Origin of the sequence: Enterococcus sp. AZ084 (genome assembly GCF_051714905.1) — a bacterium.
Taxonomy (GTDB): Bacteria; Bacillota; Bacilli; order Lactobacillales; family Enterococcaceae; genus Enterococcus_B; species Enterococcus_B pernyi.
Genome location: NZ_JBIOSS010000001.1, coordinates 2780143 through 2837500, shown reverse-complemented (window position 1 = coordinate 2837500; position 57358 = coordinate 2780143). Strand labels below are relative to the sequence as shown.

The window sequence follows — 57358 nt, the reverse complement described above, 5'->3', positions numbered from 1 at the left end:
AGATTTACTCAATATAGATAACACCAAGTGTGGTGGCGATGGCGAGAAGGATACACCTGTAACCATGCCGAACACAGAAGTTAAGCTTCTTAGCGCCGATTGTAGTGAGGGGTTGCCCCTTGTGAGAGTAGGACGCCGCCACGCTTTGTTATCTTTGGAGGTTTAGCTCAGCTGGGAGAGCATCTGCCTTACAAGCAGAGGGTCAGCGGTTCGATCCCGTTAACCTCCATATGAGCCGTTAGCTCAGTTGGTAGAGCATCTGACTTTTAATCAGAGGGTCACAGGTTCGAGCCCTGTACGGCTCATATTTTTGCGGGTGTGGCGGAATTGGCAGACGCACTAGATTTAGGATCTAGCGCCTTACGGCGTGGGGGTTCAAGTCCCTTCACCCGCATCATATGATTGTTTCTATTTTTTTACGCCGGCTTAGCTCAGTTGGTAGAGCATCTGATTTGTAATCAGAGGGTCGAGGGTTCAAGTCCTTTAGCCGGCATCGTAAATACGCGGAAATAGCTCAGTGGTAGAGCACCACCTTGCCAAGGTGGGGGTCGCGGGTTCGAACCCCGTTTTCCGCTTTGCCAATGTACTACGCGCCGGGGTGGCGGAACTGGCAGACGCACAGGACTTAAAATCCTGCGGTGAGTGATCACCGTACCGGTTCGATTCCGGTCCTCGGCATTACAAATATGCGCCCATAGCTCAATTGGATAGAGTGTTTGACTACGGATCAAAAGGTTAGGGGTTCGACTCCTCTTGGGCGCGTTAGTTTTACGGGAAGTAGCTCAGCTTGGTAGAGCACTTGGTTTGGGACCAAGGGGTCGCAGGTTCGAATCCTGTCTTCCCGATTAGTAAATAGTTTCAAGGGGCCTTAGCTCAGCTGGGAGAGCGCCTGCTTTGCACGCAGGAGGTCAGCGGTTCGATCCCGCTAGGCTCCATTTCATTTAAATAATGAATACTTTTTTTCGCGGTGTAGCTCAGCTGGCTAGAGCGTCCGGTTCATACCCGGGAGGTCGGGGGTTCGATCCCCTCCGCCGCGATTATTTAAGAGCCTGGACCTTTAGCTCAGTTGGTTAGAGCAGACGGCTCATAACCGTCCGGTCGTAGGTTCGAGTCCTACAAGGTCCATAGCGACGTTGTATTTCATATTGGAGGATTACCCAAGTCCGGCTGAAGGGAACGGTCTTGAAAACCGTCAGGCGGGTAAAACCGTGCAAGGGTTCGAATCCCTTATCCTCCTTTTTATATTATCGCGGGATGGAGCAGTCTGGTAGCTCGTCGGGCTCATAACCCGAAGGTCGTAGGTTCAAATCCTGCTCCCGCAATTAAAAACTAAAAACATTGGTTCCGTGGTGTAGGGGTTAACATGCCTGCCTGTCACGCAGGAGATCGCGGGTTCGATTCCCGTCGGGACCGCCACGCGGGTGTAGTTTAGTGGTAAAACCACAGCCTTCCAAGCTGTTGTCGCGAGTTCGATTCTCGTCACCCGCTTTTAGTTTTTATGGGCCTATAGCTCAGCTGGTTAGAGCGCACGCCTGATAAGCGTGAGGTCGATGGTTCGAGTCCATTTAGGCCCATTTATTCAAAATCTTAATGGTTTTGGGGAAGTACTCAAGTGGCTGAAGAGGCGCCCCTGCTAAGGGTGTAGGTCGGGAAACCGGCGCGAGGGTTCAAATCCCTCCTTCTCCGTTTCATTTTTATCTGGCCCGTTGGTCAAGCGGTTAAGACACCGCCCTTTCACGGCGGTAACACGGGTTCGAATCCCGTACGGGTCATTAGCTTTATATTGGAGGATTACCCAAGTCCGGCTGAAGGGAACGGTCTTGAAAACCGTCAGGCGGGTAAAACCGTGCAAGGGTTCGAATCCCTTATCCTCCTTTTTATATTATCGCGGGATGGAGCAGTCTGGTAGCTCGTCGGGCTCATAACCCGAAGGTCGTAGGTTCAAATCCTGCTCCCGCAATTAAAAACTAAAAACATTGGTTCCGTGGTGTAGGGGTTAACATGCCTGCCTGTCACGCAGGAGATCGCGGGTTCGATTCCCGTCGGAACCGTTTGGCTCGGTAGCTCAGTTGGTAGAGCAATGGATTGAAGCTCCATGTGTCGGCAGTTCGATTCTGTCCCGCGCCATACTGCGGGTGTAGTTTAGTGGTAAAACCACAGCCTTCCAAGCTGTTGTCGCGAGTTCGATTCTCGTCACCCGCTTTAGTTTTTATGGGCCTATAGCTCAGCTGGTTAGAGCGCACGCCTGATAAGCGTGAGGTCGATGGTTCGAGTCCATTTAGGCCCATTATTTTCATATTTTTACCTGGCCCGTTGGTCAAGCGGTTAAGACACCGCCCTTTCACGGCGGTAACACGGGTTCGAATCCCGTACGGGTCATCGAAGATACTTCAAGCAAGTATCTTTTTTTTTGCTCTTTGACAAGTAGTGTTGGCGAGTTCAAATTGATAGAATTTCATCGAGAATCAATCGAAGTAGAAATACGCTTCGATTGATTCTTTTTGTTTTGGATCGATCTAAGATAATCTAGCCTTAGATCAAGTAAATACGGTCACTAAAATGGCAGGAATGACGGTATCTATGAATCATGTGTTTGTTGATCTTAACATTATTGTCTGTTCCTTCCAATGTCTCGTAACTATAAGATGTTTGGAAGGCGTTTATGATTCCATTTCTATATTTAGTCACTTTCATTTTACATGTCATACAATCAACTGTTGGTTGATTATCTAACCCTACATGAATCATGGTGGAGAGGGTCTACCTTCTTTCTTTTCTTAAAGCCAATTCCTTGGAAATGATTTTTTTGTTTGTTACATTAAGTAATTTTTTGTAAGTTCATCCATGGAGAAATTCTTTCCTGTACAGCTTTGTTTTTATCAGTTTTCTTCATTATAGGGCCTTTATCATCTTTTGGATGGAGAGCTGCGGGAATGATTACGCTCATCCTATAAATCTACTATTTTTTTTAAACTTATCGATTTGCTGATGTTATGGGAGAGTACTTTTTTCGTGATTTTAAAATAAATGGGTAATTTTTATAGGAGCAGTCACTATACTATAATTAGTTAGAATGTACCAAATATGAGGTTATAAACCTATAAATTTTCTAACTAGATAATAGAAAAATCTAGTTAGAAGGATTATATGGAAGGAGAAGAAGCAACAGACAACCATAGAAATGTTGCTGGTTTTAAAGAAGGAATAAATAGGCTGCCTTGTAGTTCAGATGATTTTTTCATTACTTACAAATGGATCGGTACAAAATTATCAAGCAAAAGAAGTACTGTACTTAAAAGTCAGTGCTCAAGTAAGAAAGTAAATAGAAGTAAAAAAATACGATGAGTAGGGAGGAAACCTGTTAGTCAAAACAAGTAATATCTATAAATTAGAAAAGAAGATTCGACAGATACATCGAAAACAAACCAATTTTCGTCCGCACTATCCCTCAATGAACCGTCAACTGAAATGGAGATTGAAGATAATGGCAATTGAATCCATAGAAGTGGAAACGACTCTATCCTAGCTTCCAATCATGCCCCGAATGTTTTAAACCTGTTGCACCTATCATTTTGACAAAGCTTGACATACAGCGAATAGAGATGAGATGACAAGCTTCATCTGAATTTAGTTGTAGTGCCGATTTTACGAGCATCCATCAAACGAAAAAGTAGGTGTATCGAAGTTGTTTGATCTGAATTGACGTCTCGTATTGAACCAAATGAGCGTAGTCAGCGAGCGGCAAAATCGGAAATGTAAAAACAGGAAATCAACATTGATCTGACAGCTTCTAAAATTGGTTAGAACTATTTATAGAATTTTGGCAAAGGAAAATATGAATACCGAAGAAATGATGAAAGAAAACAATAAAAATGAATTTCTCCAAAAACTACAAATATTAACGTTAGCACTTTCGTTAAAGGAAAATAATCAAAGAGTTGCTTCACCAGGTTTTTATAATTCACTGTATGCAACATACATAAACATGCTAGAAAATGATGATGATCAATCCTTTATTGATATAGAAAACCAGTCAAAAGTGATTGATTCACTGAAAAGATCTATGGATTTTTATAGCAGTGGTCATCCAAATTTTCTACAGAAAATCATTGAAAAAATGACCAATAATGACCCAACAGACTTCATGCTTTTCCAAAATTGGAATAATCTAGATAAAGATGGAAATAATTTACAACATGATTGTGGCTGGATCGTATATAAAAGGGAAAATGATTTGTTTGTTGTTCAAGTAGATAGAAAAGAGCAATTTGGTGTAGGACAGGTGTCATATGCTAGGATTCCAATAACAAAAGCAGCTTGTTTAAGTGAACTATTTTTTTTGAAGTTGAACTTGCAAAATTCAGATGAGTTCTCTTTATTCCATGGGATCAAGTCAATTTCAGCTGGATTTCAGGAAATTCCTGTTTTAAATAATATAGTAAAAAAAGGAATGGACAATCCGGTCAGTACCTTAGAAGATATCTTTAAAATACTAGTGTTCCACTATATAGTAGACATTTTTTCGTTAAATACGACTGATAGGATAAAGTCACTCTGGCAGGGGGCAAATATTCAACTGACCATACAAATACGTGAAAGTCTTCTTGCAGCAATAAAAAAGGACAATCACATCTGGAATGAACAATTTGACTACATTTTTGATTATTATTTGTATCAAACTGGAAATATTGGAATCAATGCAATTTTACCTAGTAATAAACAAAATGAGTGGCGGGACAGTATCAAAAAAAGTTTTAATAGTGATCCTTATATCCTTGCATTGATGAGTAGCGATGGAAAGATTTTAGATATAGATGAGGAGCTATTGCAAAAAAATCTTGTCTTAACCGTCAAACCATTAAATGTACTGTATGATAGAGAGCTCCCATTAGTCAGTTCGATTGAATTGATGAATACACTCTATCATGATGGAATAATGATCACTATCTATGAAGATCGGTTGACTATGATCAAGAACCCTATAGCAAAAGAAATGAATCAACGTTTCCTTTCAAGACTACAAGAGCGATACCAAGAAATAAATAAAGAAATGAAACGACGTATCATAAAGAATCAACCAGAAGAACTAACTCTGGAAAGTAATAGTTATAGTTTAGTTCAGCTAGGAACAAACATAGTATCAACAAATGACAGTAGTTTAGTTCAAACAGAAATAATGAAACAACAGAAAAAACAGGTTTTTTCACGAAACATAGATATGTTGGCTTTAACGTTATCGTTAAAATCCAATGATGATATCAATTGTTTCCCAGGAATTTATGATCTATTATTTTCGACCTACATTAAAATGATCAAAAATGACCAAGAAGATTTTTTTATTGATAAGCAACGGCAACCAAATATTATCCAGTCCTTACAACGAACGATAGAGATTTATAAACGAACAAACATAGAAGACTTACATAATATTTTTTTGAATTTAAGAAATAATGATCCAACGGACTTTGTACTGTGTCCAGCTTATTTTCATATGTTAGATCCAAAAGAAGGCGGGCATATTTGTGGATTGACCATATATAAAAGAGACAATGAATTGATTATTATGCAAGTAGATAAAGAGTCTTTTTTTGAATCAGGTGCAGTATCTTATGTTAAAGTACCGTTAAAAAATATTCAGGAGTTAAGTCAAATTATCTTCTCTGCACGAGAATTTTTTGATTTTAAGCCATATGGAATCCTAAGAAAAATCGAAGCTATTTCTCATAAATTCAAAACGATCCCATCGATAAAATTAGCGCATCAAACCACTGGTAATTGTGGAATCATTGAAATCGAAGCTACTTTGAGATTGATTTTATTCCACTGTAAAAAGGATATCTTTGCTTTACAAACGTGTGATCGAATCACTCCAAAATGGGGAGGAGATAGTCAAGATTCAGCAACCATAGAGATGAAGGTACGATTTGTTGAGGCAATGAAAGGAACAGATCAGGAATGGAATGAAAATTTTGATTATGTATTGGGTTATTATCTTTATCGAAAAAAACAATCGATAAAATGGGGAGAAGCACAATTATCTATACATAAAGATTACTGGTATACAAGCATACGTCATTTATATTCTAATGATCTTTACATTGTAGAAATACTGAATAGCGGGGGAATGATCCCAGCTGATTTTGATGTGCCTTTAAAAGAGAAAATGATAGAACTCGTAGGAAAAGCAGGTATATTGTTGAACAGAGAAATCAAAGCAGTCGGGTTATCTGAACTATACAAAGAAATACAAGAGAATACCTATGAACTAGAATTATTAAAAGGGAGACTCTCCTTTCTCAAAATCCCTGTGGCAAAAGAAATGTTAGACTACTATATTGCTCGCATAATGATAAAGAATATAGAAATAAAGAAGGAAATCAGTCGACGTATCGGCACGAATCGCTTTACTTCGATGATTGATCAAGTGAAACAAGTGTCAGAAGCTAAAAATCAACGTTTAGTCAGTAAACAGGTCAAATGTAACGTGCAGAATACATTGACAAAGTAACTGATGGATCTTGAAAAATATATATGTGATTTTAGTAAGTTAATCAATAGGGTTCTGTGGTTGGGAACTTATTTAATAGATACGAAGGACAAAAACAACAGGTTTGTACTAAGGGGAGTCATAAATAACTAGATTAGATAGGAGGAAAGAATGATATGGACACGGAAGATGAATTTATTAAAAGACTAGATATGCTGTCTTTGGCACTCTCACTGGATACAATGTGGGAAAACTTTCGTTCATCATTAGGAATGTATGAATTGGTTTTTTCAACTTATATCAGCATGATCAAGAACGATCCTGATGAGTTTTTCATGGAAAAAGAGCAACAGGTGAGTGTACTCGAATCCTTACAACGATCAAAAGAATTCTGTAGCATAGAAAATAGCCAGAACTTGAAAAAATTGTTGGAAAATATGAGGAATAATGATCCAACAGATTTTATGATATTTCCTATTCCTATTAAGAATCCGATTAGTGAATATATGCAGCCACAGTTGAACACTTTAACAATCTATAAAAAAGAAGATTATTTTGTTGTGACGCAGGTAGAGAATGGACAACAGGATGAACCAAGGCAACTGGAATATTTTTGGATACCCTTAATGGATGTAGCTAGTTTATGTGAAGTTATCTCTTTTAGTCGTAACACGATCGAATCAATTGATTCAGTAGTACCCAATATAGTGGATGAAATCAGAGAAATTTCAGACCAATACGAAGTTACGCCTACGCCCATTGATAAAAAAGAAACTATAGCGTTCAATGATCATTGGATCGGTAAAGTAGAGAGTGCTTTGAGGATCATTTTGTCCAATTGTCGCACAAATGAATTTTATATCAGCTCGACTATTCAACCGTTACCACCATGGAACATGAAACATCCTGATCCAAATATTGAAATGAAAAAAAGATTTCTTGAAGCGGTCAAAGGCCAAAAGCAAGAATGGAACGATCAGTTTGACTATGTTTTTGATTATTTTTTATATAAGAAAAATCGATTGATTGAAAATTCTGTCGTAGCAACAGAGAGCTTTTATACACCGTGGCCGAACATCGTTGAATTTCTATTTGTAGAAGATCCCTATATAGTAGCACTACGTAAAAGCAACGGTGATATTTCAAGAGCTGTTAGCAGGGAACTATCTTATCTAAGAAACAGAATGGAAATGTCCGTAGTAGATGTATTAGATGCATTAGATCAATTAGGAGGAGGAGAAGTCATCGATTTGCCGTTTAGTGAGTTAGAAAATGGGTTTCATAAGAATGGTGAAATAATCAGCGTTTATAAAGAACGATTACCTCTAATCAGACTTCCGATAGCTAAGGAGATGACCCAACTTTGTCTTTCAAAAATGGAAGTTCGCTCTCAAGAAATAGAGGGTGAATTAAAGCGTCGTAGGACAATAAGAAGAAAGCTGGATGAAAGCAGTAGAATCACGCAGTTCGTCTCAAAAGTAGTACCAACTAGTCTCATGGATTATATCACTCAGAATCAAGAGGCAATGGAGCAAAGACAAGAATTTGCAAAACGAGTGGACATGTTAGCTATGTCATTATCGCTGAAACCGAATGATCAATCATTTGTTTCACCGGAAAGTTACGAATTGCTATTTTCAATCTATGCGAAGATGATCAGAACGAATTATAATAATTTTTTTGTTGATCGAATACAAACAATGAATATTGTCCATTCGTTAAAGAGAACAATACAGTTGTATCGCATGGATGGCGCAGAAAGTCTCCAAACTATTTTCGAAAAACTGAAAAATTATGACCCCACCGATTTTATGCTTATTCCGGTAGCTTTTTCCACTGATCATACACAGAAGTATTTTGGGCATGTTTGCGGTCTGACAATTTACAAAAGAGAAAACAATTTTGTTGTGCTGAAAGTGGACAAAGAACAGTCCTATCGTACAGGATCGGTATCCTATGTGAAAGTTCCTTTTGAAAAGGCAAGAGCATTGAGTCAATTGCTTTTTTCAGAACGCCATTTTTCAAATGAAAAACCATACGATATACTAAAAAAAATTGAAGGGTTATCACATGAATTTCGCCAGATTCCAGCAATACAACTCAAAGAGCAAACCATTGATAATTCCGTCATTAGTGAAATAGAAGCATCGTTGAGAACTATCCTGTTTAATTGTAAAAAAGATATATTTCATTTGAATGACCAGGAAAGGGTGACCCCTAAATGGGGAAAGCTGGATGAGCCTATGTTAGCAAGACCTCAGAGACGCCAAAATTGGTGGATGGAAGATCTTGGAACTACTGTAACAATGAAAGAGAGATTTCTTTTGGCAGTTAAAGGAATGAATGGGAATTGGAATAAAAATTTACAATATATCTACGATTATTATTTTTATTTTAAAAACATATGTAAAAAAATGGAACATTCAGGAATTGATCAAAAACAAGCCCTTCTTAAGAATATCCGGTATCTTTTTCAGCATGATCCTTATATTCAAGAAATGGTAAACAGAAGGGGGGAGATTCCGACGATCTTTGATGAACAACTAAGAAAAAAAGTGAAGGAAATGGTTGAATCAATGGGATCGTTACCTGATAGTGTCTTGAGAATAATGGAAACATCTAAGATCCAGCAAGAGATTCAAATTAACGCATATGTGCAAGGTTTTATAAAACAACGCCTCCCATTTATCAAAATTCCCGTAGCCAAAGAAATGTCCGAACACATGATTTATTATACCGAAATGAAGAATGACAGATTGCAAAGAGAGTATCAGAGACGGGTAGATCTCGCACAAAAGAAACAAAAGGAAGAACCAATCTATCGCTCCACCACTATGCCAATTACGGAAACATCAAGTCCAGTTGCCCACAGCTCTCGTGCCTCACTTAATTTGGTAACGAGAAGTACAAATTTGGGTGATACTCTAAAAGGGCGCTTTTCAGAACTATGTGATCGAGCAAAAAATTTATCTGGTTCTGTCAGCAATAATCTAGTGAGAGAAGCAACAAACAAGACGAATCATAGACAAGAGAAGTGATTTTTCGTTAATTATTTTAATGGAAAGTGAAGGGATTGTCGAAAACAATAACTATGGAAATGAATGGATAAAAAATCAGCTAAGTTCGCTTTAAGCTTGGCTTTAAAAGAAGATAAATAGTTTTGATTCATTCGAAGAGCATAGCTTGCTGATTACAACTTACCTATAACGAGTGCATATGAAGAAATACATGAGAGAAAGGATAGATTTAAATACCTACCATAATATGCAAGGTATTTGTCCGTCCATTCTCTCTTTTTAAAAGCCCAAAATGGGCGATAAAATGTGTCATATTTTGTTAGCAATACGATGAATGTTGTAACAAAACCTAAAATGATTTATTTTGGAGGTAACTATGAATAATGAAGAAACAATCGAAAAAAGAACGAATGGAAATAAATGATTTTAAGAAAAGAATTGATATACTTGCCATGAGTCTGTCTTTGAAAGAAAATGATCGCTTTTATGACGGAATAGAAATGATTTTTGCACTGTATGAAAAAATGATCCAAAATGATCAAGATGCCTTTTTCATTGATAAGGAACGAAAGGCACACATTATTGAATCATTAAAATACTCGAAACAGATTTTCGAGATCAAGAAACCTATGAAGATACAAGAATTATTACTAAACTTGAGAAGTGATGACCCCACAGACTTTCTAATTTTTCCGGCTACTTTTTTTGTGTTTGAAGAGGAACTAGCTTCTCATCTATGTGGCTTGATCTTCTATCGGAAAAACAATCATTTACTGGCGATCCAAGTAGATAAACAAAGATACTTTAAACAGACCGTTGTTTCCTATACTCAGATACCTCTGACGAATATAGAGGAATTAAGCAAAATACTTTTTATTAATCGAGATCATATCAGACATGAATTTTTTGATATTTTAAAAAAAATCGAAGCAATTTCAGCAGCATTTCAATCTATTCCAACAATACAAATGAAAGAACAGATGACAGGGAATTGTGTGATTCTGGAATTAGAGGCTACGTTAAAATTAGCTTTATATCATTGCCAAAGAGATATATTCTCGATTGATATAAATGAGAGAGTAACACCGACATGGAACTTAGTTCATCCGAATCCAACAGTAGAAATGCGCGAAAGGTTTCTTAAAGTAGTCAAAGGAAAAAACAAAAAATGGAATGCTCTGTTTGATTATATCTTTGGCTATTATTTATACCGAAAAGGGTATGATATAGAAACTACGATCATCCATCACCACAGACAAGAAAAAATTTGGTATAAGCTTATTGAAACGGTTTTTAAATTGGATCCTTATATCCTCGCTATACAAAATGGTAATGGAGATCTTCCAATTCTAAACGAAGCGAAATTAATCAAAAGACTTGATCGAGCAGTAGAATCATTAAGTGAACTTTATGAAGAGGAACTTAAGGAAGTTGTGGACGATAAGTTAGTGCTAATGCTCAAATTTGATGGATGTTTACGATCCATCATCAAAGAAAGATTAGCATTCATAAAAATTCCAGTAGCTAAAAAAATGAATGAACATCTACTTTTAAGGATTGACGAGCGTTTTCAAGAAAACTACGCAGAAATAAAGAGACGAACAGAACTAAAAAAAAAAGAATGGGGATTGCTAAGTGATAAAGGATGGTTGGTTCAGTTTACAGAGAAGTGGATATTAAGGACTAGCGCCTATTTTTTACCATCAGAGATTGGAGAAACAAAACAGGTATATGAATTTACAAGAAGAATGGATATGTTAGCATTAACTTTGTCGCTAAAAAGTAATAAGGATTATTTTGTCAGACCGGAAAATTACATATTATTATTTTCAACTTACATAAAAATGATCAAAAATGACAAAGATGGCTTTTTTATTGATAAAAAAAGGCAACTATCTATCATTCAGTCATTGGAACGAACGATTGCGTTGTATCGCTTTGACCAAATGGAGAAGTTAAAAATTGTTTTAGAGAATTTGAGAAATAATGATCCGACAGATTTTATGCTTTTTCCGACGAGTTATTCTACGTTAGCTTCTAACCAAGCTGGACATGTCTGTGGGCTAACTGTCTATAAAAAAGATGACCAGTTTCTGGTGATGCAAGTAGATAAGAAAAAAGAGATTGGTGCGGGGGCTGTATCTTATGTGATGGTATCAGCCACTAAAGCTGAAGAATTGAGTAATATTTTATTTTCTGCACGGGATTTATTAAATTTCTATCCATATGGAACATTAATAAAAATCGAAGCTCTTTCTCACCAATTCAAAAAGATTCCTGCCATAAAATTGGAACCGCCAACGACTAACAATTATGGAGTAAGTGGCATCGAAACATCTTTAAGATTGATTTTGTTCAATTGTAATGATTGCCTATTTGAATTAGATGATTGCTCTAAAATAACACCAACGTGGAATAGTAAGCATAAGAACGCAACTTTTGAGATGCAGAAAAGATTTCTTCATGCAATGAAGGAACACAATCGGGAATGGAATAAAAACTTTGATTATGTTTTTGGTTATTGTCGATTTAGAAATTCGATATATGCGCATGCGCAACAATCGGGTAGTAGTCTTAGCAAAGAGAAATGGTATCGAAATATCCGTTCATTATACAGAGAAGATCCTTATATAAAGGTAATCTTGAATAGAGGCGGCAGTATTCCACCAGCAGTCGACGAACAAATAACAGAAAAAATCTTAAAAGTAGCAGAGGCGCCGGGGACATTATATCAACGTGAGATCAGTGAAGTTGATTTGGCGGACTTGCATCGCGCACTTCTAAGTATTAGACATGAAATAAGTTTCATAACAGATCGAAACACCTATACCCAGATACCAATAGCAAAAGAAATAATCGATTCTTCGATTGATTTTCTTCAGGAAAAAACAATAGAAATTCAGAAAGAAATCAATCACCGCAACAGAATTGAAAAATTTAATCACTCCAATCAAATAAGTAAACAATGGATTCCCTTACCTTGGCATAATACCAGTAGGCAAGCTGTTCACACACTGGCAACTTCTTCCGAAGCAGTTGCTATTTGTTCCTCACGAGAAAATCGATTCTCTTCTATGCTTTCTCAAGTCAAACATCAGGCAAAAGTAACAAGTAAAGATCTAGCCAGAAAGCCAGCAATAAATGAACTAAAAAGGCAATAGAAAAAGAGACAATTAAATACGTTCAATAACTGATTTTACGAACTAAAATACACGAACCCCTTCTAGAGTATTTATTCTAAAAAAGTCGTTTCCTTATCATTTTTACAACTTTCTCTTTTTTCTAAAAAGTAACAAAAAAACGAGCGTAAAATCTGTTTATCTGCTATACTTGACTCGTTGCAAGTTCCCGAGAGGATCCGTACGAACGGAGATGCCTTGTAACCGAATTTAACTAGGGGGAATCATAATTATGGTAGAAAGACATTTATTTACATCAGAATCTGTTTCAGAAGGACATCCGGATAAGGTCGCTGATCAAATCAGTGATGCGATTTTAGATGCGATCCTAGAACAAGATCCAAATGCAAGAGTAGCTTGTGAGACGTCTGTAACGACAGGGCTAGTTTTAGTATTTGGCGAAATCTCTACGACAGCATATGTGGATATCCAAAAAGTGGTACGTGAGACAGTCAAAGAAATTGGTTATACTCGTGCAAAATTCGGCTTTGATGGTGATACTGTAGCAGTATTGGCAGCAATTGACGAGCAGTCACCAGATATCGCTCAAGGGGTGGATGAAGCACTTGAGATCCGTGACGAAAAAGAAAGAGATTTATTAGATGAAATCGGCGCTGGTGACCAAGGATTGATGTTTGGTTTTGCAGTGGACGAAACACCAGAATTGATGCCATTACCAATTGCCTTAAGTCATCGCTTAGTACGACGTTTAGCTGAATTGCGTAAATCAAAAGAATTAACATATTTGCGCCCAGATGCAAAATCACAAGTCACTGTAGAGTATAATGACCAAGGACAACCAGAAAGAGTTGATACGATCGTTATTTCGACACAACATGATGATGCAGTGGATAATGCAACGATTCGTCAAGATGTCATTGAAAAAGTGATCAAAGAAGTTATTCCAGCAGAACTACTGGACGAACAAACAAAATATTATATTAACCCTACTGGACGTTTTGTGATCGGCGGACCTCAAGGAGATGCTGGATTGACAGGACGAAAAATCATTGTTGATACGTATGGTGGGTATGCCCGTCATGGCGGCGGTGCTTTCTCTGGGAAGGATGCAACGAAAGTTGACCGTTCAGCAAGTTATGCGGCACGTTACATTGCGAAAAATATCGTAGCAGCAGGACTTGCTCGTAAAGTAGAAGTCCAATTGGCTTATGCAATCGGTGTCGCTCAACCAGTTTCGATCTCAATCAATACCTTTGGAACGGCAGAAGTGCCAGAAGAAGCGTTGATTGCTGCGGTAAGAGAAAACTTTGACTTACGTCCTGCGGGAATCATCGAAATGCTTGATTTGCGTCGTCCAATCTATAAACAAACAGCTGCATATGGTCATTTTGGACGTACAGATGTTGACTTGCCATGGGAAAAAACAGATAAAGTAGATGCATTAAAAGCTAGTTTAGCTAAATAATTTATGTTTGAATTGAATGTGTTCGCTGCGTGTGACGCACATCAAATGTAGACCAGTAAGCCGGGATATTCGAAAGTAGCTTATGCTACTTTTAGAGTATTTTGGCTTTTTTAGCAGAGTCGAAGTTTATTAGGCAGATGATGCCATTTAAATAACGGAAGTTACGATAAGGAGTGGGCTTGAGAATGGAAAGAAAAACAAACGTGAAAGTCGTAACGATCTGCGTGTTCATCGCTACATTTATGACGGCGATTGAGGGGACAATCGTTACGACTGCAATGCCAACGATCGTTGGTTCACTGCACGGCATGGAAATGATGAACTGGGTGTTTTCGATTTATTTATTGACGAATGCCATGTTGACACCCATCTATGGAAAGCTTGCAGATAAAGTTGGAAGAAAACCAATTTTTATTTTTGGTACGCTATTATTTATTATCGGTTCACTTTTTTGTGGGCTTTCTCAATCTATGCTTGGCTTGATTATTTCGCGGGCAATTCAAGGGATGGGTGCAGGAGCAATGATGCCAGTCGCATTGACGATCATTGGCGATTTGTACACGATTGAAAAACGAGCAAAAGTGTTAGGGTTGAATAGTTCAGCTTGGGGAATCGCTAGTGTGTTTGGTCCATTAGCTGGTGGGTTTATTGTGGAAGCATTGAGTTGGCACTGGATTTTCTTCATCAATGTGCCAATCGGGTTATTACTGATGGTGCTGATTTGGCTCTATCTCAATGAACCAAAAACAACTCGTGAAGCGAAACCAATGGATCTTAAAGGTAGTTTTAGTTTGATGTTTACGTTGGTTTTGCTGTTACTAGGTTTTCAATTACTAGGTGATCAAGGGCTGACACCATTTGTGTTAGGATTATTAATAGGTAGTGTTTTATTCTTTTTCTTATTCCTGTTCGTCGAAAAACGAGCAGAAGATCCTGTCATTATGCTTCACCTATTCAAAAACCCGCTTTTTGTCGTTGTGAATGCAGCAGCAGCTTTAGCAAGTGGTTTTTTAATGGGGATCGATGTCTATATCCCAATGTGGATGCAAGGAGTATTGGGACTTAATGCGGCAATTGGTGGATTAGTTTTGGCACCACTTTCTCTTGTTTGGATGGTTGGTTCGTTCTTAGCAAGTAAGTGGATGACCCAGATGACCACCTATCGAGTGTTACGTATCGGGTTGTTCATCACCATTGTCGGTGGTGCAGGACTTTGGTTGATGCCATTTCAAAGTAATTTTTTATGGTTCTTCCTGATTTCAACGATCATCGGTGTCGGTTTAGGGATCACAATGACAACATCGACTGTCAGCGCACAAAACAGTGTGCCTTCAGAACAAATGGGTGTTGCCACTTCGTTTAATACGTTAGTCCGCACCATTGGGCAAACAGTGATGGTCGCAGTTTTTGGATTATTGATCAACCGGGTCACGCAAGCAGAACTTGCTGCCAAACAATTGACAGACGATCCGGACATCATGAACAAATTAGTCAATCCACAAACAGCAAAAATGATTGACGCAGAAATATTAACACCATTACGAGAAATTTTGTATCATGGGTTACACCAAGTCTATCTGGTAGGCTTATTATTAGTCATCATCGCGCTGGGGCTAACATTTTTAATTCGTCAAAAAAATGCTACAATAAAAGAATACAAGTAAATTTACAGATTGTTATCAGAAAAACGATCTGAATAAAGTAAAGAAGGCGAAAAACATATGGCATTTATCCAAGCAAATGTTTATTCAAACGTATTAGAAATGGAAGTCAATCTAAATGTGATCTTACCTCAGACAACCAAAAAAGTGATTGGGACAAGTACGTCGGCAAATCTGACGGATGTTCCAGTACTTTACCTGTTGCATGGTATGGGTGGGAATCATAGTGTTTGGCAACGACGGACTTCTATTGAAAGATATGCGGCGGATTACGGGTTAGCCGTCATCATGCCATCAACGGATTTAGGTTGGTACACAGACACAACGTATGATATGAAGTACTGGACGTTTATCTCAGAAGAATTACCAGAAATCTGTCACGAATTGTTCCCACAACTGACAACGAAACGAGAAAAAACGTATGCAGCCGGTCTTTCAATGGGTGGATATGGTGCGTTGAAATTGGGGTTAGCAAAGCCCGAACGTTTCTCAGCTATTATTTCTCTCTCAGGTGCGGTGTCAGTTGGTAATCGAATGGACGACTTATTGATGATCCGTCAAGCCAAGTTCTGGGAAGGGATTTTTGGTCCACTAGATAGCATCCAAGGTTCAGTAAATGATCCGGCTTACCTTGTCGAAGTGTTGGCTAACAGTGGCAAAGAAGCGCCACGCATGTATCTTGCTTGTGGGGAATCTGATTTCCTCTATCAAGCCAACCAAGAGATGGTTGATAGTTTAAAAGAAAACAATATCGATGTGACATTCGAACACGGACCTGGTGAACATGATTGGATTTTTTGGGATCAATGGATTCAACGAGCCCTCGCTTGGTTGTTCAACAAAAGGAGCTGACAACGGATGGAAGAAACAAAGTATTGCAAAGACTCGATGGTTATCCAAACACATCGGATCTTTCCCTTTGATTTGAATCCATTTGGGTATCTTTTTGGAGGGAAACTAATGGCAATGATCGATGATGCAGCATCGATTTCGGTCACCCGTCATTGTCGCAGAGGGGCAGTCACTGCTTCTTTAGATAGCTTGAATTTTTTAAAGCCTCTACACGAAAATCATTCCGTTTGTGTGGAATCTTACGTGTCGGGTGCCCATAAGAAATCAATGGAAGTCTTTGTGAAGATCATCGGTGAAAACTTAACGACAGGTGAACGCTATTTAGCTGCTACTTGCTTTACGACATTCGTTGCGGTTCCTTCACATATGAACCTTGAAAAAGAATTTACCGTGCCACATGTCATTCCTGAAACCGAGGAAGAGCAATTAGTTTGCAGTGGGTACGAGGAACGCCGTGCTACAAGACAGAAGGAAAGAACAGCCTATAAAGAATTTGCCGCTAGTTTATCTTTGGATCTCCCTTGGACAAGAGAACGAGAAGGCGAATAAGCCTATTTATGAATGGTAGAAGAAATGTAGAAGTGATCGATCAAGATCACTTCTTTTTTATTGTGGCGAGCAAGATAGATGCTAAACGGATTGGAAATAAGCATAATAAAGAAGAATTCTATAACGTACCTTTTATAGTGAGAGGAAGATAAACTCAAGAAGAAAGAAGGAGTATTTAAAAACAGACACTTTAAAGTTTCTTTCTATTATAAAAGTAGTTCCAGCGTTAAAAAATTACAGGTTGATTTCTTTTTTCAAACATGGTAAATTGTTAGTCGGTCTATTTTTACGAATTATAAAATAGGACGATTTATTATAAAAAAAGAGAGGTGTAAGTCACAAATATGAAGCTTATTTTAAAACATGCAAAAAACTATCGATTAGCTGTTTTTGTTTCTTTGCTTTCTGTCGCACTTATGGTGACAGCTACGCTTTGGCAACCTAAGTTGTTGCAACAAGTATTAGAAGCAATCATTACAGAAGACAGCGATGAAATGCGTACGATTGGCATTTCTTTGATTAGTTTAGCACTCCTAGGTTTAGCAGCTGGAGTCACGAACACGATATTTTCTGCTAAAGTCGCACAGGGTGTCAGTGCAGATATCCGGGAGGAAGCGTTTCGCAAGATCCAGACCTTCTCATTTGGTAATATTGAACAGTTTTCTGCTGGAAATTTAGTGGTGCGCTTAACGAACGATATTACACAGATCCAAAACTTAGTGATGATTTCTTTGCAATCTTTGTTCCGTATCCCGTTTCTGTTTATTGGTGCATTTATTCTTGCGATGGCAACAATGCCTCAGTTGTGGTGGATCATCGTTCTTTTGATCGTTACTGTATTCTTGATCACAGCGCTATCCTTTACACGTATGGGCAAGCACTTTATGATCATCCAAAAACTGATCGATAAAGTTAATAGTATCGCAAAAGAAAATCTAATGGGGATTCGAGTAGTCAAATCGTTTGTCCAAGAAGAAAATCAGTTGAATGAATTTAGTAAAGTCAGTGAAGATTTAACGAAGCACAATATCATTGTTGGAACATTATTTTCAGTCATGATCCCCTCATTTATGTTAGCTGCGAACTTAGCTGTGGTGGGAGCAATCTTCTTCGTCAGTGATCTTGCAAAAGATGATCCAACCCTGATTGGTGGTATTGCTTCATTTATGAACTATTTGATGCAGATCATGATGGCGATCATCATCGGCGGTATGATGATGATGATGACCTCAAGAGCCGCTGTTTCCTTAAAACGGATCAAAGAGATCTTAGATACTGAACCAGATTTAACTTATCTAGATGTACCTGAACAAGAATTGACTGGTTCTGTTCGTTTTGAAAACGTGTCTTTCCGTTATCCTGGTGATGATGCAGATACACTCAAAAATATCACTTTTTCGATCGAGCCTGGTGAAATGGTTGGTATTGTTGGGGCAACTGGAGCAGGAAAGTCAACTTTAGCACAATTGATTCCACGCTTGTTCGATCCAACGGAAGGGAAAGTAGAAGTTGGTGGTGTTGATCTACGACAAGTGAATGAACAAAGTTTAAGAAAAACCGTTTCGTTTGTTTTACAAAAAGCGATTCTTTTTTCAGGCACGATTGCCCAGAATCTACGTCAAGGGAACAAGAATGCAACAGAAAAGGATATGGAAAATGCTTCTTCTATCGCTCAAGCCAAAGAATTTATCGAGAAATTAGCTGATCGTTATGAAGCACCAGTCGAAGAACGTAGTAGTAACTTTTCTGGTGGACAAAAGCAACGTTTATCTATCACACGTGGTGTGATCGGTCAGCCAAAAATCCTGATTCTAGATGACAGTACGAGTGCATTAGATGCCCGTTCAGAAAAACTGGTACGCGAAGCCCTTGATCGTGAGTTAAAAGACACGACAACGATCGTTATCGCTCAAAAGATTGCTTCTGTTGTCAAAGCAGACCGCATCTTGGTACTAGATGAAGGAAAACTAGTGGGTGAAGGAACGCATGAAGAACTCGTTGCAAACAATCAGGTATATCAAGAGATTTTTGAAACTCAAAAAGGAACGGAGGAGTAGCCATGACTGATTTGATTAAAGCAAGTAAGTTTTTCTATCATTATTTAAAGCGGTACAAGGTTTCCTTCTTCTTTATCTTTATTACTGTGATTGCAGCAACTTACTTACAAGTAAAAGCACCTCAATATATTGGGGAAGCTTTCCAAGAATTAGCAAATTACATCGGTGCTTTGATGCAAGGTGTCGATGATAAAAGCAATTTCCTTTCGATTATTTGGAAGCTTTTGATGTTTTATGTCTTAGCCAGTGCGGCGAATTTTATTTACAGTATTTTATTTACACAAGTGGTTGGGAAATCAACGAACCGGATGCGTATTGGACTATTCAATAAATTAGAAAAATTAACGATCCGCTTTTTTGATTCCCACCAAGACGGAGAGATTCTTAGTCGCTTCACTAGCGATTTGGATAATATCCAAAATAGTTTGAACCAAGCACTTCTTCAAGTGATCACGAATGCAGTTCTATTAGTTGGTATCTTGATCATGATGTTCCGCCAAAATGTCCAACTCGCTTGGGCAACGGTTGCTTCTACACCGGTCGCGATTTTGATTGCGGTACTGGTCATTCAAAAAGCCCGCAAATATGTCGACATCCAACAAGATGAAGTCGGTAAATTGAATGGTTATATGGATGAGAAGATCAGTGGACAACGCGTGATCATCACGAATGGTCTGCAAGAAGAAACGATCGAAGGCTTCTTAGCTCATAATCAAACTGTTCGTGAAGCAACATTTAAAGGACAAGCATACTCAGGGTTACTTTTCCCAATGATGCAAGGTATGTCTTTAGTCAACACTGCGATCGTGATCTTCTTTGGTGGATGGTTAGCGTTGAATGGTGATTTGGAACGTTCAGTAGCGCTAGGATTAGTAGTTACTTTCGTCCAATATTCTCAACAATATTATCAACCATTGATGCAAATTTCTTCTGGCTACAGTATGATCCAGTTAGCGATCACTGGAGCACGAAGATTGAATGAAATGTTTGCTGAAAAAGATGAAGTGAAACCACAAAACGGCAAACCGTTTGCAGGGATCGAAAAGGGCTTATCATTGACGAATGTTGATTTTGGCTATAGTCCAGAGAAATTAGTCTTAAGTGACGTTTCCATTGATGTGAATAAAGGCGAGATGGTTGCTTTAGTAGGCCCAACTGGTTCAGGTAAGACAACGATCATGAACTTGTTGAATCGCTTCTATGATGTGAACGGTGGCTCTGTGAGCATTGACGGAACAGATATCCGCGAGTATGATTTAGACGATTTGCGTCGACATGTCGGCATCGTTCTACAAGAATCCGTTCTATTTTCTGGCACAATCCGAGACAATATTGTCTTTGGTAAACCAGACGCAACGGATGAAGAAGTCATCAGTGCAGCGAAACAAGCAAATATCCATGACTTTATCCAGACACTAGAACATGGCTATGATACCCACGTCTCTGAGGAAAATAATTTGTTCAGTACGGGGCAAAAGCAATTGATCAGTATCGCGCGAACAATCATCACGAATCCAGACCTATTGATTTTAGATGAAGCAACAAGTAACGTGGATACAGTGACTGAGGCAAGAATCCAAAAAGCAATGGATGAAGCGATCAAAGGACGGACAAGTTTCGTGATCGCCCATCGCTTGAAGACGATTTTGAATGCCGATCGCATCGTCGTTTTACGTGACGGTCAAGTGATCGAAGAAGGAAACCATCATCAATTATTAGCAGAAGATGGCTTCTATGCGGAGTTGTATCATAATCAGTTTGTGTTTGAATAGGAGGTGGGATAGAACGAATGTCTCACTCCCGTCATTGTGTAATGAATGTTCAAATGGAAGTCGAAAAACACCAAATCAAGAAGCCCTTGGTTTGGTGTTTTTCATGTCATGTAGTCTGATTGGCGCTTTTTGATGAATCCAAACATGAACCTTGGAAAATTAGTAAGGCTCGCGTACTTATGTAACAAAACTTGTGGCAATAGTTTTCAGTTATTTGAAAGTGAATCTGTGATTTCTTATTAAGTCAGGTCAATGATTTTAGGAACCATGACTATGTAAAATAAAAAGAACTTAATCAAGTATTCCTCTTGATAATCGTTTATCGATAGAAGTAACGATGAATTTCTATTCTAAATACACAGACACACTTGAATATTAATTGTATTATAGTAATATATTCAACAAAGAATAGGTTCATATTACGGCCAAAAACCACTAGCTGGCGAGCTAGTGGTTTTTGTCTAAGCGTGTTACATAGAACATAGTAAGGAGAACATCATGGGTATTTTAGGAATCCTAATAGCCATCATCAGTTTTATTGTGGCAGTAGGCGTAACAATATTGATCATTCGTGTGCTAAAACAGTATTTCACCAAATCATAGGTCAAATGTGATCAAGTGAGGGTCATTAAGAAGATGGGATTCTCATTGATAGTTAGGTTCTGCTGAAAAATGAAAAACCTCCTTATCTTCTCAGGTGTATAACACTAGAAGATAAGAAGGTTTTTATTAGTTGCGGTTTTTCTTTTTTTCGATACAATACAAGATCGGTGGATTATTTTTTTGGTTGATAAATTGATAAGTCAAAACATTGAATCGTTCTTGAGGTAATGCTTGGCAAAAGCTTTGTACCATATCTAGTTCTGCTTCGCCACCTTCATGGCCATAATAAACGACGATGATCATGCGACCTTGTGGAACTAGACGTTTCAAGATTTCTTCCATCGCTGTTTTTGTCGTTTCAGGTAGCGTGATGACGGATTTATCACTTTTGGGTAAATAGCCTAAGTTGAAGATGCCGGCTTTGATCGGCTGTTGTTCAGCAATGACCGCACCAATGGTCTCATGTCCTTGTAAAAACAGGGTCGCCCGCTCCAATAAGCCATTTTCTGACAATTTCTGTTGCGTGGCTTCCATTGCTTGTTTTTGGATATCAAAGCTGTACACTTGGCCAGTTCGTCCGACTTTATCTGCAAGAAATACAGTATCATGTCCATTACCCATCGTGGCATCAATCACATGATCTCCTGGTTGGATGATTTCCTCCAATAGCGTATGACTATAATGAAGCGCCGTTTTCAACATCCGCTTTTGACTCCTTCTCGAATATTGTACTTTCCTTGATAACTATTGCGACGAATCATTTCTTCATCAATCGCATTCAAGACTTCCCATTTTTTCAAACTCCACATTGGCCCGACCAACGAGTCCCAAGGCGCATCACCAGTTAAACGATGAATGATGATCTCTTGAGGAATCATTTCCAATTGGTCACAAATGACAGATACATAATCGGCTCGGCTCATCAATTGCAGTCTGCCCTCATGATAGTCACGTAACATCTTTGTTTTACGCATCAGGTGCATCAAATGTAATTTGATTCCTTGGATATCAGAATCTAAGATCGTGCGACGAACATTTTCCCGCATCATTTCCAATGATTCTCCTGGCAATCCATTGATCAGATGCGTACATACACGTATGTCGTGCTTTCGTAATTTCGCAACACCGTCTAGATATGTTTGATAATCATGTGCCCGATTGATCAAGACGGAGGTTTCTTCATAAGTCGTTTGTAAGCCCAATTCTACCCATAAGTATAAACGTTGATTCAATTCAGCTAAGTAATCCACGACTTCATCGGGTAAGCAATCTGGTCTGGTACCAATTGATAAACCAACGACACCTGGTAGGTTGATGACCTGTTCGAATCGTTCACGAATGACTTCGACTGGCGCATGGGTATTCGTGAAATTTTGAAAGTAAACGATGTATTGATTCACCTGTGGCCATTTTTTGTGCATCATATCGATTTCTTTTTGGAATTGGATCGGTAGTGGCTCTTCTGGAGCAACGATCATATCACCAGAGCCAGAAACACTACAAAAGGTACAACCACCGTGGGCAACTGTTCCGTCACGATTGGGACAATCAAAGCCACCATCGATCGGTACTTTAAAAATTTTCCCACCAAATTCATGGCGTAACGCATAATTCCAAGAATGGTAACGTTTATTTCCTTCAGCATAAGGAAATTCCATTAAAATCCCTTCTTCCTATTTGATTGTGTAAATGGCAAGCGTTGTTGGACATACCAAGGATAAGTCAAGCATAACCAAAATAGGCTCAAGCTATAACCACCGAGGATATCACTAGGATAATGGACGCCCAGATAGACACGACTAGCACCAATACTCAGAATCAGTAAACCTAACAATACTTGGATCATCCATGCCCATTCTCTCGTCTTGATCAAGGATGGCATCAAAAAAATCAATGTGCCATACAAGATCATACTCGTTGCGGCATGTCCGCTGGGAAAACTATACGTCGTTTCGATAACTAAATGTTGAAGACTTGGACGGTCACGCATCACTAAAAGCTTGATTAGTGGATTTAATATCCCAGCAACTAGCACAAAGTTGAAGATGAACCAATACAGTTCTTTTCTTTTTTTCGTGTGCCATAACCAAAGAGCAACTAATCCAAATACTAAAATGACAGTTATTGCATTTCCAAATGTCGTGATCAACCGCTGAAATGGATTCCAATCAGGATAAGGAATACGAATCCAATGGGTCAGCGTTTGGTCAAAACTAGACAATAGATCTACGCGAAATAAGACAAGTAGACTCAACGCTAGAAAAAGCAAGAAGCAACTTGCGGCTGAGATTTGGAAGATTCTTTTATTTTTCATTTAACTCCTCCTTCATGCCCAATCATTATAGCATTTATTATAAGAACGAAAAACAAGAGTTTTCTATTCCCGTTCACTTGGATCAATGAATAAAAATATATTGTTATGCAAGTTGTAATGTAATAGCAACCCTCAAGTAATATAACCGACATATTTAATTTAAAAAATAGGTGGTCATATATAATTTAATAACTCGGAATCGTTTGATTAAAGGGTTAACAAAAGCGTCAAATCAAAAAATTACGAAAGATTACATAAAGATTACAAAACAACGTAATAGTCTTAAATAACTTTTAATAAATATTAAGAGAAGTTATAATTATTGATAAGGCTAGATAAAAGTAATTAAATATGGGGGATAGTATATGCAAAAGGAATTAGTAGGACGAAAAGAACGCAGACGTCTGGAACAAGCAAAGCGTTACCGTAAAGTAAAGCGAAGTGCGGCAATCGTCGGAACCGCAATGGTGGGCTGTTCAGCTGTAGCACCAGTATTACAATCAGTCGCTGTCAATGCGGATGAAACACCGATCCAAATGAACTCTCGGATCAATACCGCCGCATTTATCACAGAAATTGCAACATTTGCCCAACCGATCGCAAACGCGAATGATTTGTATGCTTCAGTAATGATCGCTCAAGCAGTCGTCGAAAGTGGTTGGGGTGGCAGTACATTATCACGTGCACCGTATCATAACTTATTTGGGATCAAAGGAAGCTACCAAGGACAAACTGTTTATATGGACACGCTTGAATTCTTGAACAACCAATGGGTGACGAAAAAAGAACCTTTCCGTCAATATCCTTCTTTCGCAGAGTCTTTTAGTGACAATGCCTATGTACTTAGAAATACTTCATTTGGTAATGGCTACTACTATGCAGGTGCTTGGAAGAGTAATACTCGTTCTTATACGGATGCTACTGCCCATTTGACAGGACGCTATGCGACGGACCCAAGTTATGCGACAAAATTAAACAATCTTATCATGACGTATGGCTTGATTAAATATGACACACCAGCAACAGGAAATGCAGGCGGTGGTGCGACTACTGGCGGCGGCAATACGATCAATACAGGTAACACTGGAAGTACAAATACAGGAAGCACCAACACTGGAAGCACGAATACAGGAAATACTGGTGGAAGTACGTCTACTGGTTCAACGACATACACAGTAAAATCTGGTGATTCCGTTTGGGGCATCTCAAATGCCCACGGCATCTCAATGGCACAATTGATCGAATGGAATAATATTAAAAATAATTTTGTTTATCCAGGACAAAAATTGACGATCAAAGGTGGTACAGCTGGCGGATCTTCAACAACAAATTCAGGAAACAATACAGCTTCTGCAGGTAGCAGTTCTGCTGGAACAACAACAAACAATTCGTCCGGCACGCGTTATACAGTCAAAGCAGGTGACTCTGTTTGGGGTATCTCAAATGCGCACGGCATCTCAATGGCACAATTGATCCAATGGAATAATATCAAGAATAATTTTGTTTATCCAGGACAAAGCTTGATCGTTTCTAATGGTGGGTCTGCTTCTGTAAGTACACCATCAACGCCAAGCACAACGCCATCGACACCAAGTACAGGTACTTCAGTTTCTGGTGCAAAATATACGGTCAAAGCAGGGGATTCTGTCTGGGGTGTTTCTCATGCCCACGGCATCTCAATGGCACAATTGATCCAATGGAACAACATCAAGAACAACTTTATTTATCCAGGACAACAGTTAGTTGTTTCAAATGGCGGCGCATCAAGCACTGCGTCAACGAATACAGCACCTTCAACAACGACGAATAATCCAACGACTTCAAACACAGCAAGCCAAGGCTCAGGCACCTACACAGTCAAAGCAGGGGAATCGGTGTGGAGCGTCGCAAATAAAAATGGGATCTCGATGAACCAATTGATTGAATGGAACAATATCAAAAATAACTTCATCTACCCAGGTCAAAAACTGATCGTAAAAGGTGGTAGTACAGCAGCACCAACATCTACACCGACAACAACGCCGGCAGCTGCGCCAAGCACACCGAATACGTCAGCAGCAACGAACACATCAACTTCTGGTGATACGATCTATACGGTCAAAGCAGGTGAATCCGTTTGGGGTGTAGCTGATAAACACGGCATCACGATGGATCAACTGATTGAATGGAACAATATCAAAAATAATTTCATTTATCCAGGCCAAAAAGTGGTCGTGAAAAAAGGAAATACAACAGCAGCACCTACGTCTAATGATGGCAAACGTTACACAGTCAAAGCAGGTGAATCCGTTTGGGGTGTAGCTGATAGCCATGGCATCTCAATGGCGCAATTGATCGAGTGGAACAACATCAAAAATAACTTTATCTACCCAGGTCAAAGTTTGATCGTTGCAAAATAATCGATCTGACTGAAATAATAGTTGATTGATTCAATAATATTTGTTACTATGAAGCTACTAAAAATTTAGTTGATCAACGTTTGAAAAGGAAGTAGTAAAAAGTCGAAAGTTTTAGAGAGCACATGGTTGGTGAAAATGTGTACGGACGCTTTTGAACTCGCCTTTGAGTTGCACCTGCTGAACAGTTTTCCCAGTAAGCAGAGGCGGTGACGACCGTTACAACGTTCAAGGCCTTGTTTAGTAAGGCAAAATTAGGTGGTACCACGTAGATTACGTCCTATAAAAAGAGCAATCTTTTTATAGGATTTTTTTGTTTTTTAAGGACAAATGCTAAAAGAAAAACAGATCATTACATCAAAATAGGGGGTTCAAGATGAGCTATAATCACAAAGAAATTGAAAAAAAATGGCAAAAATATTGGGCAAAAAATAACACCTTCAATACGCATGATGAACCAGGTAAACCAAAATTCTATGCGTTGGATATGTTTCCATATCCATCAGGACAAGGTCTACATGTTGGGCATCCAGAAGGCTATACTGCAACAGATATCCTAGCTCGTTTCAAACGTAGTCAAGGTTTCAACGTATTACATCCAATGGGGTGGGATGCATTTGGACTACCAGCAGAACAATACGCATTGGATACAGGGAATGACCCTGCAGAATTTACGCAAAAAAATATTGAAACCTTCCGTCGCCAAATCAATTCACTTGGTTTTAGTTACGATTGGAATCGTGAAGTCAACACAACAGACCCTGAGTACTACAAATGGACACAATGGATCTTTACTAAATTATATGAAAAAGGTTTAGCCTATGAAGCAGAAGTAGCAGTGAACTGGGTACCTGAACTAGGTACAGTGATCTCAAACGAAGAAGTGATCGACGGCAAAAGTGAACGTGGTGGCTATGATGTCATCCGCAAACCAATGCGTCAATGGATGTTGAAAATCACCGCTTATGCAGATCGTTTGATTGATGACCTAGAGCTTGTGGATTGGCCCGAAAGCATCAAAGAAATGCAACGTAACTGGATCGGTCGTTCAGTCGGAGCAAATGTCACGTTTAAAGTGGCTGGCACAGACAAAGAATATACGGTCTTTACCACACGTCCAGATACGTTATTTGGGGCAACCTACTCTGTGCTAGCACCAGAGCTAGACTTAGTTCGTGAGATCACAACTCCAGAACAAAAAGAAGCAGTCGAAGCGTATATCGCAGAAACAGCGAAAAAATCAGATCTTAAACGAACAGATCTTGCTAAAGAAAAAACCGGTGTATTTACAGGGGCGTATGCGATCAACCCAGTAAATGGCAAGGAAATCCCTATCTGGATCGCTGATTATGTGTTAGCTTCTTATGGCACAGGTGCGATCATGGCAGTACCGGCACATGATGAACGTGATTACGAGTTTGCACAAACGTTTGATCTAGAAATCTTACCAGTCATCGAAGGTGGCGATACTTCAACAGCTGCCTACACAGAAGATGGTGCGCATATCAATTCTGATTTCTTGAACGGATTGAACAAAGAAGAAGCCATCGATGCAATGAATCAATGGTTGGAAGAACAAGGCGTTGGGAAAAAAGAAGTCAGCTATCGCTTGCGTGATTGGTTATTCTCTCGTCAACGTTATTGGGGTGAACCAATCCCAGTCATCCATTGGGAAGACGGAACAGTAACAACTGTACCTGAAGAAGAGTTGCCATTACGTTTACCAAAAACAACCAATATCCAACCAAGTGGAACAGGGGAATCACCATTAGCGAATATTGACGAGTGGGTCAATGTCGTTGATCCTGAAACAGGTAAAAAAGGACGTCGTGAAACAAATACGATGCCACAATGGGCAGGAAGCTCATGGTATTACCTACGCTATATCGATCCACACAATAAAAAAGAATTAGCCAACTACGAAAAACTAGAGCGTTGGTTACCAGTAGATATTTATATCGGTGGAGCAGAACATGCGGTACTTCATCTATTGTATGCCCGCTTCTGGCATAAATTCCTTTATGATATTGGTGTGGTACCAACAAAAGAACCTTTTGAAAAATTATTCAATCAAGGAATGATCCTTGGAGAAAACAACGAAAAAATGTCTAAATCTCGAGGCAATGTCGTCAATCCTGATGATGTCGTGGAAGCTTATGGTGCGGATACGTTACGTCTATACGAAATGTTCATGGGCCCATTAGACGCATCGATTGCTTGGAGTGAAAATGGCTTAGAAGGTAGCCGTAAATTCTTAGATCGCGTTTGGCGCTTGATCGTGGACGAAAACAATAAAATGCGTGATCGTATCACGACACTGAATGACGGTAAACTTGACAAAGTATATCACCAAACAGTTAAAAAAGTCACAGAAGATTACGAAAATCTACATTTCAATACAGCGATTTCTCAATTGATGGTCTTTGTCAATGAAGCATATAAAGTCGATGCCTTACCTTATGAATATATCGAAGGATTCGTACAATTACTTGCGCCGATCGCGCCACATATCGGCGAAGAGCTATGGGCGATCCTAGGCAATGAACAAGATCTTTCTTATGCACCATGGCCGAGTTATGATGAAGCTGCTTTGATTGAAGATGAAGTAGAAGTCGTCTTCCAAATCAATGGAAAAGTTCGTTCAAAAGCCAGTGTTGCACGTGACTTATCAAAAGAAGAACTAGAAAAAACAGCGATGGACGATGATAGTATCAAAGAACAATTAGAAGGAAAAACAATCAGAAAAGTGATCGTGGTTCCAAATAAATTAGTCAACATCGTCGCAAATTAATAAGTAAGCACCAATAGAAAAAAAGTAAAAACGAGATGCCACATTCTCATGAAAATCATTTGGATTTCATGAGAATGTGTTTTTTTTTATAAATTTCCATCTGAGGGAAAATTTATTATCAGTGATGATTTCATATTTTTACTCTATGTAATAGTTATCCCTTTTTATTCAAGGAATAGTAACTAATCTAGTGTAGACAAGTAAAAGGTAAAGTCGAAAAAAATAGTGATCAACTGGCGTTCACGTCTTGGGTGTTTTTTTACCTTGCTAACGGTAAAAAAAGATTTTATTAGTATTTTGAAATTATGGATAATATTTGTATGGCATTTGCATTATTATTTTTTGAGTTTTTTTTCATTTTTAAGCGGGTTTGCACCATTGATTCCACATAAAAATCCTGCATAAACTCGCAATGATTTTTGCGAAGGTGCCTGAACTAATTACATACCTTTTATTTATAGATGAACTTTGCAGAAAACTTACGATCGAGTAGCTCGTTTTAAACGATTACTTATCTCAATCAGCTTATCCAAAAAGATAGATGATTACGTGCATTGTCAAAAAATAAGAGAGGGGAGAGAATTTTTGAAAGCAAAAAAAATACGGATTATCGCTACCTCATTCCTATTGTTTCAGCAGGCATTGCTACCTTCAGTGGTAATTGCAATAGAAAACGAGTCGATAGCTAATACAGAGATTATGGAAGAACAGCCAGAAAGCCACTTATCTGAAGAAGCAACAGACGTGGTCGAAGAACAAGAACCAATTACTCACGAAGAGCCTGAAGTAGTAGTGGAAACTCCTGAAGCTCCACCAGAAGTGGCAGAAGAAGTGCCACCGATGGAAGCACCACCAGAAGCGCCAGCGACGGAGGAGACTATCGAGACGGTGGAAACACAAGAAGAAGCGCCACCACTTGATGAAAGTCCGCTATCTGCCCATTTGGGACGGCTGAATTTAACTGCACAGAACGTAGCGGAATTAACCAATCATGGGAGAAGCTCCTATATTCAAGCTGTCTTGCAAAATGCCATCAATCGAACCATCTCTTTAGGCAATACGGCAAATTCGACAGCCACTTTCTCCGTGACTGTACCGACACATTCCATGGTACAGCGGCAAGGTACTAGTAATGGCTGGATTTCTTCAATTGTCACGGACAGTACTGTCGGAATGCCCGATGAATTATACACACAGATGTATTATGGGAATCATTCGACTCATAGAAATACGTACACGTTAACGAATATTAATTCGAATCGGTCAGATGTCACTGTTACGGGAACTGTCACAATCAATTCGAACTTCACTGCAACTATCATTTTTAATGTAAGAAGGGTCCAGACGAGTAATTCAACAGCACCAGTTGAGATTCGTGGAAATGTTGGACTAGGTACGACAGGTGTCGCGACACAATTTACACATATTGCAACACCAAGGCAAGTGATGAATCTTAGTTACAATAATGAGACAATCGGTAGTCTTACCATTGATGACGGACGTTCGACAGCTGTGATCGGAACGAATATCACGATCCAAGCACAACGTGCACCAGTCGCGATGAGTGAAGAGGAAATCCGGTCCTGGTTTACTCGCTTACCTGATAATCCGGACAACTATGAGTATAGCGTAGCATCACCAGCAGAAGGATGGCGCCCTGCAACGACTGGCAATATGATTGTCACATTAAGAAACAAGACTACAGCAGTTACAGAAACACATACAACGAATTATCAAGTAGTTGATACTCAAGCCCCGATAGGAAGGGTTCGTCAATATGCGACTACGGACATACAAGCTCGGAGGTCGGGAGGATCAGCCGCAATTGATCGAGCAAACTTGGCCTTGGCACTTACTGAGTTAAATGATAACTGGTCATTGCCAGAGGATATAGATATAACTTTCCGTGATCTTTTAGGTGGGATTATATCCACATTTACAGGCATGGCACCTGATCCAAATCGGACTCACATCGGACGATTGACATTTGAGGATGAAGCAGGAAATATCAGTGAACCCGTCCGTGATCCAGGTAGTGGTGGTAGTGAAACCATTGTTAGGTACCGGATCGTCGATACCCAAGCACCAACAGCTAATTATAGTAATACCGTAGTAGATCTGGCAGCCCGTCGATCGGGTAACCCTTCACGTAATGAGTTGATGCCGTTTCTGAATGGAAATCCATCGGATAATTGGTCATTGCCAGCAAGTATTCAATTACAATTAGTGAACAGTAACGGATCAACACTCAATCTTCATGAAATTACGCCGTCCACACAAATCCAAACTGGGTATATCCGTCTTCAAGATGAGGCAGGGAATCGATCCTCTTTACAAGAAGTTCGTTTTAGAGTAATTGACAACGAAGCACCTAATGCAAATGTCCGAACGGATGTAGTAGCCTTGGAGGCAAGAAGGGAAGGGGAACTAAGTACATCAGAGATTTCTTCTTTCTTAGTTGGAGATCCATCAGATAATTGGTCAACATCAGAAAATATCACTGTTGAATTGTTGGATAGCGCAAGTGAGAAGCTTGATATTACGAATACACCTCCTTCAACGAACGAACATTCAGCGACGATTCGCCTCACCGATCAAGCAGGGAATACAAGAGAATATCCGGTACATTATCGAGTGGTTGATACGCAAGCACCATCGGCGATTTTTAAAGAGGAGACCATTGACTTTTCTACCCATAAATCAAACTCATTTTCGCGTAGCGATTTGTTGCGATTCTTAACAGGTGATCCAAGGGATAACTGGACCTTGCCATCAGATATCAAAATCGAATTAGTTGATGAGAATGACAATGAATTTAACCTGAACGAATTAGATCTTGAAGAACATACCGGCTATCTTCATTTGGAAGATGAGGAGGGGAATCGGTCTAATGCACAAGAAGTTCGGTTCCTTGCCGGTGATAATGAAGGTCCAACAGGAAATGTCGTTACCACACCAGTTGATTTTCAAGCGCGCCGAGTGAACGAGCTGACGAGAGATGATTTGTTGCGGTTCTTTACCGAAGATCCGCTGGACAATGTGACAGCAACGGATCAGATCGATATTTCTTTGAGAAATAATTTAGGTAATGTCATCAGTATCGTTAACGTAGCCCCTTCAAATACCGTCTATGAGGCGGATGTTCGTTTACAAGATCAAGCGGGCAATCGGACGGAATATCCAGTCAATTACCGCGTGATCGATACACAAGCACCAACAGGAAGTGCCAAAGGAACCTGGACTGTTTTTGAAGCGAATCGTCATCGGGATTTTACCCAAGATGAATTACGATTACTATTTCATAGCGTTTCGGATAATTGGACCTTACCAGAAAATATTCGCTTAGAAAGTCATCGTCGCTTATATGTTTTATCTCCAAATGAACCAAGTGCATACCATCCAATGGACATCACGGCAATCGATGAAGCTGGAAATGAACATATTTTTAGAGGAACTATGCCAAGGATAGTGGATACTACAGCACCAACCGCTAACTTTAAAAACGAGGTGATCGACTTTTCTACTCTTACTTCGAATACGTTCTCTCGAACGGATCTATTGAAATTTTTCAATGGCGCACCAGAAGATAATTGGACGTTACCAGAAAATATCCGCATTGAATTGGTCGATAGTCAGGGAAATGAATTTGCATTGGATGACTTGGAGTTCCAAGAATATACAGGCTATATTCGTTTAGAAGACCAACACGGAAATCGTACAGATTTGCAAGAAGTAAAATTTCTTGCGGGAGACAATGAAGGGCCGACAGGAAATGTCGTTACTCAACCTGTGGATTTTCAAGCACGCCGAGTAAACGAATTGTCGAGAGCAGATTTATTGCGGTTCTTTACTGAGGACCCATTAGATAATACGACGGCAACCGATCAAATTGATCTTTCTTTACGTAATAATTTAGGGGAAGTTGTGAGTATTGTCAATGTTGCTCCTTCAACAACCATTTATGATGCCAACGTTCGTTTACAAGATATTCGAGGTAATTATACGGAATATCCGGTTAACTATCGCGTGGTCGATACGCAAGCACCGACAGGTTCAATTAACCAAGAAATCACTATTTTCGAAGCCACTCGATCGCGTGATTTTACACAGGAAGAATTGCGTTCGTTACTCATTGACTTAGAAGATAATTGGACAGAACGAGAAAGTATCACGTTAAAAAATAATCTTTCGTTACACAGCTTACGACCTAATAGTATAGGCGAATGGTATTTTCAAGTACATGTAGATGCGACCGATGAAGCTGGCAATACAATAAGAATTGAAAATACTAAGGTACGAATTGAAGATACCACAGCACCTGACGGAACATTAAAAGATCCATTAGTGTTCACGAAGGGGCAAACAGCTCCAAGCGGACGAGATTTTCTAGATGGTGATCCGACCGACAACTGGTCATTGTCACCAGATATTCAAGTGGCAGTTACATATGAAAACAATGTCGCGTTTGCAGATTTAGAAGTGGGAACGTATGGTGTGACAGTTACTTTGACGGATCAACAGAGAAATTCGCGAACATTGAACAGTCAAGTTACGATCTTAGAAGATACATCCGAGTATATCGATGTGACGATCCCAATGAATGTGTCCTTTGCCCAAAGTAAAGAAAGCAATGGCATTGTCTCACCCACTTATCAGATCCAAAACAATGCGGAACGTGCGGTTCAAGTGTCAGTGAGTTCGGTGGTTAGTCAATCCAATACGGAACAATTGACAGAGATTGATCTTGGCGTGAAGAACAATCTGAATGACAATCAAGTGATGTTGATCTCATCAGGTAAAAACCTCAATAACCGCAGAGAACTAGGAACGATCGAAGGTCGTAATACATCGTTCTCCTTCTCGTTATTTGGAACGGTTGGAGAGAACTTTGATTTTGAAAGTTTGAATGATCCATTGAGCCCAGTGTATAGTATGCGTTTGAACTTCAATGCAAAGGAATAAAAATGGCTTTTGGTAAATGATATACATGAAAAGAAATCTTAGAATAATTTTTGGAACAACAAGAAAGAATCTACTTTCTTGTTGTTCTTTTTTTATGCAGTTAAAAAATATTTTTTATGAGAGTCATCTTTCCAATTTCTCATAGTAAAAACCACTAATTTTTACTTATGGAAATTATGGTTTTGGATAAAGTGTGATAGTAAAAAAATGTGTTGAGTAATCAGCAATATATAGTAGATGTTAAGAAAACGTATCAAGCAATTTGGTAATAATGAGATTAAAATTTACTGTTCGTCCCTCTAATTTAAATTAAAAAATGCTTTTTTTACCTTTCTAACGGTAGAAAAAGATTTTGTTCCTATAATAGAATTATGGATAATTTTAATGTGAATGTGTGTTATTTTTTTTAACAGTTAAAAAGGGAGAAGAAGGTCATTCAGTGAAACAATTACATAAAGCAATTATTCGATCGTGAAAAGGCGATTCTGCGAACTGTTTGTACTGAATGGAACAGACATATCTTCTATCTGTATGAGTCATCAGGCAGAATTTTCGGGATCAAGCACATAGTTTTTGAATGCTTACATATAGTTACTAGTTGATCTCAAAGATCCATACAGTCAGTACTTTGAATAGGCACATTCTAAGAAAGAGAAAGGGGGACAGAATTTTTGAAAGCGAAAAAAATTCGGATGATCGCTACTTCATTCCTGTTATTCCAACATGCATTGTTGCCATCGGCGGTATTTGCAATAGAAAATGAACCGATTGCTAGTACGGAAATCACGGAAGAACAGCCAGAAAGCCACTTATCTGAAGAAACACCAGAAGTTGCTATAGAAGAACCAACAGTAGAAGAACCAATAGTACAAGAAGAGGCCTCGGAGGAACCGATCCTCTCTGAGCAGCCAGCGATTGTAGAGGAAGCAAAAGTGATCGAAGAAGAGCCAGTTGTTCCAGAAGAACCAACGACGGATATACCAGCTGAGGAAACAGTTTTACCACCACTTGATGAAAATTCACTAGTGCCTAGTTTTTTGCCACGGTTGAATTTGACCACAGAGAATGTGAATCAATTAACAAACCATGGTAGGAGTTCTTATCTTGAGGGTGTATTACAAAAGGCAATCAACCGAACCGTCAATTTAGCGAGTGCCGCAAACTCAACAGCAAGTTTCTCTGTCACTGTACCAACACACTCACTGGTTGAGCGTGTCAACGATAGTAACGGTTGGATCTCATCAATCGTTACGGATAGTGATGTCGGCATGCCAGATGAGTTTTACACACAGATGTATTACGGGAATCATCCGACGCACAGGAACACTTACACATTGACGAACATTTCTTCAAGCAGTGCAGCTGTAAGTGTAGTAGCAACGGTGACGGTCAATACTAATTTCACGGCAACCATCGACTTTACAGTAACGAGAGTTCAGGCAGGAAATGAAGCTGTATCACTAGATATTCGCGGGAATGTTGGGTTAGGTACAACAGGGGTTGCGACGTATTATCCAGAGTATGCGACACCAAGAAAAGTGATGGATCTTAGTTATTCAAGTGAAACAATTGGACGATTGACGATCAATCCAATAGTGACATATGTAATTAAAAACCCTGTGACAATCGAAGCCCAACGTCCAGCTATTGTACCTACTGCTATAATACGTGATACTTGGTTTGATTCCGTACCTACGTATGCGCGTAATTATTATTACTATGTCTCTGGTACAATAAACAACAATATGTGGTATCCAGGTCGAACTGGTTCCTTAACAGTAAATGTAGCTGATTATTCCAATTCAATCGTCTATGAACGTTTTCCGACAAACTATGTCGTTGTGGACACTACACCACCAGAAGGGACGGCAGTCGGTGATTTTGTCACAGTCCAAGCCAATCGTCACCGAGATTTTACCCAAGAAGAGTTACGATTATTAGTCAATGGACTGAAAGATAACTGGTCAGAATTGGCTAACATCACACTAACTTTCGAGAGAAATTTAAATAATCTTAGTCCTGGTACAAGTTATCAAGATGTTAGGTTGAAAATGACAGATGAGTCTGGTAATGAACGTTCATTGCTCAATACGAAGTTGCGTATTGCTGATACCATAGCGCCAACAGGGACAGTGAAATCAGAGACGATCGACCTCTCTGGGGTGACAACGGATATTCCCTCACGGTCCGATCTCATGGCCTTTCTGAATAATGATCTGGATGACAACTGGACATTACCAGAAAACATCAAAATCGACCTCGTTGACAGTAATGGTTCAGTGATAAATTTACAAGATTTAGAGTCAGAGGATAACATTTATACAGGCTATATTCGCTTAGAAGATGAGCAAGGAAATCAATCAAGTCTACAAGAAGTAAAATTCCAAGGAAGAGATGCGGAAGGTCCAACAGGAAATGTCACAACCTCTCCCGTAGATTTCCAAGCGCGAAGAAAGGATGAGTTGACGAGAGATGATCTTTTACGCTTCTTTACGGATGATCCTCTAGATAACGTGACACCAACCGATAAGCTCGATCTTTCCTTACGTAACAATGCTGGCGATGTTGTGAGTATTGTCAATGTCGCACCGTCGACGACTGTTTATGATGCGAAAGTTCGTTTACAAGACCAAGCGAACAACAAGACAGAATATCCAGTCAATTATCGGGTGGTGGATACGCAATCACCGACAGGAAGTGTCAAAGGAACTTGGACTGTTTTTGAAGCAAACCGCCATCGAGATTTTACCCAAGAAGAATTGCGCATGCTAATCGATAATTTAACGGATAATTGGACAGAGCTAGAAAATATTCAATTGCAAAATCATCGTCACTTATATGATTTATCTCCGAATCGTCCAATTGCTTATCATCCAATGGATATTACGGCAATTGATGAAGCTGGAAATGACCATGTTTTTACAGGAACCATGCCAAAGATAGTGGACACTACGGCACCAACAGCTAATTTCAAGGATGAAGTCATTGATTTTTCCACGCTTACATCGAACACGTTTTCTCGAACGGATTTGTTGCAGTTTTTCAACGGTGACCCCGACGATAACTGGAGTTTGCCAGAAAACATCACCATCGAATTAGTCGATAGTGAAGGGAACGAATTTGAGTTAGACGACTTAGAATACAAAGAATATACTGGCTTTATTCGTTTAGAAGATGAGCAAGGAAATCAATCGGAGTTACAAGAAGTTAAATTTCTTGCGGGAGACAACGAAGGTCCAACAGGAAATGTCGTCACCCAACCTGTCGATTTCCAAGCACGAAGAAAAGAAGAATTGACGAAAGATGAGCTATTGCAGTTCTTTACTGAAGACCCATTGGACAACACGACGCCAACCGATCAAATTGATCTTTCCTTATGTAATGATAACGGAGATATTGTAAGTATTGTCAATGTTGCCCCATCGACAACCATTTATGATGCCAACGTTCGTCTACAAGATATTCGAGGTAATTATACGGAATATCCGGTTAACTATCGCGTGGTCGATACACAAGCACCGACAGGTTCAATTAACCAAGAAATCACTATTTTCGAAGCCACACGATCGCGTGATTTTACACAGGAAGAATTGCGTTCGTTACTCATTGACTTAGAAGATAATTGGACAGAACGAGAAAGTATCACGTTAAAAAATAATCTTCCGTTATACAGCTTACGACCGAATAGTTTAGGTGAATGGTATTTTCAAGTACATGTAGATGCGACCGATGAAGCTGGCAATTCAATAAGAATTGAAGATACTAAGGTACGGATTGAAGATACCACGGCACCTGACGGAACATTAAAAAATCCATTAGTGTTCACGAAAGGCCAAACAGCACCAGCACCTCGTGAATTTTTAGATGGTGATCCGACCGACAACTGGTCATTGTCACCAGATATTCAAGTCGAAGTTGCATATGAAAACAATGTGCAATTTGCCGATTTAGCGGTAGGCGATCATGGTGTAACGATCACCTTAACAGACCAAGCTGGCAACGCTCGGACATTGAACAGTCAAGTCACGATTCTAGAAGATACGTCTGAGTACATTGATGTGACGATTCCTGTGAACGTATCCTTTGCAGAAAGTAAAGAAAGCAATGGTATCGTCTCACCCACTTATCAGATCCAAAACAATGCGGAACGTGCGGTCCAAGTGTCAGTAAGTTCGGTCGTTAGTCAATCAGATACCGAAAAACTAACAGAAATCGATCTTGGGGTGAAAAACAATCTGAATGACAATCAAGTCATGTTGATCTCATCAGGTAAAAACCTCAATAACCGCAGAGAACTAGGAACGATCGAAGGGCACAGTACTTCTTTCTCTTTCTCATTATTTGGTACAGTTGGTGAAAACTTTGATTTTGAAAGCTTAGATGATCCATTGAATCCAATCTACAGTATGCGTTTGAATTTCCATGCGCAGTAATTGATAAGAAGAAGTTGCACAGCCGTGTGACTTCTTTTTTTGTGCGTAATCTTATAACTATTTTCCTAAGCGATACGGAAAAATCTATTTTGAAAAGAAAGCGATTTCATTTTATAGTGAATGTAAGAAATCCAATTAAAAAATTAGAGGAGTGATCGTAATGAAAAAAGCATTGATTATTTGTGCCGCAGGAATGTCTTCTTCGATGATGGCATCGAAAACAACAGAATATTTTAAAGGAAAAGGGGAAGAAGTATTTGTTGACGCGGTTTCTGCAACTGAAGGGGACAACCAAATCAAGACAAGTGATTTCGATTTGTTCTTGATCAGTCCTCAAACCACAATGTACTTGGATAAATTTGTTAAACTAGGAAAAACAGTAGGGAAACCGGTCGTAAGTATACCATTCCAAGCGTATGTTCCTATCCCTACAGGTATCCAAAAATTAGCGGAGCTGATTGAGGAAAATATATAGACGAATAGGGGAAGATAATAATGAAACAAACAGAAAAAGAGTTATTGCGGCAATTGATTGATCATCAAGGAGAATACCTCACGAGCCAGTACCTCGCTTCTGAATTATTATTATCTGACCGTACGATTCGAAACTATTTAAAAACATTGAATGAAGTGATCGAAAACAATGGCGGAAGACTCATCGCCAAGCAAGGGCAAGGGTATCAACTAGAGGTGGTCAACAAGCTTGCTTTTGCTCTGTTTTTAAAGCAACGAGAAGTCACTGTCGAATATGGTGATCAGGTGACTGAGTTTTATGGTTCAGAAGATCGAAAAAAGTATATTTTAAACAAACTACTTTTGGAAGATCGCGCAATCGTGATTGATGATTTGGCAGAAGAGTTATATATCAGCCGTTCGAGTTTAGTGAATGATATCCAAGAAATCAAAGAGAAGTTAACCGAATATTCGTTGAAAATTGTGTCGAAACATAAACAGGGAATGTGGATCGAGGGTCAAGAACAGGACAAGCGACATGTGATCATGGATACCTTCTTTGGAAACAAGTATACCAATTCTTTGAAAGAATATCTCGGTAACAGTCAATTCTTCAAGGAAATCAATTTTGAAGAATTAGTGATCGTCATCTTGGACGAGATTCGTGAATCCAAATTAAAGGTGTCCGATTTTGTGATACAAAATTTAGCGTTACATTTAGCATTGGCAATCAAGCGAATGCGAGCCGGTTTTGAGATCCAAGTGCCTGAAATCACTGGAGAAGAAATCCATGAGACCGAATATCAAGCAGCCAAGAATATAACCAGACGGATCGAGTCTATCATGAATGTTCGTTTCCCAAAAGATGAAATTGCTTATTTAGCCTTACATTTGATGGCTAAATCGAATCAAAACCATAAAAGGGAGAATCAAGAGTTAGTGACAGAGCTAATGTCAGTTCTTAAAGAGTTAGCTCAGGTTCTTGGTCAGTCCATCGTCGAAGATTATCAATTCAGGAATGGCTTACTCAATCATTTAGAACCGATGCTGGTTCGCTTAGAGCGAGGAATTGCTCTGGAAAATCCTTTAACAAAAGAAATCAAAAAAGAAGATCCGAGAGCATTTGAATTGACCAAATACTATTTTGGTCAAATGCCTTCGCTGAAAGGTTATAAAATCAATGAGGATGAATGGGCGTATTTAGCGCTTCATTTAATGGCAGCAATTGAAAAAAACAAGGTGGATTGTAAATTACAGGCGTTGATCATTTGTGCGACTGGCTATGGAAGTGCGCAATTGCTAAAAAATCGGGTATTGAGTGAATTTGGAAAAAATATTGCAGTGAGTCAAGTGAAAGGCTATTACGAAATTGATGAACAGGCGTTAGAAAATGTTGATTTGATCATTTCTTCCATTGATTTGTCAACGATGTTTTTCAAAGTTCCTGTTCTTCATGTCAGCGTTTTCTTGAATGATCAAGATGTTCAGAAAATCCGCAAAGTGATCGAAGAACATCGCCCAAGTTGTTTAGTGAAACCCCAAGAATCTGTCTCGCTCATGAAAGAAAAGAGGACATTTTACGAAGAGCAGATTTCAAAAAAATGGTTTAAAGTTTATTCTTCAGCACCAACAAAAGATCAAGTGATCGCTGAATTGTTGGCACTTTTACAAGAAGATGAAACGGAGAATTATACGTCTGAGATGTCTCACCAAATCGAACGTCGTGAGAAAATGGGGCAAATCATTTTCAGTGAACAAGTCGTTGTCCCGCATCCAGCGATCCCAGTTGGAGCCACTGCTAAAATTGCAGTGGGGATCATTCCTGATGGGATGGAATGGGATGAACAAGGGGCGATCCATTTTGTCTTTCTAGTCTCTCCTTCTTGCATCGAGAATGAAGGAATCACTGTTGTAACGAAGGCAATCGTCAAATTTATTGATCGATTGGATCTACAGCAGCTGATTTTAGCTGAACCAACGTTTGAAAATTTTAATCAACAATTTATGAAAATGATTTACTAAGGAGGCGTCTTGATGACGGAGAAAATGACGAGTGAAGAGCTCCAAGTGACCGCATTTGATATTATTTTTCACAGTGGCAATGCACGAACATTGATCCACGAGGCATTTGCTTTGTTACGAGCAGAAAGCTTCACAGAAGCTGAAGGGAAGCTAGACGAAGCGAATCAGGAGATTTTGGAAGCCCATAGGTCACAAACGCATTTATTGAAAGAATATGCAAGTGGCCAAAAAATCGAAATGGAAATCATCATGGTCCATGCGCAAGATCATCTGATGACGACGATGACTTTGTTGGAAGTGGCAAAAGAGATGAGTTACTTATATCAAAAGTAAACAAGAACGGAGGTGGGAAAATGAGTGAAGCTGAGAAAAAACAACGGGAGTTAGAGAAAAAAGCATTTAGTTTGAAAGTCTTATATTTTAATCGCTATTTGATCATTCGCTATTTGACAGCTGGTTTCTTTTTTACCAATCTTTACTGGCTGGTTTCCTTACTCCTTGCGAGTAGCAAGATGTTTTGGGTACCATTAGGGCTATTATTCTTTCTTTTACCAGTCGTCGCAGAACAAGTAGCACTCTATCGTACACATAAAAATAATGCAACGGTTACTCGAAATTATTTCCGATTGCAAGCGGTAACCAATGTATTTCTCCTATTAGCAGTATTTTCACCAGGATATTCTAAGTTGTTTCCTTTTATGGCGAATGGTTCAAATGGCCAAGCATTGATTCTGTTTGTGATTGCTAGTGGGCTACTGATCTGTCTGTTTTGTCAGCGACGCTTGAATAAAATCCATGCAAATACGGATCGTCACTATCAACGAATCAAAGAGTATGAACGTGTAGTACATTTTGGAAAGGGGAGTAAATAGATGTTTGATTTTCTACAGAAATATTTGATGGGACCGATGGGGAAAGTGGCACAATTCAAGATCGTACGCGCAGTAATGGCTGCTGGGATGGCGTCGATTCCCTTTACGATCGTAGGCTCGATGTTCTTAGTTTTGAATATTTTACCGTTACCATTTCCGTTTTTAGAAGGATTTTTCAATGCAACTTTCTTTAAAGTCAGCGACTTGTATATGATCGTCAACACGATGACGATGGGGATATTATCTGTTTATTTTGCTATTGTATTTGCTTATGAATTAACGTCGATCGAAAGAGATGAACAAGCACTGAACGTCAATCCTTTAACTGGCGCGCTATTATCTGTTTTTGCTTTCTTCATGTGTATTCCAGAGTTGATCATTTCAGACGGAAAAATCAGCTTGATCTCTAGTATGACCGATGCAGAAACTGTGGTTAGTGGTGTACGTATGGGCGCATTTGTCGAACGTCTGGGTACGTCAGGTATTTTTACCGCCATCATCATGTCTTACATTGCAGTTGAGTTGTATTGTATGTGTGTGAAACGTAACTGGGTCATCAAGATGCCAGATGTTGTACCACCTGGGGTTTCACGTTCCTTTACCGCATTGATCCCAACGTTTGTGATTGCCTTTGTGGTGATGATTGTCAACGGCACATTAGTTGCGTTAGGAACAGATATTTTCAAAATGATCGCTATTCCATTTGGATTTGTAACAGAATTGACGAATACGTGGATAGGGATCATGATCATTTATTTCTTGATCCACGCGTTATGGATCGTAGGGATTCATGGGGCGAACATTATTACCTCATTCTTGACACCAATCGTTTTAGCGAACATGGCAGCGAATGCCCAAGGTGCAAATTATCCTTTAGCCGGCGAATTTAATAACTCTTATGTAACAGTTGGTGGTTCTGGGGCGACATTAGGATTAATTATCTTTATTGCTTTTATGGCAAAATCCGATCAGTTAAAAGTATTAGGAAAAGCTTCATTAGTACCAGGGATTTTCAATATCAATGAACCAATCATTTTCGGGATGCCGATCGTTTATAACCCTTACTTGGCAGTACCGTTTTTCTTAGCACCAATGGCATCCGCATCATTAGCATACTTTGCCATCAAACTAGAAATCGTTCGACCAATGTTAGCCCAAATGCCGTGGCCTTCACCAGTAGGGATCGGCGCATTTGTTGGTAGTGGAGGTGACTGGAAAGCCGCTGTTTTAGCCGTATTATGTGCGATTCTCGGCTTTATCATCTGGTTGCCATTCATCAAGTTTTATGACAATAAACTATTGACTGAAGAACAAGAAAAAGCCGCAGAATTAGCAAGAGAAGGTTCAGTGGCATAGTGATTCAAAAGAAAACTCAGTTGCCATTCGTTAGAGATGGTAACTGAGTTTTTTAGTGAGTTGTTATGAAAAAAGGAAAGCCTATATATGTTGAATAATGAGGAAATTGGGGGAAGCTTGTAAAAATAACCTTGTATACGAAAAAATAGATATCTATTAGTCAATAGAACCTACGAAGTTACTTCTAGAGGGAGAACACTATCAAAGTAAGGCAAGGGAATATTAGAAAACAGTTGCTCTCCCTCTTAAAGCAAGCCGCAACATTTCAATTGCCAGGAGAGTCAAAAGCGCAACATGATAAAAATAAGGGGAATAGCCTGGTTCATATATGGACAGTCATAAAAGGATGTAAACATGGTCGATAGCAACTCAATGATGCTTGATATTTATATCAAATAACAGAAAAAAAAGGACAAATATGTGGGAAATCCTCCGTATACTAGACACAAGTATGAAATAAAGAGGTTTAGAAAAAGGAGGACAAGTAAATGAAATTGATTGATTTAAGTATCACGATTGAAAATGAAGTGCCAAGTGATCCGCAAGAAATGATTCCGGTGATCAACTATTTAGATCACGAGAAAAGCGTGCCGGATATGTTACGCTTTTTTGAAACGGCAAAAAAGGAAGACTTGCCTAATGGCTTAGCTTGGGCGATGGAAAGTGTCCAGCTCACTACGCATACAGGTACTCATATGGATGCACCTTACCATTATCATCCAACAATGGATAATGGACAGCCAGCTTGGACCATTGAAGAGGTGCCTCTTGACTGGTGTTATGGGGAAGGTGTCATGCTTGATTTTTCAGATAAACCAAATGGCTATCAGTTGACGGTCACTGACTTTCAACACGCCTTGAAAAATATCAACTATACACTCAAAGAAAAAGATATCGTGCTGATCCAGACAGGTGCTGCGCCGTTTTGGGGGACGCCAAACTATTTGATCAGTGGATGTGGTGTCGGACGAGAAGCAACCCTTTGGCTATTAGAACAAGGAATCTGTTTAGTTGGTACGGATGCTTGGTCGTGGGATCGACCATTACCGTTTATTGCAGAAGAATTTAAACAGACTCGCGATCCCTCGATTATTTGGGAAGGTCATTTTGCTGGAATCGAAAAGAAATACTGTCATATTGAAAAATTGACGAACTTAGATCAATTGCCATCCACTGGTTTCATGCTAAGCTGTTTCCCAACTAAAATCAAAAAAGCGAGTGCTGGTTGGACACGAGTGGTCGCGATCATGGAAGAAAATCAATGTTGATTTGAAAAAGAATGAACGGATTTAGACATCTAGCGTCTGCCTATAGTGAGGGCGCTGAATGTTCAGATCTGTAAATGGAAGAACTGCGGACAAGAACAAGCAGGGCAAGCTGAGACAAAGCCAGTTAGTTCATGGAGGGATAGATCAATGGATTCAGAAAAAGATATCTTGCTTTATGGCTTATATAAGAAACGTGAAGCTTTTTTTGCCGATGTAAAGAGTAATAAAGTGGATCTACAAGGCTATCCAACCTTATCTGGTGAATCAGAACATGCACATATTATTGATTATTATAATAACAGGGTACATATGGCGATAGTTGAACGAAAAAGATCAGGAAGGTTACGCACTTTTGAACAATGGCGTCTATTTATAGATCAATTACTTTTTGTGTTATTCCGATTTTGGAATGAATATCCGCTTTGGAAACAATACTTGCAGTGTATGAACTGGAATCCTAAGAACTGTTTGTGGGCAACGTTCAATTATCCGATCTTTCATGAGAATCTTCGACTAGAGGGCATCGTGTTATATTTTCAAAATGAAGCAGGCGAGACAATCAGTTGTAATGACCACATTACTAGAGGCTGTAAAAATGGCATCGATATGGCCATGTACTATCCCAACATTCTCATTTATTTCGTGTTGGATGGCATAAAAATGAAAGAAGTCATGCAAAAAAATCGCCAAAAAAAATATAAAAGTGAGTATACCTGTAAAGAATTACGCTATATTTTCCGACATTGGTATCAATTAAAGGAGAAAGTTGTATTTTTCTTAAATCGAAAAATTGTAAAAGCACCTTGGATTGAAGGAAATCACATTCGCCAATGGCAAAAGTATCACGAGCATCGAAAGAAGAAGGGAAAAAGAGAAATCGCTAAATCTGTGGACGATTTAACACATGATGCTTTACCAAAAGAGAAGAAGAAAAATGAATTAAAATCTTTCAAAGCACTACTTTTAGAAGTAAATGAGAAAGGACAAATCCAGAAAAAAATGGAAAAACCGATCGGCAGACAGCGAGCGTTCACCTTGTGATGTATTTAGTGGGCATGTCTATAACTTGCTGTTGCGGAAGATTTGGCGATAGAAGGCTATTTGTAGAATAAAAGCCTTCACTTGGGGCACAGGAGAGAAACGAATGATAACAAATGAAATGAAAACTATATGTTTTGGGAATGAAAATGAGTACCAACGGCTATTTGCGTCAAATGAATTGGAACGATCCCAATCGGGTAAATGCCGTTGTTACTATTTCCGCAAAATGAAAAAAATTAGTTTATTTTTCTGAATATTATGAGTCCATGATTAAGTTTAAGAAAGTGGGATAACGGAATGGATACAGACAAAATGTATATTTTATTATTTGGGATGGATGATCAACGAAAGCTATTTTACCAAGATGTCATTTCGAGAAAAGTGAAACTGAAAAGATTTCCTAGTCTGACAGAATCAAGTTCATCAGCATATGTCATTGATCGCTATAATAAAGGGTTACATGAATTGATCGTTAGTAAAGTGTCGGAAAAAAAGCTAGAGACCGTAGAAGAACTGCAAGAATTTGAGAAAGAGTGGCCTAGCTTATTATCAGAAGAGTATAAGCATCTACCCCATTGGAAAAGATACTGGCTATCTATGCAATGGAACCCTAAGAATCGCTTGTTGAATATATTTAAAAAAGTAGTAACTGAAAGAAGATTATTCGTGGAAAAGGGGGCACTCTACTATCGCAACAAGTATAAAGATAAAAAAAGTTTTAATAAGCATATTGAAAGATGGTGTAAAAACGGTCTCGATATAGCCAGCCACTGTCCTAATGTTAGGATATATTTTGTACTGGATAAACTAAATATGCACAATATCTCTAAAAAAAATTGTTACGGACATTACGAAAGTGATTATACGTGTAAAGAACTGCGTTATATTTTTCGGCACTGGGATGAATTAAAAGAAAAAGTTGTTTTTTTTGAAAATAAAAAAATTGTGAAAGCACCTTGGATCAAAGGAAAGTATGTCAAGGAATGGCGGAAATATAGTGAAATACGAAAGCGGCGTTTCACATGGAATCTCAACAAGCAAGCGTGCAAGTCGATGGAAAATATCCAATCAAGTACATTCCTTACAAGAGAGAGGGCACAAGAACATAAAAACTTGCAATCGTTACTTAAAGAAGCAATAGGAAAGCAAAATAATAGCTCAGAGCAACAGAGACCATCTGCACGTAGGCAAAGGGCTTTGACGATATAGTTTTTGAAATACTATATTTTTTAGATACATAAGAAAGAGGAAATATCAATTCGAATATTCTTTCAATCAAAAAAGTCAGTGCTGAGTGGACACGAGAGCGCTATTTTAAAAGAGGAGGAATGGTCATGCCATTAGATGGAGATAAAGTATTATTGATTGGTTTGGATGTTTCATGTGAACGACTATTTAAGGAGTTAAATGAAGGGAAACATAGATTTGAAGGAGAATTAAAAGAAAAGGATCATCGAGCTTACATGATTGATACTTATAATAATGAAGTGAGAAGAGTCATTTATGATAAAGTCAGAAAGGATGAACTGGTAACGAGGGAACAATGGCAACAATTTGCTGAGGGCGGCATAAATGACTATGTAAGATCAGACAACTTACCATTGTGGAAAGAGTTCATGGCTGCATCTAAAGAAAACCCTAAGAATCAATGGACAAATAGTTTTTCCGGTGCAATCCAAGCTGGCAACATAGAAATAGAGGGTATACAACGGGACAAAAGTGGGAATAAAATTGGGACAGAAGGGACAGAGCTATACTACATAGACAAGCATGGAGATAGAGTATTCATCAAAGAATTAGATGAAAATGGAGGGAAAATCGGGATAGACATGCTAAAATGCTATCCCACTATAAAAGCTTATATCATCTTAGATGGTATACAGATGAAAGATATAGAAAATAGACGTGATTTTATGATGTATCCTATGGGGCAACTTCGTAAAATGTTGCGCTATGCTTATCGATCATGGCCGATCATAAAAGATCAGGTGACTTTTATGTCAAAGAGTCGGATTATACCACCACCTTGGCATGAAGGCGACTTTGTCAAAGAATGGCAAGTTTATATCGAAAATCGGGAAAATAAAGTGTCTAAAGGAATGGAGGTATCTTCTTTTCTAGCGGGTATACACAGCCCGGAACAAAAGAAAATGTGTACAAATGGCACGCAAGTACTTCGTAAAATGACGATAGGACTTGCTAAACGAGCAGAGGAATTAAATGAGCAAAAGAAAAGAGAAGCATCTCGAACAAAAATGCAGCGATCTTCAATTGGATCGGAAAGATAAAGCGTATATTGGATATTGCCTGAGATTTTTAGAAGATTATCTATGAGTTGATGTGGCAAGATAAAAAATCATTTTAAAGATATTGGAATAAACAGCTAAAAAAGCCAACTCATAAGGAGTTGCCTTTTTTTAGCTAGAGTTATCTGTCTAAGTTAAAGCGTTCTATTCTTCTTTAGAAAGCTTCATTGTTCGGTCAAGCGTTTTGCTATGTCATAGTCACCTTCATAAGGTTCATCGACACCACCGACTTTTTGATACGCATCAACGCCTTTACCAGCAATCACAACAGAGTCTTCTGGTTGGCTTTCTGCTAACGCTTGTTGGATCGCAGTCGGACGATCCATTTCATAATGGACAGCCAGTTCTGTATTCGTGATCGCTGCATGGATTTCTTCCGCAATTTTTTGCGGATCTTCAAAAGCAGGATCATCAGCGGTCAAGAAAACCACATCGGCTGTTTCTGATAAGACTTCTCCAAAGTCTTTTCTGCGGGAAATCGCTTTGTTTCCTGGACTTCCTAGAACGACAATCACACGGCCATTAGGATGTTCATTCTTAGCAAATGCTAATAATGTTTTTAAACTTAAATAATTATGGGCATAGTCAACATACACATGGGCACCGTTTTTATGGGTCAATTGATCCATGCGTCCAGGCACTCGAGCTTCGCTTAGTCCTTGTTGGGCATCTGAAATCGAAGCGCCTACTAATGTTGCTGCAATGATTGCGCTAGCGGCGTTTTCTTGATTGAAGCCACCAGCTAATTTGATCTCATATTCTGCTTCAACAGGCAATTCAGAACCATGTGTGATCAATTGGAACGCTTGTGTTTGATTTTCTAAACTTTTCACTTGAACGTCTGTTGTATCTGCTCGTCCGTAAGTGATGGCAGGAATACCATGGACTTGCCCCGTCTCCACTAATAAATCGAAGTAATCACTCTCACGGTTTAAAATCACTTTTTTTGAATTTAAGATCAACTGACGTTTGCAATAAAAGTAATCATCAAACGTTGGGTGTTCGATCGGACTGATATGATCGGGTGAAATATTTAAGAAAATCCCGACATCTAAAGTGAGTCCATAAACACGTTGCGTTTTGTAGGCTTGAGAAGAAACCTCCATGACAAGATGTGTCATACCGTTTTCCACTGCTTCAGCCATCATGCGATACAAGTCGAGTGATTCCGGAGTCGTTAGATTAGATTTGAAAAAAGACTTGCCGTCTAATGTGGTATTCATTGTTGAAAAAAGGGCAGTTTTGTAGTTAGTCGTATGGTCTAGAATGGCTTTGGTAAAGTATGCAGCGGTGGTTTTACCTTTAGTCCCAGTAAATCCGATGACTAGCATCTTGTTTTGTGGATAATCATAAAAAGCCATGGAAAGAATCGCCATTGCTTTGCGAATATCGGTCACGATTATGCCACAAGCTTCGTTCTCATAAGGTTCTTCAGCCACGTAGTAATTAAGCCCTTGAGCAATTGCGGCAGTTAAATACTCTTCTTTAAAATTTAATCCTTTACAAAAAAATAATGTCTCAGCATCGACCTGACGTGAGTCATAACTTAATTTCTTGAATACTCTATTTTCTGGAGCATACAGATGCCACCCCTGTGGTGATACAAATTCTTTTAACAGATTTTCTTTTAACAATAAGTTGCGGATATCTTCTAAGGAGAAGCTCATTGAATCATCCCTCACTTTGTATTTATTTGGTTTATTATAGCATATTTTTTGTTACGTATTTTCGTGAACAGACGATTTAAGTAAAAATGAAAGAAGGTAAAATATGGAAAGTGGACAGAAACAAATGATTTTATTTTTTGGATTGTCGACAACAAGAGCTGACTATTTTGAACGAATGACCGCAGGGAAACTCTACTTGAAAAATATGACAGTTGCAGAAGATGAAACTTTGCTACAGTATTCATTTGATCGCTATATCAGTTATTTACGGGATACGTTAAGGACAAAAGGATCAAAATTAACATCACCAGAACAATGGGAAAAGTTTTCCTATGAATGGCCTGAATATATCAAGTCTGAATATAGAGATTGGCCACTATGGAAAGATTATTACTATCACACACAACAAAACTATAAAAATTGGTTTGCTCGTCTTTATAAAGGAACAGTTGCTCAGCGTTATTTTTTTGTAAAAGCCTATTCTAAAAATTATCGACCAGATGAGTTTAGTGTATTGAAACTCCCTGACAACAAAGAATTAGGGAGATATATCTACAGTGAATTAGCTAAAGATCCTAACGTAGATTTAGGTGAACATCGATATGCATATGTCAAAAAAGGTGAAATGTATTCACCAGTATTCCACACTGTCAGGGGATCAAAAATAGGCATCGATATTGCAAAAACAAATCCCAATGTCACTATCTATTTTTTATTAGACGGACTTGATATGAAACGAGTATTGACTAAACCTCGAATAAAAATGCCGACTATCAACGTAACCAATCATGAACTTCGTTATATCTATCGCAATTGGTCACAGTTGGAAGGGAAAATTATTTTCTTTAACGATGGAAAAGAAGTTGCTCCACCATGGCACACATCAGAGTACAAGAAGATGTGGCAAGCGTATAAACCTAAAAGTTTTCAAAATAATAATTGGTTACGAAAAAAATGGGCCATTTTTCGCCATAAAAAAGTGGGTACCCAACAGAAAGTAGTGAACAATAAATACAACGAATATAGCAACGTGCAGGGACGTTTCTTCGTTGATATCCAACAACAGCTAAAGCAAGATAAGACAAAATTCTCCGAAGATAGAGATAAGAAAAACCGGCCATTACAGGAAACAAGACAACCCGATAATCGGATGTTCGTTGAAAAAACAATACGTAGAGTAGAAAAAATAGCGTATTGGAGAAATGAGGCAGTAGCAAGCAAGGCTAATCGGCAAAGAGCAAAAAAAGAATTTTTACGTAGTTAATGACAAATCAGGGCAACTTTACGAAAGAATCACTGATGTTAATAAAAAGAGAGAGGGTCTAAAAATGAATCCTGAAGAAACAAGCGGATTTAAAGAGCAGTTATCAAAGAAAAATAGTATATCTAAAGAGAAACCAGAACAAGCTGAACAGACAAGCATTACTACATCTCTACATGCCAACTATCATCTAGAGGATAGTTCAATGTATAGTATAGAATCTGACTCAATCTATTATAGTCTAGAAGATAGCTATAGTTCACAAGATCATTTGATACCTAGGGGACAAGCCAAACAAGCGGATCAAGTCAGTGGGAAACAACCGGGAATGATGACCAGGATGTGGAGAAATCTACTAGGTGGTCAATTTTTAAATGGAACAGCTTTAAATAAGGTAAAGCTTAATAAAACTATCCCTTTAAATAATGTTCAACAATTCTCGAAGGAAAGGTTCGGTGGAGGCAAATTAGCCCAAGGTTCAGTAGAGCGAGCCAAAAAAACAGACAACAGTGTAACAACCTCTCCACAATCTACATCAAAACGACGAAGAATTTTGTCATACATAGCTGAAAAAATCCAAAAAATAGGCAGGACAACAAAGAGGAAAGAACCTAGAACAGCTGAAGATCATTCGTTGCCGAAGCCAAAAACGATTCAAAAAAATGAGAAGCAGTCCACTAAGAGATTAAATGATCTTCCAACATACTTCACACGTAAAATCCGTTCGGCAAATGAAGCTGCAAAAACGGCAAATAACTTATTTTCAAAAAAAGAAAAGGCGATGGTTGCTAAAGAACGAGGGTGAATCGTTTGATCTCAGCTTGAATGTTTTAGTAAAAAAAACGTTAAAGGACAGAAACAAACGAGGTCTGTCTAACAGTATCTGAAAACGAGTCTTAAATAAAAAAAGAAAGAAGGAATAGAAAATGATTGATGAAGAAATACGTGAATTAGGAGAAAAGTTATTTAACAAAAAGGATCTATCGAAAGAGGAGAAGCTTACAGCCTTTAAATATATAGTTTCACATTATAATATACCAGAAGATGATGTAATAGCCAGACTAGAAAACAACTTTGTACGCAAAGAAGACTCATTTAATGAGGCGATCGATCAACCTCATCGTGAACAAAGATTCAGACCCATAAAGCAAATCAGTCGAGCGATTCAGTCACTGTGGAGAAGAACATGGGGAGTGATAAGAGGCGGTCGACAGTCCGATAGAATCGCTTTAAATAAGGAACAAATCGTCACTACAAACAACAATGAACAACGATCAAAAGAAGGAATCAACCGAAGCGACTCGACTACAAGTAGAACAAAAAACGCTAACACATTTAAGGATGTAAAGGTTACAGGTGATTCGTTACATAGCCCACAAAGGACCAAAAAGTCTATTTTGACTGCGAAAGAGAGCCCGATATACTTCACACGTAAAATTCGTTCGGCGAATGAAGTGGCACAGGCAGTAAATACCTCATTAACTAAAAAGGTAGATCATCCGGTTTCAAAAGAACGAAGATAAACGTTTTGTCGTAGCGTGAAAGTCTCAGTAAAACAAAACATTAAAAGGAGGGGAAGGAAAACAATTTAACTTGTTTCAATTTAAAACTTGTTATTTAAATAAAAAATGGAAGAAGGAATAGGACAATGAATCCAGAAATCACTATGAATTCGATCACCCCACATATCAATAAGTATAGGCGACAACGTGCAAAATATGATGTATATGAATTAATTAAATTAATACAAGAAGTAGAAACTAACCCTAAACTGCAAGAATTGTTAGCTAAAGAAGGAGGTCCGACTAAAGGGGAAGCAGCGTTAGACTATGTGTTAAATAAGATGGATCGTGAATCTTTAGAAAAATCCCCTTCTAGCCGTCCAGCTATCACAAAGTATCTGCGACAAGCAGGAGAAAAAAATCCATCTGTATTCGCTGATTTGATCCAACATGTAGAAACTAACCCGGAGATGCAAGCGTCGTTAGCTAAAGAAGGAGAACCGACTAAAGGAGCAGCAGCGTTAGAGCATGTGTTAAATAAGATAGATCGTAAATTTGCAGAAGAACTAATTCCTAGCAAGCGTTCATCTAAAAAGACTGTACCTACAAACAAAATGTTTCCTATAAAATCAACGAATGATGGAAAGACAAGAGACGCTATAGTTACCTCTGATCAAAATAGTAGAAAATTATATCCTAAATTCGAAACAGAAGGGTTCAATAGAAAATGTGATTATGCAAAAAAATATGCAACTGTTGTAAATAGCAACCTAGAAAAAAATGAAAAAGCGATGATTTCGAAAGAACGAAGATAGAGAACCAGATCATCCTGTGATTGAAATAAAACAGTGATTACGTATAAACTACAACCGCTAAAAAATAAAAAAAGCCGATAAAAAGATTGCTACTTTGTGGATTTACACTTAAAATATGAGTAATGTTTTGAAGAAAGTTGGAATCTGATCAATGACTAATCAAAGAAAACCAGCAGTAGAAAATTTGACAGTTCAAGAGAAAATGGCTAGAGGTTCTGCTTGGATGACTGCAAGTAATATGATCTCTCGATTACTTGGCGCAGTCTATATTATTCCTTGGTATGCTTGGATGGGCGAAAATGCAAAGGCTGCCAATGGATTATTCAATATGGGGTACAATATTTATGCGTTATTCTTAATGATTTCAACTGCGGGGATTCCAGCTGCCATTGCGAAACAAACCGCACGTTACAATTCATTGAATGAATACGGGACGTCTCACCGGTTGTTTCTACGAGCAATGCAAATGATGGCTGTTTTAGGGGTGTTTTTTGCAGGATTTATGTATTTTGCTTCGCCTTGGTTAGCTCGTGCCTCTGGTGGTGGGGAAGAATTGATTCCAATCATGCGCTCATTAAGTGCAGCACTATTAGTATTTCCTTGTATGAGTGTTATTCGAGGATACTTCCAAGGGAATCAGGAAATGATGCCTTATGCACTTTCGCAAATCGTTGAGCAGATTGCGCGCGTATTTTATCTGTTGCTTTCTACATTCATCATCATGAAAGTCCTGTCAGGGGACTACGTAACTGCGGTGACCCAATCGACTTTTGCAGCATTTATTGGGATGATCGTCAGCTTGGCTGTCTTATTATATTTTTTGAAGAAACATCAAGCGTATACAGCAGCTCGTGTGCAGTACAGTGAAAACCAAGTGACCATTGCCACGAAAGAATTATTGTTGGATACGATCAAAGAAGCGATTCCTTTTATCATCGTAGGATCAGGGATCACGATTTTTAAATTAGTCGATCAATTTACATTTATTAAAATCATGTCGGATACCACTGAGTATTCCAATGCCCAATTATTGGATCTTTTTTCAATTTTCAGTGCGAATCCTGACAAGTTGACAATGGTCGTCATTGCTTTAGCGACGTCGATTGCTGCGACAGGCTTACCTTTGATCACGGAAGCGGTAACGATCAAGGATCGTCGTGGACTAGCAAAATTAACAAGCAGTAATTTACAGTTGTTTTCCTTTATTATGTTTCCTGCAACGTGTGGTGTGATGCTCTTGGCATATCCTTTGAATACTTTATTTTATACACCAGATCAACTAGGAAGCCAAGTATTGATCCAAGCAAGTTTTGTCGGACTTTTTCTCGGACTTTATATGCTTGTATCAAATATGCTTCAAGGGATGTTTGAAAATAAAGCGGCGATCCAATACTTACTGGTTGGGTTTCTCGTAAAACTGGTCTTGCAGTATCCAGCAATCCGTATTTTTGAAGTGTATGGGCCATTGCTTGCAACGATGATTGGTTTTATCGTTTCTTGTTCGTTGATACTAAAGAAAATCCATCAAGTGGCTCGCTTCAATCGAAAATTTGTATGGCGCCGCACCTTATTGATTTTTATTCTTACTCTGTTGATGCTCCTTGCAGCAGGGCTGACGAAAATGATTTTCGGGATGTTCTTGAGCCAAGACAGCAAGTTCCAATCACTAATATTAATTGTTTTAGTCGCCGGAGTGGGTGGTTTGGTTTATACGTATTTGGCACTGAAGCTTCGTCTCGCAGATAAGTTATTAGGACGTCAAGGAATGATTCGTTTACGCCGACGGTTGCGTATCAAATAAGACAGGCATTGCTTGAAAAGGGGACAATCACATGCGTTTAGATAAATTTTTAGCTGACATCGGTCTTGGCAGCCGCAAAGAAGTCAAAGGGCTGATCAAAAAAGGCTTGATCACAGTCAATGGAACATGTATTAAAAGTGATAAATATCAAGTGAAAGAAACCGAAGATACGGTGATGTATCTGGATGAATCCTTACATTACCAAAAAGATTTTTATTATATCTTGAATAAACCGGCGGGTGTAGTTTCAGCAACTCAAGATAATCATGATCAAACCGTCATCGACTTACTTTCTGATGAAGATTTTAGAGAAGATCTATTTCCAGTTGGTCGGTTAGATAAAGATACAGAAGGATTGTTGATCCTAACCAATGACGGGCAGTTTTCCCACCAATTGCTCTCTCCCAAAAAACACGTAGAAAAAGAATACTTGGCAGAAGTAGCTGGCGTGATGACGAAAGCAGATGTGTCAGCCTTTGCAGCTGGACTACTCATTGATGGAGATGAACAGACCCTGCCTGCAAAACTGTTCATTGACTCAGTCGATGAAGAAACAAACACTTCTCGTATCCGCTTGATCTTACATGAAGGGAAATTCCATCAAGTCAAACGGATGGTAAAAGCCGTTGGCAAAGAAGTCACTTACTTGAAACGGATACGTATGGGGAATTTTCTTCTGCCAGAAGATTTAGCTTTAGGAGAGTATCGCCAAATGACACCAGATGAATTGGCACAAGTAAGAAGTAAATAGAGCCTGAAAACACAGCTTATAGGATTGGGGTATACTACTCAATCCTGTAAGTTTTTTGTTTAGGGCTGTCAAAGAAGTGTATAGTGGAAAGTCTAAACACAAGAAGAAACTAAAAAGTAATTTCCCTATACGAATATGATGTTAAATCAACCAATTATGACGGATAAAACAAAATAATAAATATATAATGTATGATACTCAGTGTATAAATCATTTGAATTTTTTATTAACTAAAAATATTAATTATGTAATTTGCTCAAATAATATTTTAGGGAATATTATGATCTATTATATTTCTATTTTCCCAAAATGGGAGGTACATAACGAATGAAAAAAAGCTGTTTTTAAAAGGTTATTTAGTTTATAACCAGGAATAATAATTTATTTATGTGAAATGGCAGTTCAGAGAAAATATCTTAGGTAGGTTCTATGTCAATATTTCAAAACAAGGCAGAGGGGAATATGAAAAAGGATAATTTCATCTTGATGGATAATCTTGGAGTGGAACATAAAAACAATAAAGTATTAAAAAATATAAATATGCAAATTGAACATGGAGAATTTGTATTTTTGATAGGAAAAAGTGGCTCGGGAAAAACCACTTTAATTGAGTTGATTCAAGGGAGACGAATGTATAATACGGGTAGCTTGAAAATCAATGATAAAGAAGTATGTCAATATAACTATAAGGAATTACAAAATTTAAGGGAAATGATGGGGGTAGTTTTTCAAGATACAAGATTGATTGAAGAGTGGACAGTATTTGAAAATATAGCTTATAAATTGGAATATTTAGGTTATCCATCCTCATTGATACAGTCGAAAGTTGAGGAAGTTGCAACAGATCTGAAACTAGATAGATGTATAAAAAATTTACCTAGAAATTTATCTGGTGGTGAAAGACAACGTGTGAATATTGCCAGAGCAATCGTTGCGAATCCCCCAATTATTATTGCTGATGAACCGACAGCTAATTTAGATAAGGCAAATGCAAAAATAGTATTCGAGTTATTGAAAAAAAAGAATAAACTAGGCTCTACGATTATTATGTCTACTCACGATCCTAACTTTATAAAAGAATCTGAATTTAGAATCATTAAGTTAATTAAAGGAGAGAAGGTATATGATCAATGTGGGTCCAACTATTTTATCTAACCTATATCTTATTAGGAGAAGTATTAGAAGCGTATACAAAGTAGGGATTAGATATGTTGTTTCAATTACTATTATTGGCATCCTATTTTTTGAGTGTGTCTTTTTGCAACTGTATTTACAAGGATTTATTCAAATCATGGAACAAGAAATAATGAGTAGCGATTTAAAGTCGGCACAACTAAGTTTAGATGGAAATCAGTTTTTAATTATGCAAATTTCTTTTGGAAGGGATATTTTATCCTTTTTAATAGTGATAATTAGCATATATATATTATTTGACTTTAGAAATAAAATTTTACTATTCAAGGTAATTGATAGAACAGATGTTGAAACAAAAATATATTTGGGAATCCAACCTAAATATATATTGAGAGAATTATTACTAAAAAATTTTTTTATCTACATAATTGGATTAAGTCTTAGTTATATCATTTGTATCTTTCTAAATATGAAACTAGTTTCTTTATTCAATTCTATTTTGCCTTATGATTTACAGGAACATTACAGAAACTCGATTTTCTTTTCAATGGTTTTTTTTATGTTAATACTTTCTATAGTGTTAGTATTTTACACTATTATAATAGAATTT

General features: G+C 38.5%; 34 protein-coding genes, 25 tRNA genes, 1 rRNA gene, 1 riboswitch and 1 other annotated feature. Of the genes, 56 read left to right on the top strand and 4 right to left on the bottom strand.

The features are described 5' to 3' along the window. The first annotated feature begins 28 nt into the window (after window positions 1–28). The 36 genes from rrf (at window position 29) to IGI79_RS12690 (ending at window position 21000) form a co-directional block, all read left to right on the top strand. Window positions 29–144 (top strand): 5S ribosomal RNA (gene rrf, locus IGI79_RS12865). A gap of 12 nt (window positions 145–156) precedes the next feature. Continuing rightward, window positions 157–229 (top strand) — tRNA-Val (locus IGI79_RS12860). Window positions 230–232: 3 nt separating this feature from the next. Continuing rightward, window positions 233–305: transfer RNA gene (locus IGI79_RS12855), tRNA-Lys, on the top strand. A gap of 7 nt (window positions 306–312) precedes the next feature. Beyond that, window positions 313–394: transfer RNA gene (locus IGI79_RS12850), tRNA-Leu, on the top strand. 26 nt (window positions 395–420) lie between these two features. Next, window positions 421–493, top strand: a tRNA-Thr gene (locus IGI79_RS12845). Between the two features lie 10 nt (window positions 494–503). Next, window positions 504–575 (top strand) — tRNA-Gly (locus IGI79_RS12840). Window positions 576–592: 17 nt separating this feature from the next. After that, window positions 593–678 (top strand) — tRNA-Leu (locus IGI79_RS12835). A gap of 10 nt (window positions 679–688) precedes the next feature. Beyond that, window positions 689–762: transfer RNA gene (locus IGI79_RS12830), tRNA-Arg, on the top strand. Window positions 763–771: 9 nt separating this feature from the next. After that, window positions 772–845 (top strand) — tRNA-Pro (locus IGI79_RS12825). A 17-nt stretch (window positions 846–862) separates the two neighbouring features. Then, window positions 863–935: transfer RNA gene (locus IGI79_RS12820), tRNA-Ala, on the top strand. A gap of 28 nt (window positions 936–963) precedes the next feature. Further along, a tRNA-Met gene (locus tag IGI79_RS12815) sits at window positions 964–1037 on the top strand. Between the two features lie 14 nt (window positions 1038–1051). After that, window positions 1052–1125: transfer RNA gene (locus tag IGI79_RS12810), tRNA-Ile, on the top strand. Window positions 1126–1147: 22 nt separating this feature from the next. Next, a tRNA-Ser gene (locus IGI79_RS12805) sits at window positions 1148–1237 on the top strand. An 11-nt stretch (window positions 1238–1248) separates the two neighbouring features. Then, window positions 1249–1322 (top strand) — tRNA-Met (locus IGI79_RS12800). An 18-nt stretch (window positions 1323–1340) separates the two neighbouring features. Continuing rightward, a tRNA-Asp gene (locus IGI79_RS12795) sits at window positions 1341–1416 on the top strand. 1 nt (window position 1417) lies between these two features. Further along, window positions 1418–1488 (top strand) — tRNA-Gly (locus IGI79_RS12790). Window positions 1489–1500: 12 nt separating this feature from the next. Beyond that, window positions 1501–1574 (top strand) — tRNA-Ile (locus IGI79_RS12785). A gap of 24 nt (window positions 1575–1598) precedes the next feature. Then, window positions 1599–1686: transfer RNA gene (locus IGI79_RS12780), tRNA-Ser, on the top strand. A gap of 14 nt (window positions 1687–1700) precedes the next feature. Next, window positions 1701–1772: transfer RNA gene (locus IGI79_RS12775), tRNA-Glu, on the top strand. 13 nt (window positions 1773–1785) lie between these two features. Beyond that, window positions 1786–1875 (top strand) — tRNA-Ser (locus IGI79_RS12770). Between the two features lie 11 nt (window positions 1876–1886). After that, window positions 1887–1960 (top strand) — tRNA-Met (locus IGI79_RS12765). 18 nt (window positions 1961–1978) lie between these two features. Continuing rightward, a tRNA-Asp gene (locus IGI79_RS12760) sits at window positions 1979–2051 on the top strand. Between the two features lie 3 nt (window positions 2052–2054). Continuing rightward, a tRNA-Phe gene (locus tag IGI79_RS12755) sits at window positions 2055–2127 on the top strand. Between the two features lie 4 nt (window positions 2128–2131). Then, window positions 2132–2202 (top strand) — tRNA-Gly (locus IGI79_RS12750). A gap of 11 nt (window positions 2203–2213) precedes the next feature. After that, window positions 2214–2287: transfer RNA gene (locus IGI79_RS12745), tRNA-Ile, on the top strand. Between the two features lie 20 nt (window positions 2288–2307). Continuing rightward, a tRNA-Glu gene (locus IGI79_RS12740) sits at window positions 2308–2379 on the top strand. A 768-nt stretch (window positions 2380–3147) separates the two neighbouring features. Next, window positions 3148–3345: a hypothetical protein gene (locus tag IGI79_RS12735; RefSeq protein ID WP_019723238.1), complete on the top strand. Its 198-nt coding sequence runs from the start codon at window positions 3148–3150 to the stop codon at window positions 3343–3345. A 490-nt stretch (window positions 3346–3835) separates the two neighbouring features. Then, entirely contained in the window at window positions 3836–6508 is a 2673-nt protein-coding gene (locus IGI79_RS12730) for a hypothetical protein (protein WP_438846044.1), read from the top strand. A 155-nt stretch (window positions 6509–6663) separates the two neighbouring features. Continuing rightward, window positions 6664–9525 (top strand): hypothetical protein, encoded by a 2862-nt coding sequence (locus tag IGI79_RS12725; protein WP_065096700.1) that lies wholly within the window; start codon window positions 6664–6666, stop codon window positions 9523–9525. Window positions 9526–9887: 362 nt separating this feature from the next. Further along, window positions 9888–12665, top strand: coding sequence for a hypothetical protein (locus tag IGI79_RS12720; protein ID WP_438846043.1), 2778 nt, complete (start codon window positions 9888–9890; stop codon window positions 12663–12665). 172 nt (window positions 12666–12837) lie between these two features. Continuing rightward, window positions 12838–12918, top strand: a riboswitch (SMK box riboswitch). Continuing rightward, window positions 12916–14109 carry a methionine adenosyltransferase gene (metK, locus tag IGI79_RS12715; protein WP_010734128.1) on the top strand — a complete coding sequence of 398 codons (1194 nt, stop codon included), beginning with the start codon at window positions 12916–12918 and terminating at the stop codon, window positions 14107–14109. Its footprint overlaps the riboswitch before it by 3 nt. A gap of 185 nt (window positions 14110–14294) precedes the next feature. Beyond that, window positions 14295–15773 (top strand): MDR family MFS transporter, encoded by a 1479-nt coding sequence (locus IGI79_RS12710; RefSeq protein ID WP_065096702.1) that lies wholly within the window; start codon window positions 14295–14297, stop codon window positions 15771–15773. 57 nt (window positions 15774–15830) lie between these two features. After that, a complete protein-coding gene (locus IGI79_RS12705) occupies window positions 15831–16622 on the top strand; it encodes an alpha/beta hydrolase (protein WP_065096703.1) in 792 nt (263 codons plus the stop codon). A gap of 6 nt (window positions 16623–16628) precedes the next feature. Beyond that, on the top strand, window positions 16629–17171 hold the full coding sequence (locus IGI79_RS12700; RefSeq protein ID WP_019724018.1) for an acyl-CoA thioesterase: 543 nt from the start codon (window positions 16629–16631) through the stop codon (window positions 17169–17171). Between the two features lie 344 nt (window positions 17172–17515). Beyond that, on the top strand, window positions 17516–19228 hold the full coding sequence (locus IGI79_RS12695) for an ABC transporter ATP-binding protein (RefSeq protein ID WP_104776179.1): 1713 nt from the start codon (window positions 17516–17518) through the stop codon (window positions 19226–19228). A gap of 2 nt (window positions 19229–19230) precedes the next feature. After that, window positions 19231–21000 carry an ABC transporter ATP-binding protein gene (locus IGI79_RS12690; RefSeq protein WP_065096705.1) on the top strand — a complete coding sequence of 590 codons (1770 nt, stop codon included), beginning with the start codon at window positions 19231–19233 and terminating at the stop codon, window positions 20998–21000. A 729-nt stretch (window positions 21001–21729) separates the two neighbouring features. Here the strand turns inward: IGI79_RS12690 and IGI79_RS12685 are convergent. Genes IGI79_RS12685 through IGI79_RS12675 form a run of 3 tightly spaced genes read right to left on the bottom strand, consistent with a single transcriptional unit; the run spans window position 21730 to window position 23917 of the window. Beyond that, window positions 21730–22305, bottom strand: coding sequence for a class I SAM-dependent methyltransferase (locus tag IGI79_RS12685; protein WP_065096706.1), 576 nt, complete (start codon window positions 22303–22305; stop codon window positions 21730–21732). Then, the gene (locus IGI79_RS12680) at window positions 22299–23261 is read right to left on the bottom strand and encodes a TIGR01212 family radical SAM protein (protein ID WP_065096707.1); all 963 of its coding nucleotides are present in this window, start codon (window positions 23259–23261) and stop codon (window positions 22299–22301) included. Before IGI79_RS12680 ends, IGI79_RS12685 begins: the two co-directional genes overlap by 7 nt. Continuing rightward, the gene (locus tag IGI79_RS12675; protein ID WP_065096708.1) at window positions 23261–23917 is read right to left on the bottom strand and encodes a phosphatase PAP2 family protein; all 657 of its coding nucleotides are present in this window, start codon (window positions 23915–23917) and stop codon (window positions 23261–23263) included. The genes IGI79_RS12680 and IGI79_RS12675 overlap by 1 nt, the downstream gene beginning before the upstream one ends. A gap of 365 nt (window positions 23918–24282) precedes the next feature. On the opposite strand from IGI79_RS12675, the gene IGI79_RS12670 reads away from it, so the two are divergent. From IGI79_RS12670 to IGI79_RS12610, 13 genes are all read left to right on the top strand, one after another. Next, window positions 24283–26316, top strand: coding sequence for a LysM peptidoglycan-binding domain-containing protein (locus tag IGI79_RS12670; protein WP_438846042.1), 2034 nt, complete (start codon window positions 24283–24285; stop codon window positions 26314–26316). Window positions 26317–26386: 70 nt separating this feature from the next. Continuing rightward, window positions 26387–26599, top strand: a binding site (T-box leader). A 90-nt stretch (window positions 26600–26689) separates the two neighbouring features. After that, window positions 26690–29104 (top strand): leucine--tRNA ligase, encoded by a 2415-nt coding sequence (leuS, locus tag IGI79_RS12665; RefSeq protein ID WP_065097093.1) that lies wholly within the window; start codon window positions 26690–26692, stop codon window positions 29102–29104. Window positions 29105–29689: 585 nt separating this feature from the next. Then, window positions 29690–34066, top strand: a complete 4377-nt coding sequence (locus IGI79_RS12660) for an Ig-like domain repeat protein (RefSeq protein ID WP_438846041.1) — start codon at window positions 29690–29692, stop codon at window positions 34064–34066. A 671-nt stretch (window positions 34067–34737) separates the two neighbouring features. Further along, window positions 34738–38499, top strand: a complete 3762-nt coding sequence (locus tag IGI79_RS12655) for an Ig-like domain repeat protein (protein ID WP_438846040.1) — start codon at window positions 34738–34740, stop codon at window positions 38497–38499. A 160-nt stretch (window positions 38500–38659) separates the two neighbouring features. Further along, a complete protein-coding gene (locus tag IGI79_RS12650) occupies window positions 38660–38974 on the top strand; it encodes a PTS cellobiose transporter subunit IIB (RefSeq protein ID WP_010734143.1) in 315 nt (104 codons plus the stop codon). A 20-nt stretch (window positions 38975–38994) separates the two neighbouring features. Continuing rightward, window positions 38995–40974 carry a BglG family transcription antiterminator gene (locus IGI79_RS12645; protein WP_438846039.1) on the top strand — a complete coding sequence of 660 codons (1980 nt, stop codon included), beginning with the start codon at window positions 38995–38997 and terminating at the stop codon, window positions 40972–40974. Window positions 40975–40986: 12 nt separating this feature from the next. After that, a complete protein-coding gene (locus IGI79_RS12640; protein WP_019722566.1) occupies window positions 40987–41307 on the top strand; it encodes a PTS cellobiose transporter subunit IIA in 321 nt (106 codons plus the stop codon). A gap of 20 nt (window positions 41308–41327) precedes the next feature. After that, window positions 41328–41846: a hypothetical protein gene (locus tag IGI79_RS12635; protein WP_065096189.1), complete on the top strand. Its 519-nt coding sequence runs from the start codon at window positions 41328–41330 to the stop codon at window positions 41844–41846. Continuing rightward, complete coding sequence (gene celB, locus IGI79_RS12630) at window positions 41847–43202, top strand: PTS cellobiose transporter subunit IIC (protein WP_019722564.1); 1356 nt, start codon at window positions 41847–41849, stop codon at window positions 43200–43202. Window positions 43203–43690: 488 nt separating this feature from the next. Continuing rightward, window positions 43691–44470: a cyclase family protein gene (locus tag IGI79_RS12625; protein ID WP_065096188.1), complete on the top strand. Its 780-nt coding sequence runs from the start codon at window positions 43691–43693 to the stop codon at window positions 44468–44470. Between the two features lie 147 nt (window positions 44471–44617). Continuing rightward, the gene (locus IGI79_RS12620; RefSeq protein WP_065096187.1) at window positions 44618–45511 is read left to right on the top strand and encodes a hypothetical protein; all 894 of its coding nucleotides are present in this window, start codon (window positions 44618–44620) and stop codon (window positions 45509–45511) included. A 297-nt stretch (window positions 45512–45808) separates the two neighbouring features. Continuing rightward, on the top strand, window positions 45809–46720 hold the full coding sequence (locus IGI79_RS12615; RefSeq protein WP_065096186.1) for a hypothetical protein: 912 nt from the start codon (window positions 45809–45811) through the stop codon (window positions 46718–46720). Window positions 46721–46845: 125 nt separating this feature from the next. Beyond that, complete coding sequence (locus IGI79_RS12610) at window positions 46846–47799, top strand: hypothetical protein (protein WP_065096185.1); 954 nt, start codon at window positions 46846–46848, stop codon at window positions 47797–47799. Between the two features lie 182 nt (window positions 47800–47981). On the opposite strand, the gene IGI79_RS12605 is transcribed toward IGI79_RS12610, so the two are convergent. After that, on the bottom strand, window positions 47982–49484 hold the full coding sequence (locus tag IGI79_RS12605; RefSeq protein ID WP_065096184.1) for a UDP-N-acetylmuramoyl-L-alanyl-D-glutamate--L-lysine ligase: 1503 nt from the start codon (window positions 49482–49484) through the stop codon (window positions 47982–47984). A gap of 103 nt (window positions 49485–49587) precedes the next feature. On the opposite strand from IGI79_RS12605, the gene IGI79_RS12600 reads away from it, so the two are divergent. The 7 genes from IGI79_RS12600 to IGI79_RS12570 all read left to right on the top strand — a co-directional run bounded on the left by IGI79_RS12600 (window position 49588) and on the right by IGI79_RS12570 (window position 56769). Then, window positions 49588–50748, top strand: coding sequence for a hypothetical protein (locus IGI79_RS12600; RefSeq protein WP_065096183.1), 1161 nt, complete (start codon window positions 49588–49590; stop codon window positions 50746–50748). Window positions 50749–50812: 64 nt separating this feature from the next. Further along, window positions 50813–51550, top strand: a complete 738-nt coding sequence (locus IGI79_RS12595; RefSeq protein ID WP_065096182.1) for a hypothetical protein — start codon at window positions 50813–50815, stop codon at window positions 51548–51550. A gap of 121 nt (window positions 51551–51671) precedes the next feature. Continuing rightward, window positions 51672–52268, top strand: coding sequence for a hypothetical protein (locus IGI79_RS12590; RefSeq protein WP_065096181.1), 597 nt, complete (start codon window positions 51672–51674; stop codon window positions 52266–52268). A 125-nt stretch (window positions 52269–52393) separates the two neighbouring features. Next, window positions 52394–53062, top strand: coding sequence for a hypothetical protein (locus tag IGI79_RS12585; RefSeq protein ID WP_438846038.1), 669 nt, complete (start codon window positions 52394–52396; stop codon window positions 53060–53062). Window positions 53063–53213: 151 nt separating this feature from the next. Next, window positions 53214–54863, top strand: a complete 1650-nt coding sequence (locus IGI79_RS12580; protein ID WP_010734149.1) for a putative polysaccharide biosynthesis protein — start codon at window positions 53214–53216, stop codon at window positions 54861–54863. A 31-nt stretch (window positions 54864–54894) separates the two neighbouring features. Continuing rightward, window positions 54895–55614 (top strand): pseudouridine synthase, encoded by a 720-nt coding sequence (locus IGI79_RS12575; protein WP_065095925.1) that lies wholly within the window; start codon window positions 54895–54897, stop codon window positions 55612–55614. A gap of 462 nt (window positions 55615–56076) precedes the next feature. Then, window positions 56077–56769, top strand: coding sequence for a cell division ATP-binding protein FtsE (locus IGI79_RS12570; RefSeq protein ID WP_438846037.1), 693 nt, complete (start codon window positions 56077–56079; stop codon window positions 56767–56769). Window positions 56770–57358 lie beyond the last annotated feature (589 nt).

Bases quoted from the DNA above. Each gene is read 5' to 3' on its own strand.
- IGI79_RS12735 (WP_019723238.1), top strand. From the start codon at position 3,148: ATGGAAGGAGAAGAAGCAACAGACAACCATAGAAATGTTGCTGGTTTT.
- IGI79_RS12730 (WP_438846044.1), top strand. From the start codon at position 3,836: ATGAATACCGAAGAAATGATGAAAGAAAACAATAAAAATGAATTTCTC.
- IGI79_RS12725 (WP_065096700.1), top strand. From the start codon at position 6,664: ATGGACACGGAAGATGAATTTATTAAAAGACTAGATATGCTGTCTTTG.
- IGI79_RS12720 (WP_438846043.1), top strand. From the start codon at position 9,888: ATGAAGAAACAATCGAAAAAAGAACGAATGGAAATAAATGATTTTAAG.
- metK (WP_010734128.1), top strand. From the start codon at position 12,916: ATGGTAGAAAGACATTTATTTACATCAGAATCTGTTTCAGAAGGACAT.
- IGI79_RS12710 (WP_065096702.1), top strand. From the start codon at position 14,295: ATGGAAAGAAAAACAAACGTGAAAGTCGTAACGATCTGCGTGTTCATC.
- IGI79_RS12705 (WP_065096703.1), top strand. From the start codon at position 15,831: ATGGCATTTATCCAAGCAAATGTTTATTCAAACGTATTAGAAATGGAA.
- IGI79_RS12700 (WP_019724018.1), top strand. From the start codon at position 16,629: ATGGAAGAAACAAAGTATTGCAAAGACTCGATGGTTATCCAAACACAT.
- IGI79_RS12695 (WP_104776179.1), top strand. From the start codon at position 17,516: ATGAAGCTTATTTTAAAACATGCAAAAAACTATCGATTAGCTGTTTTT.
- IGI79_RS12690 (WP_065096705.1), top strand. From the start codon at position 19,231: ATGACTGATTTGATTAAAGCAAGTAAGTTTTTCTATCATTATTTAAAG.
- IGI79_RS12685 (WP_065096706.1), bottom strand. From the start codon at position 22,305: ATGTTGAAAACGGCGCTTCATTATAGTCATACGCTATTGGAGGAAATC.
- IGI79_RS12680 (WP_065096707.1), bottom strand. From the start codon at position 23,261: ATGGAATTTCCTTATGCTGAAGGAAATAAACGTTACCATTCTTGGAAT.
- IGI79_RS12675 (WP_065096708.1), bottom strand. From the start codon at position 23,917: ATGAAAAATAAAAGAATCTTCCAAATCTCAGCCGCAAGTTGCTTCTTG.
- IGI79_RS12670 (WP_438846042.1), top strand. From the start codon at position 24,283: ATGCAAAAGGAATTAGTAGGACGAAAAGAACGCAGACGTCTGGAACAA.
- leuS (WP_065097093.1), top strand. From the start codon at position 26,690: ATGAGCTATAATCACAAAGAAATTGAAAAAAAATGGCAAAAATATTGG.
- IGI79_RS12650 (WP_010734143.1), top strand. From the start codon at position 38,660: ATGAAAAAAGCATTGATTATTTGTGCCGCAGGAATGTCTTCTTCGATG.
- IGI79_RS12645 (WP_438846039.1), top strand. From the start codon at position 38,995: ATGAAACAAACAGAAAAAGAGTTATTGCGGCAATTGATTGATCATCAA.
- IGI79_RS12640 (WP_019722566.1), top strand. From the start codon at position 40,987: ATGACGGAGAAAATGACGAGTGAAGAGCTCCAAGTGACCGCATTTGAT.
- IGI79_RS12635 (WP_065096189.1), top strand. From the start codon at position 41,328: ATGAGTGAAGCTGAGAAAAAACAACGGGAGTTAGAGAAAAAAGCATTT.
- celB (WP_019722564.1), top strand. From the start codon at position 41,847: ATGTTTGATTTTCTACAGAAATATTTGATGGGACCGATGGGGAAAGTG.
- IGI79_RS12625 (WP_065096188.1), top strand. From the start codon at position 43,691: ATGAAATTGATTGATTTAAGTATCACGATTGAAAATGAAGTGCCAAGT.
- IGI79_RS12620 (WP_065096187.1), top strand. From the start codon at position 44,618: ATGGATTCAGAAAAAGATATCTTGCTTTATGGCTTATATAAGAAACGT.
- IGI79_RS12615 (WP_065096186.1), top strand. From the start codon at position 45,809: ATGGATACAGACAAAATGTATATTTTATTATTTGGGATGGATGATCAA.
- IGI79_RS12610 (WP_065096185.1), top strand. From the start codon at position 46,846: ATGCCATTAGATGGAGATAAAGTATTATTGATTGGTTTGGATGTTTCA.
- IGI79_RS12605 (WP_065096184.1), bottom strand. From the start codon at position 49,484: ATGAGCTTCTCCTTAGAAGATATCCGCAACTTATTGTTAAAAGAAAAT.
- IGI79_RS12600 (WP_065096183.1), top strand. From the start codon at position 49,588: ATGGAAAGTGGACAGAAACAAATGATTTTATTTTTTGGATTGTCGACA.
- IGI79_RS12595 (WP_065096182.1), top strand. From the start codon at position 50,813: ATGAATCCTGAAGAAACAAGCGGATTTAAAGAGCAGTTATCAAAGAAA.
- IGI79_RS12590 (WP_065096181.1), top strand. From the start codon at position 51,672: ATGATTGATGAAGAAATACGTGAATTAGGAGAAAAGTTATTTAACAAA.
- IGI79_RS12585 (WP_438846038.1), top strand. From the start codon at position 52,394: ATGAATCCAGAAATCACTATGAATTCGATCACCCCACATATCAATAAG.
- IGI79_RS12580 (WP_010734149.1), top strand. From the start codon at position 53,214: ATGACTAATCAAAGAAAACCAGCAGTAGAAAATTTGACAGTTCAAGAG.
- IGI79_RS12575 (WP_065095925.1), top strand. From the start codon at position 54,895: ATGCGTTTAGATAAATTTTTAGCTGACATCGGTCTTGGCAGCCGCAAA.
- IGI79_RS12570 (WP_438846037.1), top strand. From the start codon at position 56,077: ATGAAAAAGGATAATTTCATCTTGATGGATAATCTTGGAGTGGAACAT.